This is a genomic window from Rhodococcus sp. IEGM 1366 (assembly GCF_033142425.1).
Classification (GTDB): Bacteria; Actinomycetota; Actinomycetes; order Mycobacteriales; family Mycobacteriaceae; genus Rhodococcus_F; species Rhodococcus_F globerula.
In genome coordinates this window covers 1-57,671 of sequence record NZ_JAWLRZ010000013.1, presented here as the reverse complement: position 1 = coordinate 57,671, position 57,671 = coordinate 1, and the positions used below count along the sequence as shown (strand labels likewise).

Below are 57,671 nucleotides of genomic sequence, written 5' to 3'. Positions count from 1 at the left end.
CTGTCCCCGACAGTTCGGATGCGCTTCAGCCTGCCGGGTTGGATGTAAAATCCCGCCCTGCAGGTTACCCAGCCGGCAGATTATCCAGATTGTTCGCCCCGACGCTCGGGAGCGGGCACAGTGAGCCAAAGCCCCCAACCTCATCGCACGTTTGGGGCCTTGTTCTCTGGTTTGGCTTTCGACGGGTTCGGTTATGCCTTTCCTGCGGCGGTGAGTTCTCGAGCGGGTCCAGCCGCGAATGATCCATCTTCCGTGCGGTCACAGCAGGAGATGGATGCAGGGGAAAGTGCATCGCGTCGGACCGATGCGCACCCGCCGGCGCTCCGCGTTCACAGGTCGCGCGTCGGCGGGCCCACCTCGAACGCACAAAACGCCCAGCCCCTGACGATCCAGGGCGGGGAATGGGAGCAATTTCGGGCGGGTGAAATCGGGGGTAAACATGCCACTTGGTCCGTTTCATGCGCTCTTCGCGTGCCATACTTCCAGCCACGCAGACCTCAAAGAGTCCGCCGTCGAACCGCGTCCACAGAGAAGCACGAAATGCAGTGCGACTGAACGCTGCTTTGGCTATTCGTCCAGCAACGGCTGTTGACGCCCTCGGGATGTTGACGTGCCAGCTGGCGTGTCCCGTTCCCGATTCGTCGGGGGCGGGACATCGAGCAATTCTCGATGGGTAACTTGCGGTATCGGTCGATCATTCTGGTAAGGCATTCGACGTCTACCGGATCGGCGCTGTGTACGCGAATCTCCTGCGGCCACATCCTGTTTTCGTGCATCCAGCGAATGACCAGGCGTGTGGCGTCGTCGCCGTCCAGGTCGCGATCAAGGGAGAGTCGTTCGACCATGCCGAAACAGAGTGCGTCGATAGCCCCTGCGCTCGTCTTTGCCCAGGCCCATCCATCTGGTGGGGATCGCGAGTCGTCGACCCAAAGGTTCATTCTATAAATCCTTTTGTCTCGTCAGCCCAGTGTCTGTGAGTAATTTTGGGCTGGATGGCCAGACTCAAGACATCTAAGTCTCGACCTTCGAGAGCATTACGTCCACTTGGACGGAGGACCAAATGCACTACTGTGAGCAACATTCGAAGCGCCACAGGGCAATACACATTGGCAATTCTGGCTCGCTCGAGATGCAAGTCGGCTGCCATCTCGTCGGATCGTCTTGTTCGGAAACCTGACACGACAGCGGGCACAGGCCTACGGTGGAGATGCGAGGCCAGACATGAGGGGTCAGCCCGGCACGGATCGAGGGTCCCCACGTTGTGTGCTCAACGCGGATGACGACGAAAGCCCCCGCTCTCAGTGATGAGAGCGGGGGCGTCGTTCATTTCGAGCGAAGTGCCCCCCGAAATGGAAGAAGTCCCGAACGACATCGGTTCCTGTAGGCTGTGTGCTCAACCGGCACGAACCTAAACCGCAAGGTTGCGAGGCCGCATGCTCACCCCGGCCGTCGTGGCCTGCGAATCATGTACCCACTTGGTCGTGATCGAAACGAGACCTAGGCAGGCTCACCCAATAACCGCCACGCGTGAGCGATTCTGCGCGAGATTCGGAATCGATCCAACCATTACATCATCGTCGTGGCGGCAATACTCAGGGGCGAGGAACTGTCACGCGTGGCCCGCCTTCCGGCTGACACCTCGCCGGAGGTGTGCCTCTTGAACTGCGCGTCGGTCGGGTCCGGTGCGTACGGCTCGTCGGCGTAGTGCGCTCACAACGACACGTCGGCGAGCAGCCGGGCCGCAACTACGCTGGCCCGGCTGAGGTACCTACACCAGGTGAAGGTGACCTCTCACGCTGGCTAGCTGCTTAACCAACGTGTCTCGACGCTCCGTAAGGCGCTGGATAGCGTCGTCATCCTCTGCGAGCTGGGCACGGTTCAGCAGAAACTGACAAGTATCCAACTGAGCTTTGAGGTTCATCATTGCCGTCACCTTCGATCACTGTGCGTAGGTACCTTACAATATGTATAGGTACCATACAGACTGTCGCTGGAAAGTGGCCACAACCGGCTCAGATGTCGGACCAAGAGTTCGGGGACATCACGACGATGGTCGATGATCCGGGCGCGGGGAAAGGTCTGGCAAAAAACTACTGATGAGGAGTGCACGCGATGGACGACGAGTTCGGCGAATTCGACGGTGAAAAACTTCAAGACGACATCCGTCGCGGGTGTACCGGTGGGCGGATCTCGACGGGGCGCAGGCTGCGGAGCTGTGGGCCGAGCTGATCGCGTGGGCGAGTTGGTTCCGTCGGCGTTACTCGGTGACCGACTCGGATGCGGTGATTCCGCCGTGCTGGTACCGACATCCGGTTGCGGTCTAGGAATTGACTGCGCTGATGGTTTCGCACCAGAGCGCCTACACGCTCGACGAGCCTTCATATGCTTCATATTCTGTTGTCCTGGAAAGAAATTGGTCTCACCGAGTCACGCATTCTGCCGATTCGTACCGGCGAAGACAAAACGGAAGATTTCGGTCAAAATCGCCTTAATCCAATCGCAGATTGATCAACGAGCGAGGACCTTCGTTTGCTGCTCTTGAAATTCCGTCTCGGAATCGACGTCGGCCGCTTCCAACTCACGACCCATTAGTCGATTAGGACCCATCCGGATACCGGCGCAATTGCACATCACGCAGGCGTCACGATCGACCCGGCAGGTCAAAAACTCCAGCTGCAGCACAATTACAGCACGCTCCCTGTTTCCATATGGGAACAGCGTTGATGATGAAAATCAGAAACTCCCTCATAGAGCGCAGATCGATCACTCGTTCCGCACATTCTCACGACTCAAAGGTTGATCATCCATACCGATACCGGAAAATATGGTCAACAGTAAGCCCGTACGGGAGTTGTCATCTTCTCTTTTGCAAGTACCGTCGAAAGAGGCGAAGGCCCTGCACTTTTGGCAAAGGCACTCGGCGTGGCCACTCCATTCAAGACCTAGACAACGGTGTCTTGGAAAACCTCAGGTGCCGGTGAGCATTTGAATCGTGCGGGGTTCGATGCCGCTTCCTTTTTGTGAAGGATGCAGATCATGTCCAAGCGTTATCCTGCCCGGTTCAAGGCTCTATCTCCGCCTCGATTTAGGCGGTGCCCGCCCGCGACTGGCCTCGAGTGGAGCGATACCGGCGAGCGAGACGAACGCCGCTTCGCTGCGGATCCACCCGGGATGGGACGAACTGAGCAGCAATTGGGCGGCGACAACGGGCCGCACTCCAGGTTGGGCGAGCGAGACGGGCCCGGCAGGTGTTGACGCAGCAGACGGCCCAACTCAGGATCGATTTCGCCGAGTTATCCTGTGAGGAAACGGATCCGGGCTTTTATCGACCGCAACGTCAATACCGTGACACAGTGTTCGACGGTGGCCATTTTCGTTGTGGTCTCCGCTTCGATCCGGGAGAGTTGTTTGGTGAGCGAGAACCCTCGCAGGGTAGCGCGTAGGTGTGCGGGTGCGGCGACGATCAGGCCGTTGAGCTCGTTTATCGCCTGGGCGACTGACGAGAACCGCTTCGCGAGTCGCAGTCAAGGTGGGATCGCTTCCCGAGGCCCACGAGCTCGGGGACTGCTCTGATGATCACGCGACTGGGCGCATGTCGACGTTCCCAAACCAATATGGGATGTATCTGGCACCGTCCGCTGACCGTGCAAGGTGTGTGCGGACCACGCCAGCGACGGTGTCGAGTATCGCGAGTTCGATGATGTCGCGGTCGAGATCTCCTCCGATAACGAAATCGTATTCTTCTGCGAGCATGGTCATTACGGTTGTCCTTCCACTTCGGGGCGATCGTGGTCGGCGCCAATCCGGGCGGCTTCAAATACTCACAGTGTTCTCTTTTGTTCCGCGCTGTCATGGGCTGTAGGGGTCAGAAGTAGGTACCCATGCACGTCGACAAGTCCGCGACGGCCTGGGCAACGTGTGCCCGCGGGGAAAACGCGCTCACCCTTGAACCGGATCGTTCGGATGTGACCGCAAAGGGGTGACAGCGATACTCATCCACGGCCGCATGGGCAGCGTGCCGAGCACGTTCGCGTAGAGGTCGACTTCGTCGTCGGCGCGCCATACGCCGATGCTGCGCAGCTCACCGACCGGGCGCCACAACCGGACCAGGCGCCCTGCGGAAGCAAGTTCCTTGGCGCGTAACGCTTCCGCGGTGCGGCATGCGTAGATTTCGGATGGGTCGGTGCCGTCTGGGATCGTCGTGGTGATCTCGACGAGGAACTCGTGCTGGGACGAACTCGCTTCGGGGGTTTTGGTCATGCACTCATCGTGTGCGAAAGTCCGGCGGCCCGCCACGACCGCCTTGCTCCCGGCTGGTAGGCGCAGCCTCTCACCGCGCACAGCATGATCAATTTGAAGCTTCGTCAACTGAGATACTTCCTCGCCGTCGCCGAGGACCTGCACTCGGGCAGTCCGTGATCTCGGCCTCCGCGCCAGCGGAGTCTGGCTGCCCGTCGACGACCCCCACCGGTAACAGGGATCCCTTCTGGGAGGCTGCGCCTCCCAGAAGGGAGGAAATAGGTCGTGGCGCGAGTACTCGCCTCGCGTGCATCATCAACTCATGAGCGAGCACCCGTGTTCCGAAGGGTGTTACCCGGGTTCCGGTCACTGAATCCTTCTGCACCAAACTACATTTCGAAAGCGAGTAACTCCGTATATGACCACCACGCAGGCAGTCGTCATCGTCACCGGCGCGTCCCAGGGCATCGGCGCGGCCCTCGTCACTGGCTACCGCAAGCTCGGCTACGCCGTTGTCGCGACCTCCCGTTCTATCGGGCCATCCGACGATCCCGAGGTGCTGACCGTGCCAGGCGACCTGTCCCAGCCGGGCACCGGCGACGACATCGTCGAGCAGACACTGGCGCGGTTCGGCCGGATCGACACACTCGTGAACAACGCTGGCATCTTCGTTGCCAAGCCGTTCACTGACTACACCGACGAGGACTACGACGCCGTGACCGGGGTGAACCTGCGAGGCTTCTTCGAGATCTCCCGTGGCGCCGTCGCCGCGATGCTCGCCCAGGGTAGCGGCGGCCATCTCGTGAACGTCTCCACCACCCTGGTCGACCACGCCAACTCAGAGGTGCCCTCGGCACTTGCATCGCTGACCAAGGGCGGGCTGAACGCGGTCACCAAGTCGCTGGCGATCGAGTACGCGACGCGCGGAATCCGGGTCAACTCCGTCGCGCTCGGTGTCATCCGCACCCCGATGCACCCGGTCGACAAGCATGAGGCTCTCGCTGCCCTGCACCCGGTCGGGCGGCTGGGTGAGATCGGCGAGGTCGTTGACGCGATCCTCTACCTAGAGCACGCCGGGTTCGTCACCGGCGAAATCCTGCACGTCGACGGCGGCCAGAGCGCCGGACACTGAGCTGAAAGGACCAGGCGAACATCCCATGAACAGCACACCAGTGGACGACAAGGTCCTGCGCGGCGTGCTCGACCGGTGGAAGGCCGCCGTCCACGCACACGAACCCGCGCGCGTCGCCGCCGAGTTCACCGAGGACGCGATTTTCCAGGGCCTGCATCCCTACACCGTCGGACGCCAGGGTGTCGCCGACTATTACGCCTCCCAGCCGCTAGGCATGACCGCCGAATACCGGATCCTCGAAACCCGTCGACTCGCCGACAACGTGGTGCTCGGCTATCTGAGCGTCGATTTCTCTTTCACGGACCGGCCGGCGCTGACCGTGTCCCTGAGCGTATTGGTCAAACAATCGCCCGACGGCGACCAAATCAGCCACTACCAGGTGTCCCGGCTGAACTGAAACAGTCTGGTCGACCAGACCAGCGAGGGTCCGCGACGGTCACAGCCCGTCGACAAACCCCTCGACAACGGTGGCACACATCTCTGGTCGGCCGCCCGATTTCACGAGCACGCTGAGACCGATCACCGAGGCCAGCAGTTGACGAGCTGCAATGTCGGCGGGCCGGCCCCTATCGAACTCCCCGGACTCCTGCCCGCGCACGATTGCGCGTCTGCAGATAGCTTCGATCCCCGTGAACAAGTCATCTGCAATGCGGTTCACCTCGTCGTCGACAGTTCCGAGCTCTGCCGCAGCATTGACCATGATGCAGCCTCGCCGGTGCTCGCCAACCCCGGAAAGAACAACCATCGCCCACTCGAGACGAGGTCTCACAGGGCCAGACGCGGCGAACAGATCGGCGAGATACTCGAGCCGCATCTCGCTGTAGCGCCGAAGCGCTCGCACGAACAACGCGTGCTTGCTCCCGAATGAGTTGTACAGGCTGCCTTTCCCGATCCCCATCTCGCCAGCGAGTTCCTGGGGGGTTGTCGCGGCGTATCCCTGCAGCCAGAACAGGTCCATCGCCTTGCCAATCGCCACGTCCGTCTCAAAACGCATCGGCCTACCCACTCGCGCATCCTAACTCCAGCCAATTTGACCTCAAGGTCAATTAATAATAACGTGACGACAGTGACCATATTTGACCTGGAGGTCAAAAACTCACGCCGACCAGGGAGTCCCACCCCAACTAGGAAGGCATTTCATTGTCCGCTCACACACAGAGCGTTGCCCTTGGGTCACGCACGCGCACCCGCCTCCCGTTGAACACGCTCGCGATCCCCTTGGGCTTCGCCGGACTAGCCCAGGCTTGGTCGGTCGCCACGACCGCGCTCGGGACCCCATTCGCGCTTGCCCAGACGTTCTGGCTGATCGCAGCCCTCGCGTGGATCTCGACAGCCACGGCGCATATTCATCGATCCAAGGGCGCAACCCACGGGATCTCGCATCAACTCACACACTTCGCTCAGGGTCCGCTCGCGGCGCTACTTCCGATCTCCGCAATGCTGTTGGGAACGAATCTGCACCGGACGTTCCCGCTTGCCGGAACATTGCTGACCCTGTTCTCCATCGCGGCCGCAGCCGCATTTGGCGCGTGGATGATGAGCTTCTGGATGCGCGGAGAGATGGCGCTCGAATCCGTGCACGGTGGGTACTACCTGCCCATCAGTGCAGCCGGTCTCGTGGGAGCGCTCGCCGCAGCCCAATCCGGTCTCGACTGGCTCGCTGTCGGATGCTTCGCAGTCGGCCTGTTCTTCTGGGTGGTGATTACCATGTTCCTATTTCTCAGGCTCGCGCTGCGCCCCACCATGCCTGCAGCCCTGGTCCCGACGCTCGCAATCATGATTGCTCCGCCCGCAGTCGGTGCTGCAGCATGGCTGACCATCTCGAACGGGCAACCGGACGTCCTCTTCGAGGCCCTCACATCAATCACGGCATTCATGGTCATGGTGCAGGTTCCCTTACTGGCGCGCTACCGCGCCCTGCCGTTCTCGCACGGTTTTTGGTCATTTACCTTCCCTGTCACGAGTGTCGTTGCTCTCGCCATCGTCTGGCTTCACCTGTTGCATCCGCCTGCCTGGCAAGTCATCACAGTCGGATTGCTCGGCGCCGCAACGATCCTCGTGGCGCTGATCGCGATGAAATCCATCCTGTTGATCCGGACAACCTTGCGTCGCCCGGCGCAATGACTCCCCGCCTCAGGGTCTGCGCTGTCGGCGATCACACGGAGCGCCTGTTCCCCGCGGTCGAGAGCGACCGTGAGCTCGGCGAAGATCTTGCGACGCTCCACGACCGGACGGTTATGGTTAAAGCACTTCCCCATCCGTTCGACCCTCTCGAAGGACTGTTCGAAACCAAAACGTGACATCGGGCTTCTCGCAATCGATCTTGCGAATGGACGGCGGATGCGAATCAACGGGCCTGCACAGCATATGGGTGACCAGCTAATAGTGAGAACTGAGCAGGTATTAGCCAACTGCCCCAATACATTCAGGCCCGTGAGCAAACGCCCAATAGGGCTTCCACTGCGCAGGCCAATCGCAGTGAGCTGCTCACTACCGAGCAGCCGAAGCAGATCATAGCGGCGGACACCTTCTTCGTGGCCACCCACGCAAAGGGCCTCGGTACATACATGTCACATCGTGGCGGAAACCAGGATTCGTCTCGATCATGAACGAGCGGCGGCTGTCGTGGCCGGACTACACGGCAACCTGATGTACATGACCCTCGGCAATCTCGAGCTCGATCCGCGCTGCGGGCTGTTGTTCATCGACTGGACACGAGGCGGTGCACTGCATCTCACGGGACGGGCGCACGTCGTCGAAGTGACCGGAGGGTGCTCCGAATCCCGCGCAAGAGCGTATGAACCCTTACGGCGAGAAGTTCAGGAATGCTTGCGCCCTCAACCACGTTCCAGCAATTCAGACAAACTCGCGAGTGAATTCTTGTACCTGTTAGGGAGTCAAGCCATTCGGCGACAACACGATTCGCATCCACTGAACAAATCTGCTTCGGATAGCACCGGAACCGTTCCTACCACCCATGAGTACAGCTATGGGCCATCGTAGATTTCGACGATGACTGTTGTGCGGCGCACGGGTTTGCTCGAGCGTGGCTTGCTGATCGGAGACAGTGGATTGATTTTCGAGTACAGGTCAGCGGCACAGTCGGAGGCGAGCTCAGCGATGGATAGTCCGAAATTGTGGTGGGGCAACTTCACCTCGCGTTGTGAAATCCGATCGATCTTGACACCGAAATGGGTAAGAAATCTTGGGGCAGGTCAACGAGCCAACTGACATTGGTGCAGTCCCGAACGACTACTTACTGGCACGCGAAGTCGCTCGAGCGTGCGTTCGAGCATGCGACGATCATTCGCTGACACCCCCGTACGACCCGCATTTCGGAGAATATACTCGATCCTGGACGAATACCGCTGCGGCGTCATACCGAAGTTAATGAACACGTCACCCATGCGAGGGCCGCCATAAGGGTCCCATATGCGAGCATTCTCCAAGATCGTTGCGTCCTCCACATTCATAATTAGCTCCTCTGTATTCTCCACCCATCACGTACTTGGTAAATATTCGGGTCACGCAAATCAAGCACAACTGGGACTCTTGCGATGGTTTTAGACTCGATCTCCTTGACGGAAGAATGAACCTCGCGGGCCGCTCTTTGACGGACATCCCCCCGCACATGCCTTTTCCTGATCGGAAATTGCGGAGGAGCTCCGACGAAACGCGTGCGCATGAGAGCGATTAGTGCGCACGTACCATTCGGTCTAGTTCTAGACCGCGTCGCGGCATTCTCTTGCCCAGCCCTGCACAAGAAACTCGAAAGCCGCATTTAGTTCGACCAGGTGCGTGTCGCGACAAGATGTGGCGTGCTCGTTGATCGGACACTCGTTACCTGGCTGCTCGTCGACGCACCTGTCGATCTGCGAGGTAGCCGCCCGGCGACTACCTCGTCTGGTGAGATGTGCACGTTCCACGCCGCGCTGAAGCTCACGTTTCGCGTGAGGCTCCGCGTCCCGTTCTTTGGCGCACAGGCGATTTCGTATCGATCGCCGGTGCGACGGTATAACATATGGAATCGCAGAGCAACGCTAGCGGGTCTTTTGTTTCCAACGTCCACCCCGCGGCAATCCATGCTGAGAAGAAGCCTTCAATCGCCAGGATGAGCATGAGACAGCGCTGCCGCGCTTCCGGCGTAGTCACGCTTTCCCAGCGATCGGATCGCGACATCAGCATGGTGACGTAGCGCTCGTGGGGGTTCACAGCGGAATCCCCTAGCATCGCAGTTCCTGATGCACTCAAAACTCGGATATCAGCAGCTTGGTCGCGCCATTTGGATTCGACGGCCTCGAGCCAAGCACGGATGGTCTCTGGAGTCCATCGAGGCAGCACTCCAAGTTCTGAGTAGACCTCGTCTCCGAGTGCATACAGACGTTCAGCAAGCCCCCGGATAATCTCTGCTTTGTTGGGGAAGTGAGCGTACAGCGTCGCCCGGGTTACGCCGGCCGCTCTGGCAATCTCGTCCACGGTCGTATCAAGGGTTGGGCTGGTGCTCAACACCTCTACGGCTGCGTCGAGTAAGCGGTTGCGGGTGAGAGACTTTTGAGCCTGGCGCAAGCTGGGCTGATACGGAGGTGCCATGCGTTCAGTCTTACGCTCAAGGCTGGGCGCTTCAACTATTGGCATCGGCGATTCCTTCCGATTGTTCCAGCGCAGAGTACGGTTCACGCGATAGCAGTGAACTTGTGCGTGCTCGAATTGCTGCGTCGGACATCTCCGGGTGGGTGTGAATCCACAGATCACCCGCTTCTACGCCTGCCAGCACCAACTCGGCGACAACCTTCGGTGACATTCCGTGTGTAGCAAGCAACTGACGCATCTGCTGGAGATGCGTAGCTCCATCGCCACTGGCGTCCGCACTGAGTGCGTCAGCGAAGATCTCGGTGGATACAGGCCCGGGCAGGACTGCGGATACACCGATATCAATGTTTTGGGCCGCAAATTCCTGCCACAAGCATTCGGTAAGAACCAGAACCCCGTGCTTTGTGATGATGTACGGCGCCTGGAAAGGCCCCGTGGTCAGACCGCCGACAGATGCCAGGTTCACCACGTGCGCTGGTTCCTTGTCCGAAATCATCGCAGGCACAAACGCCTGGATGCCATGGTAAACCCCGGTGAGGTTGACGCCGATGGTCGCATTCCACCTCTCTGATGGAATCTCCCAAAGACAACCCGTCGTTTCGATCCCAGCGTTGTTCACCAGCAGATTCGTCGGTCCCCAGTGCTTGCGAACAGTGTGGGCGAGTTTCTCGACCGACGATCTGTCAGATACGTCGACGGCGACTGCAATGGCTCTCAAACCGGCCGCATCCAGTTCCTGGGCGAGCGAGTCGATTCTTGATGTGTCGATATCGGCCAAGACCACGCGCATCTCTCGATGTGCAAGTGCTCGCGCGAGTGCTGCACCGATTCCGGAACCGGCACCGGTAACAACGGCGACTCGGCCTGGGGCGAGAACGGCAGAAGCCATGAATTTCCTCAATTCTGGTTTGCACAGGGGTATTTCGACCACGCGTGCGGGTCAAAACGCTCGCTTGACCTCATGGAACCGACTAACGATGTGGCCCGCACCAGACCTCGATCGAACCATACAAAACGATCAGCGTCTATACGATGTGTAAATATAAATTCAGGTGCCATAAACACCACGGTCCGGCCGCATGTTGTCGGATCGAGGGAAGTTCCCCCCACACGGTCAACTCGGCCCCGTCCTGAGGAATCAAGTCACCAATAACGCCAAACGCCGATCATTTTACTATACATATTGTATTTTTATTGAACATTTCGAACCATCGGGCTGGCCACGCGGGTAGTCCAGACCAGTGCACACGTGCGCAAAGAAGGTTGGAGACCAGGAATGGAAAACTTCGCAGGAAAAGTTGCAGTGGTGACCGGCGCTGCATCAGGAATCGGTCGGGCTCTCGCCTTGAACCTCGGTGAGCAGGGCATGAAGGTGATCGCATCTGACGTGTCGGCAGAAGGCCTGGAAGGAACAGCCGCATTGTTGCGCGGGAACTCGGCCGAGTTCATTTCCCATCTTACGGACGTCAGCAACGCCGACGCGGTAGACGAGCTAGCGGAACGTGCATTCGAGGAGTTCGGTGCCGTCCACGTGCTGTGCAATAACGCGGGCGTCTCCACGATCGGTCGCCAGTGGGAGTTGACGCTCGATGATTGGGCATGGGTCCTGGGCGCCGACTTGTGGGGCCCGATCAACGGCGTCCGGTCGTTTCTCCCTCGCATGCTTGCGTCGGGACAACCCGGCCATATCGTCAACACCGCCTCAATGGGTGGCTTGATGTCGGGACCCCTCGTTGGCCCTTACTCAGTGGCGAAGCACGGTGTAGTCGGGTTATCCAAAGGTTTGCGGGCTGAACTCCATGACACCAACATCAACGTCAGTGTTCTATGTCCTGGCGAAGTCCGGACCGGTATCGTCCCTGGTATCCGCAGACGGATCGCCAGCACCGGCGCCGAGTTATCCGAGGACGCACGCCTGACAGTGGACTATCTGGACGCAAGTCTCAGTGCTTCGATGGAGCCTGAATCCGTCGCACGGATGGTCTCCGACGCAATTGGAGACGACCGGTTCTGGATCTTGCCTAACAGCGCCCATTATCGCCCAATTCTGGATACGGAGTTCGACGAAATGGTCAATAGCCTGGACGCGTCCTTCACGGAATAACTCGGCGGCCACAGTCGGGCGGCGCGAGATGCCCGGACCGATCGCTGCTTCAGGGCTGTCAACAACTGTGGCCGTCACCGTTCGACAAGGCCCCGAATGGCTCTTATCTTCGGTGGCGCGTCGTCAACTCGCTTTCAAGGGCCTTTCGGCAAACACATATGCCCCGCTTTTTCTGCATCGTAGGCGCTGGCCATAACTCACACAGGCGGCGGCAAGGTCCGCTTTCTGCATGTGATGCAGATGAGGACTCGCAGTGGTTCACGGGTCATTATGTAGCGCCTTCGCTCACAGTGGACGGCAGCACGGCAAAATCGTATGCTCCTTTGCCGCAATGAGTATTGCGGCCCACAGTATGCTGGATAAGGGCCGAATGGTCAATCAATCCCACACCGAGTGGCACAGTTCTGGTAGTCCAAACCCGATGGCAGTTTAGGTCCGCGATCGTGCGTTGACGTGAGAAATCGGGCGTCACCGGAATGTACATGGAACATTTTCCGGAGCGCCCGATCTCGTCGCGACCTTGTCAGCGATCAGCTACGCAACAACTCCTAGATGCGCGTGTTCGTCACGCAGAAGTCGCTTCAGTATCTTTCCGCTGGGATTCTTTGGGAGTTCGTCGACGATCACCACGTGTTTGGGCGCTTTGAAGTGGGCGAGAATCGTTCTGGCGTGTGCGATTACGTCTTCGGAAGAGATGCTCGCTCCTTGCTTGGCCACGACGACTGCGGTAACTGCCTCTATCCAAACTGGATCGGCAACACCGAAAACTGCGACCTCTGCGACGCCGTCGAGTTGGTAGATCGCTTCCTCGACTTCGCGACTGGCGACGTTTTCGCCACCAGTCTTGATCATGTCCTTCTTGCGATCGACGACCGTGAGGTATCCCTCGTCATCGAAATACCCGAGGTCGCCTGAGTGGAACCACCCATTCGAGAATGCTTCGCTGGTCTTCTCCGGCTTTCCGTAGTATCCCGATGTCGCTTGTGGGCTGCGATGAACAATCTCGCCGACGACACCGGTGGGAACAGGTTGGCCGGTGTCGTCGACTATAGATGTCTCGACGTTGAGTACCGGTCGACCCGCGGCGCCTGCTCGCCGAACTTGATCCTCAGGCTGGAGTATCGCGACGACTGGTCCAAGTTCCGTCTGCCCGTACAGATTCCACAACCGAACCTCGGGTAGACGATTGCCTATTTCGCGGAGTACTTCGACCGGCATCGGTGACGCACCGTAGTAACCCTTACGGAGTGTTGCGAGATCCGCCTGCTCGAACTCCGGTGTCCGGAGCAATGAAATCCATACTGTGGGCGGAGCGAAGAACTTGGTCGCCCGGTGGCTTGCTATCGCGGCCAACACCGTCGCAGGATCCGGGGAGCGCAGGATGACACTGGTCGCGCCGAGATAGATGTCGACTGACAAGAAGCAGTCGAGTTGGGCACAGTGATAGAGGGGCAGCGCATGAATCTCTATATCCTCGGCGCTCATCTTCCCGTCTACGATGCAGCTCACATATTCTGCAATGAGACTTCGGCTACTGAGTAAGGCACCCTTGGGCTGGGACTCCGTGCCACTTGTGTACATCAGCCGGACGGCGTCATCGTCCTCGACGCATACTGCCGGCTGTACAACTCCCTGGAAATCGATCCACCGCGCGATGGATGTCCAGCCGGAATGGGCAGCCGAATTACCGTCCAGGTCGATGAACAGTCGATGCGGGACTGCGGATCGTGCTGTGGTCAGCGCAGATTCGGCCGTATCGACGAGCCCGCTCTCCACGACCAATGCATCCGGTGTGCAGTCATCAAGGATGTAGGCGATCTCGCCGGCCTTCAACATGAAGTTGATCGGCACGAGTATTGTTCCACTGCGCGCGGTCGCGAAGTTCAGTACCGCGAATTGCCAACAATTGTGAGACAGCAGAGCAATTCGATCACCTTTCTGTAGTCCCGCATCGATGATCGCACGTGATGTTCTCTCGACGGCGTCCTCGAACTCCGCAAAAGTGAAAGACCGACCCTCGTTGACGATCGCCACCTTGGAGGGGAAACGGCGTGCACTGCGACGCGGAATGTCGCCGATGGTCAGCTGTCTAGCTCTCGAAATGCGTTTCTGGTCGAACTCCACGAAGGTCCTCTCATAGTATTCCTGCCGATGTCAGCCGTGGCTGGGCACTGGGTTTTCTTCTGGGGCAAGTAGATCGGTGAGTTCGTCGACGATCTCGCGGAGGGCGTGGATTGCTGCGGGGTACAGCCCAGGTGTGGAGATGAATCCGTGGGCTGTCCCAGGATAGGTAGTTGTGCGATTGCGGACACCGGCGGCTGTAAGCGCGGCACCGTAAGCGACTCCCTGGTCACGGAGAGGATCGTATTCGGCCGTGACGATTACGGCGGGTGCGACGTAGCTCAGGTCTGCAGCATTGATCGGTGAGATGCTCGAATTGCTGCGGTCGGCGCGTGAGCAATAGAGGTCCAAGTAGGCATCAGACTCCTCAACCGATAGGAAAGGAGCCGTGGCCTGCTCGATCGCGGACGGATACTCCGTTTCGAGATCTGTTGCGGGATAGAGCAACACCTGGGCTCGTGGTGCGGGTACAGCCAACTGATGAGAGGTCGCTATCGCGACACCTGCAGCGAGACTGCCACCGGCACTGTCCCCCATGACGACGATCCTCTCAGGATCGCCATCCCACCCCCTAGCGTTCTGGACGACCCACCTGTATGACTCGATCGCATCGTCGTAAGCGGCAGGAAATGGATGCTCGGGCGCGAGCCGATAGTCAACCGATACGACAATCGCATCCGTGCGGTGTGCCAGCTGACTGTTGAACCAGTCTTTGAGTTCGGGCTGGCCGATCACGTATCCGCCACCGTGAAAGTCGACGATCACCGGGCGAGGTGCCTGCGTCGGCACAATCGGTGTGTACCGGCGAATTCTCAGTTGCCGACCAGGTAATTCGGCATACAGTTCGTCGACGAACACGTCACGTGAGAGTTCACCCACCACAAGCTTGGTAGCCCAATTGGGCTCGATCGCCAGACGCTCACGCAAGGCAGGGATCTGCGCGGGTGACTTGCCGACCACAGATGACTTCGTTGACAGTTGCTGGATTCGAGCCATCAAACGTGCGCGCCGTGGAATCCTCATGCGAATACCTCGTCCTCGGACACCGAAGGGATTCCGATGGTAGTCGGGCGGGCGCCCTTTTCCTTGGTGAGAATGTAGGCGTCGCTGTCGAATTGACGAGTGCGCAACTGGTACGAGGCACTCCACGTCGGCCACATGACGACGTTCTCCCCCTTGCTGTTGAGGTAGTAGCTTCGGCATCCACCGGTTTCGTAGACCATATTTTGCGACATCCGACGAACCCAGTTGGTCCAGGTTGCTTCTCTCTCCGGCTTCACCTCGACGGTGGCTATATCCTCAGTTGCGATCTTTGTCAGGGCGTCGGCGATGTAGATTGCCTGCGCCTCGGCAAAGACGAGTGAGGAACTGACCCCACTGGTGGCGTTCGGGCCTTGCATGACGAACAGGTTCGGAAACCCCGGCACCGATACGCCTTTGTAGGCGCGCGGATTGTCCCCCCAATGATCGGACAGTGATCGACCCTCGGCATCATGGATAACCCGCGCGATCGGACTTGTCACCCCGATGTCGAAACCGGTGTTGTAGATAAGCGTATCCACCTCGATTGCTTCACCGTCACCGGTGACGACGGTGTTTCCCTGTACCGCGGTGAGACCCCCGGTATGGAGGGTGACATTAGGTTTGGTGAGGGCAGGGTAGTACGCGCTCGAGATCAGGGGGCGCTTGCACATGTAGTCGAATTTCGGCAGTAGCTTGGCCCGAAGCTCTGGATCTGCAATCTGGTTCTCGAGATGGGTCTCGCACTGTTTGCGCATCGAGTTGCGCACGAAGCTGTTGTTGCGGGCCGATGACAAGGCCTCGGAGATGCTGTAGAACAGCGACCGCTGAAGTCCCATGAGTATAGGAAAGCGGGCAAGCCTTTGCTGGGCCTTCCGGGAGATCGGCATTTCGACTTTGGGCCTCACCCATGAGGCAGTGCGCTGTATGACATGAAGTTCCGAAACCGTGTCAGCAATCTCGGGGACGAACTGTATTGCCGACGCACCTGTCCCCACCACTGCAACCTTGCGCCCCTTCAGGTCATGGTCATGGTTCCACTGCGACGAGTGGAACCACTCGCCGGCGAAGTCACGCACTCCAGGAATGTCGGGCAGGGAAGGATCGGCGACCAGTCCTGCAGCTGTAATCAGGACCCGAGCGACGTAAGTGCCTGCACTTGTCTTCAGCACCCACCGCCGGCGCGTTGGACTCCATTGCGCCGACTCGACCGCCGTGCCGAAATGCGTACGATCAATCAAGTCGTATCGCTCTGCTATTCTCCTTGTGTAAGAGTGCAATTCATCACCGAGCGCGAACAGTGACGACCAATTCGGATTGGGGTCCGTGGACAGCGAATAGAGCTTCGATGGGGTGTCGACCCCGACTCCCGGGTAGGTGTTGTCACGCCATACGCCGCCGACATCCGTGGCCCGTTCCAAAATCGCAAAGTCTGCGATCCCCGCCTTTCGCAACCGGATCCCCATCGCCAACCCCGAGAAACCAGCACCGATCACAATTGTGCCGAAATCCTTCATCTGGAACACCTTCCACTTACGCATTCAGAGATCCAAGTCACACCATACTGTCCATTAGCTATACATTTTGTCAAGCCTGATTCTAGCGATCCGGTCTGGCGAAAAACAACCTAGCCACTTGGGCACCAGGCAAACCAAGGAAGTCACCGGAAAGCTGCTGCGGCATCGACACCATTGACTGGATCTGCACCGATTCGTCACCTCACGTTGCTCACCCTGGCAAGACATGGCGGATCTCGTTTTCATGCCTAACCACAGCTTCGAGAAAGCAGCGCCTTGTTTCAGTAGCGCGTGCAGGCCGCGAGATTCACAGTCATCTACCCCGTGCACGCCATTTGCATGACCCAGATGTCGCAGCAAGTGCAGGCCCCCTCGAAAGCCACGAGGGGTCGACGAGTCACATGACGCCCCTCGCACAACGCTCGGACCACTACCGAACATATTTGCAGAGGCAACCCGACCCACACGACTGGTGCCGGAGCGCTTCGACCCCGCGACCAGAAAGATCGGGTGTCGTTCAGTCAATCGAGGCTCTTTATGCGCTCAGGCGTGCACATTGATCATCTTGTCAACCGTCAGCATTCAGGGATTCACATGTGTCAGCCAGCGCAAATATGTGCAAGACGTCCACCGACGGCAACCCCCGCCTACTTGACAAAACGTATAGTAACTGTAGCGTTCGCATAGACGATGATAGAGATGTATACCACTTTATGCCGTCATTGAGACGCACATCACCGACAGGATGAATCCCCCATGAAGACCGGAAAATTGCTTACAGCGGTACTTATCTTGTTCGGAATCCTGCTCATCGGAGGAGCAGCGATCATCCGGTTCGCCGTAACGCCGGGCTTGACGAACCTCTCGTACGAGTCGGACGGCGGCGGACTGTATGTCGGCACCCTCAGCACACCGAACCCAGACCCCGCCGCAGCTGGGTCGCCAATTACGACTGCGGTCGATGCTGACGTGAGCACCGAGATCAAGTCAATATCCGGCGATACTGCCATCGTCGAGACGCTCTCCGAAATGTATGCATCCCCCCGAACATCGAGCGATCTCGAACCCATCGTGGTTGATCGACACACCTACGCGGTCGACCGGCAGGATTACCTGCAGGCACCCGCCCCCTCCGGGACCGCGGTGGAAGACCAGAAGAGTGCAATCACCATCGGCTTTCCTTCCGACTACGAGCACCGCGAACTGTCGATATACGACAGTGTGACTGGAGAACCTCAGGCACTGGCCGCCGCGGGAACGGTAGAGGTCGATGGACGCACCCTAGACAAGTTCACCGTCGATGCATCTGCACCAGTGAAGGATCCAGCCGTACTGGATCCTCTCCGCGCAGGACTAGGGCAGCAGTTCGGAACAGACGGGACATGGGTGCCGAAGGCCGCGCTCCTAGCCTTGGGCCTCCCCGCGGCACTAGTCGACCTGTCCCCCGATCAGATTCCAGTCGCCTATGTTCAACAGACAGCGGCGGAGATTCTTGTCGACCAGAGGTTCGGGACGATCGTCGACACGAGCCGAACGTCATCTAACACAGCGAATCTGGAGATCCCAGGTCAGAGTGTACCGATCCCGCTTTCCGAGACTTCCCTCCAAGCAAGCGACGAACTCGTTACTTCCACGATATCGAAACTCAACTCGGCCCAGACAACTCTGACATTCCTGTCGATTTGGTTACCCATTGCCATGCTCATAGTCGGAGTCATCTTGCTGGTCGGAGCGTTCTGGAACGGAACTCGCAAGCGGGGGGTTTCTCAAGAGGTTCCGACTCCACTAAGTTCGGTCGGCCTCTGATTGGCCCCTAAGTCGCTTTGCATAATCGAGTGACGACGATCTTCCGCAGTCTACTTTAGGTTCAAAGCATTCCGACTTTTGCACAAACTGGATACGCGCGTTGTACGACTGATCATCGCGCCTCGCGTCGAGAGGAGTCATGTCTCTGCAGAGTTCGAGAAATGGTTTCCCCGCACCCCTGCCTTGGCAACGAGCAACGGACCTTGTGATGGCATCTCATCGCAAGGTCCGTCGTACGGCGACTCCGATTTGCTGGACCTCATGACCGCGATACCTGCCCTAGGTGAGTGTCTACTTCGTGGCCTCGATCATCCATCAAACTGGAGTCGTCGGATCTCGACCACATGGCGAGGAATCTGCCACAAGTTACCCTTGAGAACCGGAATAGGTAGCGGATTCTCGGAGAATTTCCGATAGCCACCGGCCACTGAAAGCGGTGAAATACCAATGGTGTCAACCAAAGTCGTTCGAATTTCAGAAAATGCTGGGTGACCGAAGACCAACGCACTACTCGCCACTGGCATCACGAACGGCCGGACAGCGGGGTACGACCGATTGATCAAGACCGTGAAACGCCCGCGTGCGAGTTTCGTAATCGCCGGATCTCTATTCGTGGACACATCTTCACTGGACCTGTAGGCAGCGCACCCACATCGAATTCATCGTGATTCCTCGCAGAAAGTCTAAGAGTCGTCACACGGGATGCGGGTTGATTCCCACTCCGCGCCCTTCGCCCACGAATCAAGACCGGGGATCTGTTTCAGATACTGGCCCGGTACACGACTGCGGATACTTGGGCCAGTCAATATCCTTCCATCGGCAACTCTCAGCACCACAGGTCAGATGTCGCCTGTCCGAGTGGCAGTCCCCATTGCGTTGCTTCCGACCATTTGCATCGCAGCCGCAATCAAACTTGATTCGATCTTTTCTGGGGTCATTAGTCCCGTCAAAGCGTGGGTAGCAAGGCCGTCTTCTAACGCAACGAGGTACATAGCGATTGAATCTGCGTCGAGCGAAGGTCGGAAGACCCCTGCCCGAGTTCCTGACTCAATGATCGACTTGAAAAGTGCGGTTTGGCGACGAAAGAACTCCCGGCTCCATTTGGCTGCCTCGGTGTTACTGAGGATCAGCGGCTGGAGTTCGTACAGCACTCTCGCGGCTTCCTCGCGGGGTCCGGGGTATGGAGTGCCAAGGGAAAGACAGCGGGAGAGTTTTTCAGCCGCATCGACAGGTTCAGCGATAAGAAATTCGCGCTTCTCCAGAAACTCTTCTGTGGCTACTCGGTAGGCGTCCGCAAGAATCTCATCGACATCGGAGTAGTAGTAGAGGAGCAGAGCAGACGAGAGTCCGGCTTGTTCCGCAATCCGCTTGAGGTTGATTCCTGTGACACCGCGTGTATGTATGACTGCCTTCGCGGCATCGAGGATTTCCATTCGTCGCTGGCCCTGATTCTTATGTCGCGCCACCGTCAACCTCCTAGACTCCCGCCGCAATTCAATGGAACTGTCTCGTAACTCACCCAAGGCGTGAGAGTGCGACGACACAGCCCAGCGTATCGAATCTTATGAGGAGGCTTCGTCGAGTGCGAGTTCGGGTGGCTCCTTTCGAAATCCCCTGGTGAGGACCGCAAGGTAGATCGTTCCAATCACCAACCAACTTGACCCGAAAAGGAGTGCATTGCCGTCGAGGTTAAAAAGGAGGAACAGGGTCACAATGCTCGCAACAGAGGCAACGAAGATCTTTCCCCAACGTCGCTGACCTGACCCTTCTGAGCGCCAAGCCAGCACAATTGCGCATACGTTCACCACGGTGAATGCAGTAAATGCACCGAAGTTTATGAACGATGTTGAGCTTGTCAACGTCATCTGGGTGGCTGTCAGCCCTACCAGACCGGTCAAGGCGATGTTCAGGACCGGTGTCTTGCGGACCGGATGGACGTACCCGAAGAAATTTCGCAGGAGCACTCCATCACGCCCCATTGCGAGCAGGAGTCGGGATGAGCCGGCTTGAGCAGCTATGGCGGACGCGAAACCACCAACTACGAGGGCCGCCACTATCGCTGACGCCAGAAAGTTTCCACCGACACGAGAACCAATGTCAAACGCTGCCGAGTCCTGGTCAGTGATGATGGTTGTCGACGCAACCAGTTCAGCTGCGAAGCTCACAATGGTGAATACCGCACCCATAGTGAGCGTTGTGATAACGATTGCCCGAGGAATCGAATGCTTGGGATTGGCTGCTTCTCCGGTGAGTGTGGTGATCGCATCAAACCCGAGAAACGAGTACGACGCAATGGCGGCACCAGCTGTAATGGCAAGGATTGAAGAGTCAGAGTTCCAGAACGGCGAGAGGACAGATACGGAGGTGTTCTCATTCGCCCATTGCTGAAGCGAAAGTGCGACGAACACTATAAGGACGAGGGTAACAAATGTAAGAAGTATCGTGTTGAGACGATCGGCAAGTTTGATGCCGAAAACATTTACCGCCGATACGACAATTGCCTGGATGACAATCCACACCCACATGGGCACCCCCGGAAACTGGGCGGAAAGAAATGACGCTCCGATAAGCCAAATCACCATTGGTAGAAAAAGGTAGTCCAGGATCAGTACCCAGCCGGCGAGGAAGCCAGTATTGGGGCCGAGGACACGTCGGACGTAACTGTACGCCGAACCCGACAGTTGGAAGCGGCGAGACAGCGTTGCGTAACTGAGTGCGGTCAGAAGCATTGCTGTGGTGGCAAGGAGATAACTGCTGGCACTTGAGCCGTTGCTCGCGACGGAGATCACTCCGAAAGTCGCAAGTACGACTGCTGGGGCCATATATGCGATTCCGAACAACACAAGTGAGGGTGTTTTTAGCGGTGGCCCGCTCGATGTCGATTGTGTATCTGTTTGCTGTGCCGTTGTGTTGGGCGGGGAAATCATGGCGCTCCTTCGAAGTGAATGAGTAACGCGATCTATGTCATGTGCGCGACGTCTGTGCTGCGGCTTCTCTGTTGCAGCCGCACCGGTGAACTAGTTGCGAGCCATTGGTGACGGTTGAATCACTCCGTCCCGGTACATGGGAAGCGATACCGGTGAGAAATCGAGCTGATCCCAAACTCGGTTGCATCCCGAGGTGCCGGTTCGTCGCACTCTTCGAGAGTCAGCGAGGTCGATCGTGTCGATGAGCTCTTGCTCTGACGAGTCCATAGCCTCCACACGGAGTCGCCCCTCCGCGTCAACAGCGATACTTCGCCCTCTGGCTCCGGGACTTGCCGCGTTGACGCTGAGCACCCCAAGCTGGTTTGCGATCGCAGCTGCGCGACAGAGAACAAGTTCTTGCTCTCGGTCGTTCGTTCCTGTTCGAACCACGTTGATGATCAAATCGGCGCCCAACCAAGCGAGTTGCCTGGCGTGCTCTGGGAACCAGATGTCGTAACAAATGGATATGCCGACTCTGCCGAACTCTCCGAGCTGGAAAACGGTGAAATCTGACCCTGGCGTGGCGTGCTCATGAGGCTGCCAAGGAAAGATCTTGCGATAGCTCGCAACTCTCTCCCCTGCGGGTGAGTAAGCGGAGGCAGTGTTGAATGCCCTGATGCCACCCGTCGACGGCGACATTGGGTCGTGTTCATAGACGCTTCCTGGGATGAGCCAGATTCCGTGACGTTTCGCGGCGTTCCTGAGCCGTTGATCACGAGGTCCATCGAGCGGTTCGATGAAGCGTTTGAGGGCGTCAAGCGGCCCATCCGCTTCTCCGCCGCAGAGATGCATCTCCGGGAACACAAAGAGATCTACGCCGGGGTTCTCTGTAACGAGAGTCGCGAGCTCTGTGTCGAACTCATCGATCGACTCAACTGGAGCGTGTTGGACAAGGCAGTAACGCAAGCAGGTGGTGTGCACAGGACTCCTTCGAACTGATTCATTGAATAGTATTCAAAGAATCGTTTGGCGCAAGTCCCTGCCCGCGAGTAAACGTGAACGTTGTCGGCAGCTACTGACCAAGGCAACCGAACTGGCGGTGCTCGTTCGACACCAGAGGTGGTCGTTCGCCGCATCATCGACGGGCAGAAAGCCATCATCGACGATGCCGCCAGGGGTGAGGGCGCCGACACTTATCACCAGCGCCGAGGGACCAGGCGGATCCGATCAGTTCGGATCACTCCCTGATTTGGCCGGATGCTCGTTCCCGTCCCGCGTTTTTCTGGTCATCTCCTGAACATCGTCGTTGGCGTCAACTTTCTCAAGCCAAAGGCCGTTTTGTCTGCGCCACTACAATATTCGAACTACAAGGTCAAGGATCCGTGCGTCGATCACCGGCAGTATGTACCGATGCGTCCCGGCGGGTAGCGACAACGAACCGGAGTCGACGTGACACAAGGCTGGTGTCTCAGTTCGCCGAAGGCACCTCATTGAACGTCTCCGACAGGGGATCCCTTAGTCGAGGCGTAGTCGCGCACTCGCCCAAGATTCAGCACCGACAAGCACATTCACACATCAGCAATGAGAAACAAAAACACTGCGATCAACGTCCGAACCCTGCAAACGCCATGCACTGCACTCCATTCCATCATGTCTCCGCCGCCTAGGCGTGCCAATTGGAATCGGCCATCCCGACCGAAGTCTTCTGAATACACTGCGAGGCAAGAACATCTAGATTTATGCCCGGAACTTGCGCTAGCAGACCCCTATAGCGTCGCCCTTGAGAGTGGCGCCCGCGATTGCATTCAACAAAGAAAAGTCTGTACAACGAGTGCGGAAGTAAGCTCTTCACCGAATAACCGCAACATGTCTCATTCACGTGGCGGCATTCGTGGTTAGCGCACGTACGACACAGACGGAGGCAGACAGCATCCCCGGGGCGATTCGGAGCAAAACTCAACCTTGGCAAGTAGTGGGCAAACTGGTGAAGAAGCGCGGTCGTGCATCTTCGGCGAGGACGAAACCTCGTGATCGAACGAATCTACCGGAGACGCACCCGATGCTTGCCTGACGAATTACCGCCGCTCCGATCTTTCCCACTGACACACAAAGCCACATAGGAGGACCAGTCATGCGTGCACTCATCGGCGGACTCGACCACAACTGGGTCATCAAGAAGGACAGCGACATTCCGGAAATGAAGCTAGGCGCCGTGCGCGACGAAGAAGGGCTCCGCACAACCGCCGATCTGGGAAAAATTGTGCGTTCCTGCGCGAAAGCTGCCTGCATTACGTACAACCGGCGCGTGAGGCGAACTTCTTCGGGAATATCGCGTGATTCGCTATGCGGGTTCACAACACGACTCACCGCTTGTAGGTTCGTCGTATTCGGCATTGAACCGCGGTACTCACCACGACGGCACGACCGGAGAAGTTTGTCGATACGAGCGCTCCACCGGCCGTGTCCATGGGTCGCCGCCCCCAACTGAGGAGTCATCAAAATCGAGGTCATCTGCCCATCAACGACGAATCGTCGATGTACCGGAACCTCCTCGATACAGGCAACAAGACCTACAACACTTCGCCTACTGGTCCACAGACCACCAAACGCTGTACAACAAAGCCATTGTCGTGGGTTTCACGATCGACGTACGAGGTCGACTCGGCGGTCCGACAGGATGTTTCACCTATTTGAACACCGAACACCACCCCGGTACCTTCGTCGGGATCTCTGACCTCGGCGGAGCGAAAGCCCAACTGTTCGACTACGTCAAGCTCGCAGCAGCTCTGTGGGATGGCTCGAATCCCGTGCAGGCCATCGACCCTGCCATGTTGGCGGCACATTGATCCGCATCCACCACATCAACTGCGGCACCATGCATCCGCGGCGCACCCCTGACGGCCTCGTATGCCATGCGATCGTCGTCGCTGCGCACTGACCGATGGCGAGGGTCCGCCGGCGCAAGCGAATTGACTGACATCTCCCCGGGATCGCCCTCATCAATATGCCATGGCACAGCAGGGGCACGCTACGGTAACCATCGATGCGGGCAACCGTTGGGTCCTGCATTCGAAGACGCCTTCGAACATCACGGCCAGGCCAACGGAAAAGTTAAGCTGCCTTTGGCATTACGGACTATGGAGCGAGTCATTGCCAAGACTGGGACCGTGGCCGACCACCACGTCTCAATTGACAGCGTCCTCGCCACGAGTACCACCGCCTGCCCTCCGCGTCGATCCGATGACTCACCATCTGACGCACACACCTTGGCCATGCGGGCTTCACGGATACGGCATTGGCAGGGACTGTCGCTGTTCGAGCAGCATCGACATGACGGCGATCTCCTGGCCCTGGTCTTGGATCATTCCCTGCGCCGCCTCATGTACAGGGCCGGACTGTTGCTGGCGAACAAAGTTCTGAGCCATCTCCACCCCTCCCTTGTGGTGTCGAAGCATGAGCTGAAGAAACAACACCTCTGCGTCCGGCCCACGACTGCGTCCGAGCTGGTCGAGTTCGGTCCAGGTGGCCATTCCTGGCATTTTCACGAGTGTCGGCCCCCCGGATTCCGCAGTTTCTCGATGCTGATGGCCCGCCGAATTGTCTGTGGCGTCGGGTTCCATCCAGCCCATGGGGTGCGGATTCGTCATCGGTGCGTTAACCAGTCGAAGCCACCCCTGCAGCGTCCCAACCTCGGTTCGTTGGGTGGATTCGATCTGTCGCCCGAGCCGATGCACGGCGGGGTCGATATCCGGCTCAAGACGTTCCACCATGAACAACGCCTGCTGATGGTGGGCGCCCATGTCCTGGATGAAACCGATCTCCGTATCGCTCAGTGAAACATGAATCGGGGTAGACATCGGGAGGAAGTACGGGCGTAGACCAGCGCCGATCGCGAGGAACATGATCGCAGTGGCAGCGAGACCGAGGCAGGTCATCCGTTTCGAGATTTGCACGACTAGCTCTGCCCGATCGTGGAGGCTTGATCTACGGGCGGCGTATATACATCGTTCTCCAACTGCAGTGTCATGAACCCGTTATCTGCACAGGTGGTCCACAATTGCGAGCCCCGCCATTCCGGGGGCGAGAAGCACCAATCGCTCGACAGGTCTCCAAACCCCGTCTGCGATGCACGCGACGTTTGGGCATCCTGCGGGTTGAACTGACCCTCAAGGACTGCGCGTGCGATCGGCACGGTCGACAAGACCGGAACTCCGATAATCGATGCAAGCGCGTGCGGAGAGTTCGTCAGCTGAAGGTTTTGCCCCTTCAACGCTGGCGGGTTGTAGTACGCAATCTCCCGGATATCGTCAGGATCGCGAACATCGAACACGCGAATTCCCGATGAAACCCACGAGCAGGCCAATGCGGTCGGGTTTACCGGGCGATCTGCGGCACAGTAGTGCGCTTCGTAGGCGAAAAGTGATCCACCCATCGACGAGCCAAGGTTCTTGCCCATGTTCTGCGGAAGGTTGATCTCGAGCTTGATCTTCGAGGAGACTGTCGGTGCGCTCTCGTCGGACATGTCCATCAGTTTGACACCGCCAGAGCCACCCTCGTCGACCGCGAACACGAATGGTTTGCCGTCGTAGGTAACAGGAATCGCGTGCTGCGTGGCCTGTCCGTCACTCCAAAATACCCGCCCGATGTGCGGAACCTGTGGATTAGGGTCCCGTCGCTGAACCGCGCTGACATCGAGAACCGTGAATCCGGCCAGCACCGAAAGGTAGAGGCGATTGCCGTCCGGGGTGAGGCCAAAGCCGTGGCTCGTCAATCCGGTCAAGGCCTGCCAGACGACCTTCGGATCTGCAGGATTCGACACGTCGATCGCGCTCAGCAGTCCGCCGGTCACCCCAGACGCCCAGTACGTGTTGCCATCGGGTGAGAATCCGCCTTCATGCGACATGATCGGAAGAGGCATACCGAGATTGGTGCCTGCGCCGGGATTGAGCAGCCGTGGATGTGCGCAGTCGGAGATATCGTAGATCGAGAAGTATGCTGCTCCGACACCGACCGGGACCGCAGTCGCCGCAAGGAGTTTCCGCTTCACGTTGACCTTCAGGCTTTCCCATGTACCGCCCAGCATCGCGGGCTCGGTAAGCGTCGCCGTGGGCTTCGGGTCAGCCGGGTCCGAGATGTCGAGCACCTGGACACCGCTGCTGTTTCCGATGAGATTTCCGGGAAAAAACGATCCCGTGTAGGAACAGTGGTCGAATGTCACCGAGGTGATGCCGCCCCCCTTACCGGGATAACTACCTACGAGAGACACGTTGCAGCGGTATCCCTGTTGGCTGCGGCCGCTCATTCGGTCCTCAGCTGGAACGTCACCCTGCAAGCCGGCCTCCGGCAGCGAATTGGGACCGCACTGCGCCCGCGGCACCGCGGTACGCCCTACATCCAGAAATTCCTGAACACCTTTTGTGGCGTCGGATTGCGGGTCAGCCCATGCAACCCCGCCGATCGGGACGACAGCCGCAGTACACATGACGGCTGTCGCTAGGGGTATGACCCCAAGCCGTCGCATCAGCAGAACCAGACGCATTCTCGAATTTCCTTTCGGTGCTGGGGAACTAGTGCTCCCCAAACAGTGACTGTGCGTCGCTACCGGCGAGCACAGGACTCCACGGCAGGCTGCGGAACTTCTGAGGAACCACCTACAGCGAACTGGCGATACGCCTAGATAGGTTCCCCGCCAGGGTGTTTGGACGCACCTTCGACCCTGTCCAGCAGTGACGTTCAGAGCCCCACCTATTTGGTATACATAGTGCACTGTAACTATACGATCAGTCAATTGTTCTTTTCTGGCAATTTCAGGCAACGACGGTGGATACGGTGCGGAACGCACGGCGATAAACATGCCCTGAACAGGAATGGGACCGTTCACAGGCAAGGTGGTGGCGGCGATCGGCGTATCGAGCGTCGTCCACGCTCTGGCATGCATCCCCGTTTGACCCTCGCGGCATCAAATTCCTGGTGGTCGACACCTGGGGACCAACTGAGTTCCTACGCGGGCAAAGTTCCTGCAGTACATATCCAACCCGATAAATTCTGCGCCGAAGCTGCGGATGTACCTCGCATCGGCGACTTCCCGCACAGCATCGGCTCCACCTCACCGAGGGTGTCCGATCAACACCGAGTTCGGAGTTCACGGCATCGGCTCAGCGCGCCAGTCCTTCCGGCCGTGGTTGCCCATCCTGGTCCGACCCCAATTCTGGGGGAGTAGCCAATATGACGGCAGTGCTCGCATGTGACCCGCCGCAAGGCTGGATACCGCAAACGGTATCTATGTCCTAATCCCCGCACCGCACCTTCACCTCAACTGTCACTGCCGGCACTGTTGGTCGCTCCCACTGGCAGTGAGACTGTCGGGCAATTGACAGTGCACTGGTGTCTGCAAGCTCGATGATTCGCCACTGTTCGCCGGTCAACACGGGCATACCCGATCCAGGCGCCCGCGTTGATCTGACTCTCGAACCAATGCCTTCGCGTCGATCGAGAACGTCTGCGACGTAACCATTTCCGGACACCTGCGTTGCCACCACCGAAGATCGCACATCGGCCACTACGAATTTCTCGATAACAGCTGGAATGGAGACAACGGCGATAATTTGGGTATACGCGTCATACGAGGCATAAACCCCTCGAACGCAATCCGCCCAATGCTGTGACCTCGTTCTCCTCACCGAGCTTCGGCAACCATCTACACTACCGCTCGATTCGTTACTTAGGCGGCGCGAGAGGTACGGACGGTGCGGTTCAACAAGAAACATCAAAGAGACTCCACTCGAAAGAGGTGAATCGCACGGGCACATCAAATCTCCGGAACGCCGATGCGGTTCAACCTGGGCAGATCCGACTAATCCACAGAGTTAGTGTCGAGTGCCGCTCACTGCACCATCGAGCGCGTCATCTGCGACGTACTTCATGCGAGCTTGTACCTCAACAGCTTCGACTGATCCGCAAGCCAGAGTTTCTCTCCGTGCGCTCCGTCAGGTCCACCCGTTCGAAGACCCGAACGTCGACTGAGGTCACTCCATAGCCTTACCAGTGACCCACGCAGCGATTTGAGCTCGGGATGTGAACCCTAACTTGACGAGAATGTGCTCTACATGACCTTGCGCGGTGCGAGGTGAAATAACCAGGTTCGCGGCGATGGCCTTGTTCGTAAGTCCTTGTGCCACAAGAGCTGCCACCTCGCGCTCGCGGCGGGTCAGGCTCGGCTCGTTGGATGTTGTCTCCGGCGCAGAAGGTTCTTCCCCCAGCGCGTAGGAAACCGCATCTCGGTACGTCAACGAACTTCCACGCTTGAACTGCTTGTCGTATTCCGCTTTACCGAGGGCTTGTTGCGTCGAACGCTCACGCATCTCGCGCTCGTCGCGAGCCCAGACCGAACGGGAGGACGGCCCTCCGACTCCTCGCCAAATACTGCTGGCCGCGCCTGACAGGACGGCAGCACGCGAAGGGAGTCTCTGGTCTGCTTCGATTCGGCCAAGGATCTCGAAGCAGCGAGCTACTGCGATGCGGTCATCGATGCAGTCAGAGAGTCTGATTCCCTGGCGCAGCACCGATTGAGCCTGTGTTGAGTCGCCCTCCCGCCATAACGCCCATCCGCCGATTGTTGCTGCTCTGCCGCGGTACACGGTCTCACCGTATTTCGCGCTCTCGACGAGTATGGCGTCATAGCACTTGTGAGCCCCCGACACATTATCGAGTTGCAGGTGGGACAACCCCAGACCAATCAGGCTGGCGATTTTACAAAAGGTGTAACCGATCCCATCTTGTTGAGAAATCGCAGTCTCGAACAGCACGACCGCACGAGTCGGTACAGAGTTGTAGAGGTTGTGACAGCCCCCGGCCCAATTTGCGAACGCAGCCAAGGCGGTATCCCCGAGGCGTTCTGCGATGATGTCGCCCTCAGCCAATAGTTCAAGACTTTCGTCGACGTTACCTTGTACGACTGCGAACACGCTGGATAGGTACAGCGCTGTGGCTCGATCCGCAGTTTGTTCGCGATGGACGGAAAGGATACGCCCTATCCATGTCCGAGCTTCGGTTAGGAAAACGCCTCGGGATACCCAAAACGGCAACAACGCCGCAACTACCCTGACAGCGTGGTCTCGCTTGTCTGGGTCGTCTGTCAGATAGCGCTGGAGAACTTCTCGAATGTTGGACTGTTCGCGGTCCAGCCGCGAAATCCAGTCCAATTGACGAGGACTGATCCAGTCGGTTTCAGCTCTCAGGATCAACTGTTCGTACCAATCGGTGTGGCGGCGACGTAGAGTCTCTTCGTTCCCGCTCGCTATCAGCTCCAGTCGGCCGTATTCGCGAAGTGTGTCGAGCAACCGGTACCGGACCATTGAGTCGATATCCTCACGAATCAGGATCGATTTGTCGACGAGCGACGTGACCAGATCGGACATTTCTCCCAGGTCTGTTTCTTTGCAAATAGATTCGGCTGCTTCTAGTTCAAACGTTCCGGCGAAGACTGATAACCGCGCCCAAAGGGCTTGCTCCCGCTCAGTGCAGAGGTCGTAGCTCCACTCGATACACATTCGTAGTGTCTGTTGTCGCGACGGCGCCGTACGACTGCCCGCGGTCAAGATGCGATACCGGTCGTTCAACCGTTCCAGTATTTGTTGCGCTGACATCGCCCGCAATCGAACCGCTGCGAGTTCTATCGAGAGTGGCAGTCCATCGAGGTGCCGACAAATTTGTGCGACCGCACGTTGGTTGGCATCCATGAGCCGGAACGTCGGTGCCACTGCTGTCGCACGCTCGACGAACAGATTGACCGCTTCGTACTCCGAAATCGGTCGCCCCGACGACTCGCGAGCAGACGTTGGGACGATCATCGGCGGGACTCGCAGCACTTTCTCACCCCCTATACAGAGAGGTTCCCGGCTCGTCACGAGTATCCGGATATCTGAGCACGTTCGTAAGAGCGTTTCGGCGATGGCGGCGACCTCTTCGACTACGTGTTCGCAATTGTCGAGGACCAAGAGCAGATGTTTGTCATTGAGATGGTCCACCAAGGCTCGAACCGGTTCCGCTGCTGTGTGACCCTGTACCCCGAGTGCGGCCAGCGCGGTGCTTGCAACCAGCATCTCATCGCGCAGTTCACCCAACTCGGCTAGCCATACACCGTCGACGAATGCACGTCGCGATTCGAGGGCGATTCGAAGTGCAAGCCGCGTTTTTCCTATACCCCCGATTCCGGTCAATGTGACCAGTCGCGAAGCCGACATAAACTTCTTAGCCTGGGCTAGTTCAGTGCGGCGACCGACGAAGCTAGTCACTTCGAAGGGAAGATTCCCCAGCATGTCGCGCGAGCCAGCGGGTATGGCTGGCGGCTGAGGCGGAATCTGCTGTCCCCCGGGAGTATCCGAAACTTCGACTCGTTGTTCAACACCCCACTTTCCACGCGACCCACTCACTGCCTGCTGAATTTGGGTCGGCTGATCGTTGCCAGTCATTTTGTTACCGGTGTGCCGAATGACCATGTCGTCGACATGAAGGTGGTTCCGCCTCTCGACCGCCCGAAGTTCTTCTCCAAGTTCCGCAGCACAACCTGGACGCAGCGCGGGATTTCTCGCCATGGTTCGATCCAAGATCTCGCAAATGTCGTCAGGAACGGCGCGCGTGGGGAGATATTTCTTCTCTCCGTTGGTAATTCGCAGAAATTGCTCCACGATCGCTTCACCTTCGAGCCGTTCGTACAGCGCATGGCCGGTGATCGCGCAGAATAGGGTCGCTCCCAAGCTGTAGACGTCGCCTGCGACGGTTGCCGGCCCACCCGATAGGACCTCCGGCGCGGTGAAGGCAGGCGAGCCTGTCAGCTCACCCTCAGCGGTCTCAAATGCACCCACCAGGCGCGAGATACCAAAGTCCGCAAGTTGCAGATCACCATAGTCCGTGAGCAGAATATTCGCTGGTTTGACGTCTCGATGCAGCACTCCCGCCTCGTGAGCAGATTCGAGTGCGCCAGCCAATTTTATGCCTAGATACAGCGCCTCGACCCATCCCAATGGGCCGTCCCGGCGAATTCGTTTCTCCAACGAACCATTCGGGTGGTAGGGCATCACAATGTATGGCAGCCCGTTTGCGGTGTTCCCAATCTGGAACACATCGACGATGTTCGGGTGACCTGAGAGTCGGCCCATCGCCTGTTGCTCCCTGAGGAACCGGGCACGGCTGCCACCGTCAAAGCATTGCGTGAGTAGCTTCACTGCAACTGTGCGTTCGAGCGACGGCTCAGTACATCGGAATACCACACCGAATCCGCCGCGTCCAACTTCCTGGACGCCTTCGAACCCCATCCCGACCAACTCCGCCGCAACTGCAACTGGGCCGTCACGCGGCAATGCTCCCGGCTCCTGCTCAACCATCGACTACTTCGATTCTAAGCTGACCTGCTATCGCGCTGTCCTATTACATGACAGTTCCTACAGACACAGTCTACCGCGCACCCTGTGGATTACCGGTTCAGACTTCGGGCCCGGTGCTCTTGACCTGCGACCTAACTTGCTCACAACCACCTCGCGACCCAGCACTCGAGTTGCCTTCACCCGGTGGGTTCCTGATCGCCCCGGCTCCCCCGAATCCGATCACCCCAGACCGGCAAAAAAGAACTCTTGTGAACCATGCCACATTCCTGATATTTTGTGGATATATTGATAATACATCGAACGAAGGGTTGTACATGACCTCCAACGCATCCACTGACCAGCGCCTCGCATTCTGGCTCACCAACCCTCACGCCGCCACCGCTGAAATCGCCTACGCGGCGGGATTCCGTGCCGTTCTTCTCGACATCGAACATGGCACATACGACCTCGCCTCCCTCGAACGCATAATCCCCGTACTCAAGGGCCTCGGGATGGATATTCTCGCCAAAGTCCTTGCACCGGAGCGTGCTCCGATCCAGCAGGCACTTGATTTCGGCGCCGATGCAGTTGTCATTCCTCATGTCGAGAACCTTGCGCACGCCAAAGCCGTGACTGCGTTCGCTAAATTCCCCCCACTCGGCGACCGATCCTTTGCCGGCGGCCGGACCCATAATTACATCGACCCGCTGGATGACGCGTGGGCCCTTCGGCAGGACCAGACCACTCGCTGCTACCCCATGATCGAGGACTCTGGAGCACTCGACGACATCGAGTCGATTTTGAACCTTCCGACCGTCGACGGAGTGTTCGTCGGCCCGACTGACTTGTCCATCCGCCGCGGACGCGGAACCTACAAACGAACGGAGGATGACTACCAGGACATCGAGAAGATTGCCCGCGCGGCTCGTGCCGCAGGTAAGCACTGGGTCTTCCCCTCATGGACGCTCGAAGAACAGCGGTTCGGCGTCGCACACGGCGCGAATCAACTCGTTGTGTCCATGGAACAGGGCGCCCTGTACAAAGGCTTTGCCCAAGACCTGGCCGCCAGCCGCGAGGCGACCAATGTCAAGCCTCCACTCTCAGTCTAGGTTCTCAGTGTAATCATCCCGGCCGAATCCTGATGGATACGGCCCAATTTGAGGAGAGTTCACAGGTGGCGGCAACCAAGGCAGATGCAGCGTACTCAACACTCCGCAAGGCGATTGTCAGCGGCGAAATTCGAAGTGGCGTCCCGCTTGACGAAGCGCGGATCTCAGAGCAGTACGAGATCGGACGAACGCCACTCCGCGAGGCGCTGAAAAGGCTTGCGCTGGAACAATTCTTGATCTGGCACCCGCGACTCCCTCCCGTCGTTCGCGAAACCAGCCTCAAGGATCTGTACCGACTGCAGGAATCTCGACTCATACTCGAAGAGTCCGTGATCCGATTGAGCGCGCGGCGAATCACCGAGGCCCAAGTGCAGCAGCTGAGTCGCACTGCCGACGCACTGCGCGAGGCTCTCTTGTCCGGGGCAATCTACGAAGCAGTCGAACTCGATTACCAACTGCACAACGAAATCGCCCAAGGAGCCGACAATGCATACCTGGAAGATGCTGTAGCACAACTTAATTCAGGATCACTTCGCTTGTGGCACCAGAACTACTCCACGATCACCGCAACTGAGGACGTTGCAGATCGGCATCGCACACTGGTGACTGCGCTGGCGTCTCGCGACGTCGAGGCGGCAGCCGATGCCATTCGGTCACACATTGACGAATCACTCCAGAACCAACTGAAACTCGACTACCGAACCGACCACGTCGGACTCGACACGCGTGTGACGTAACCACAGATAGAAGGGCATACCTTGTTCACGATCAACCAACCCGCACCTCTTGTCGACGACTCGCTGCTTGCTTCACTGAAAGACGTGAGCCCGTCGACACTAGGCCACATGCTCGACTCCGGATTCGCCGCAGATCTTGCTCCCGTCGTCAGGCCCGCGCGATGCATTGGAACCGCGTTCACCGTCCGACTCCCCAGTCTCGACTCCACCGCGCTTCACTATGCCGTGGATATGCTCGCGCCCGGATATGTGCTTGTCGTGGATACCGGCGGCGACCGAACGCGAGCGTGCCTCGGCGGTGGAGTCTCCTTCACAGCCAAAGCGCGAGGAGCTGTCGGAATAGTCGTCGACGGAAAAGTTACCGACTACAACGATCTCTCCGAGTTGGGCATACCGGTTTATGCACGCGGAGTCAGCCCACTCACCACCCGCATCGTAGGCATTGAAGGCGCAGTCAACGTCCCCGTGAACATCGACGGAGCGGTCGTCACCCCAGGCGACATCGTCCTCGCCGATGACGACGGCGTGGTGTTCATTTCCCCCTCCGATGCTGCACATCTCGCGGACCGCGCGTCCAAAGCACAACAATGGGAGTCAGAGGTACTGATCCCCCACATTCGCCAAGGCGGACGAATTTCGGACCTGTCCGGCGCAGCCGCGTACGTGGAAAAGTCCGCCGCCGAAGCGGCGATCTGAGCGACCAGCACTCAACAACCTCACGGTGGCCGTCGGCCTCCTCCGACGGCCACCACGACGAAAGAAGACACCGTGACCACCGTTGCGATCGGCCAGTTCTATCCCGGACTTGACAAGAAGTCCAACTTCGAAGTAATGGCCACCCTGGTGCGAGAAGCCAGTTCACGGCAGGCTAAAGTAATTGTGCTGCCGGAGTATTCACTCTTTTGCGCACCTTCCATGGACGACCGCTTCGTCGACTCAGCCGAATCGCTGGACGGCCCATTCGTCACCGATCTCCAGACTCTTGCACGAGAAACAGACATCACGATCGTGTGTGGGTTCAACGAGATCGCCGAGCCCGGCCAACGTATCTCGAACACACTCGTCGCAGTTCGAAACGACGGGAACCTGGTAGCGGTCTATCGAAAACTCCACCTCTTCGACGCGTTCGGATACAAGGAATCTGACAAGGTTCGGCCCGGTGATATCGAACCGCCACAACTCTTCGATGTCGATGGACTCAAATACGGTCTGCAAACGTGCTACGACGTTCGATTCCCCGAAGTCACACGCCGCATCGTTGACGCTGGCGCCGACGTCCTCCTTCTCCCTGCCGCATGGGTTCCTGGCCCGCTCAAAGAGGACCACTGGACCACACTGATCCGAGCCCGGGCAATAGAAAACACGATCTACGTCGCGGCCTCGGACCAGTCCGCGCCCGGCGGAGCCGGCGGCAGCATCATCGTCGACCCGATGGGCGTGGTGATCGCAGGACTCGGCGAAACCACGGGTATCAGCACGGCCCAGGTCACGGCCGCACGCATCGCCGGCGTTCGACAAGCGAACCCCGCTTTGGAACTCCGCAGATTCGCGGTGACATGACTTGCCCATCAACGCACACCACACGTCGCCTACCCCATGCACGCCTGTTCTTCTTCACCCCGCCCCATCCGAAAGCGAGTCCCCATGTCCGTCAAATCAAAACTTGCGGTTTCTCTCGGCACCGTCGTGGCCCTGGGCCCGTTGCTCACCGGCTGCGGATCGAATTCCGACAGCACCGAAACTTCGACGCTCGTATCCACGTATGACTGCTCGAATCCCAACTCCGACACCGTGACCGATATCAGCATCACAGCGATGCCCATCCTGAGCAACGGCGCAATCTACGCAGCCATCGACCAGGGATTCTTCGCCAAACAGGGCCTCGATGTCACAGTAAAGCCCGTACCGTCTATCGCCGGCACGATTTCGGCGGTACAAGGTGGGAGCACTGACTTTGCATTCACCGCAACCTTGAACCTCTTGCAGGCGGTAGACAACGGCATATCCCTCGTTGCCGTTGCGCCATTTGCCGGCATTGCTCCCGACTACTACAACAAGATGCAAGCCGGGGAAAAGGGCTACACCAGCGAAGTTACCGCGCTGTTGACCAAGAACAACAGTGGAATCAACACGCCTGGAGACCTCAACGGCAAGACCGTGGCGATCATGGATGCGAAGGGACAGGCCGAGCTGACGACCAGTGCCGTGATCAAACTGCACGGCGGAGACCCCGCACAAGTTCAGTTCGTAACGATGAGCCCCGCCGACGCGTACAACGCACTCCTCGCCGGAAAAGTTGACGCAGCCTACTCGGTGGTTCCTGCTTTCGACGGATACGAAGAAAAGAACTTGAAGATCATTTCGTGGCCTGGCGTCGAAGCGCTACACGAAGGCCCCACGTCGATGATCGTATCCAGTAAGAAGTACGTCGAGGAAAACCCCGACGTCGCGGCGCGCCTCAACTGCGCCATGCGCGATGCCTCGGATTTCGCCAACGCCAACCCCAACGTGATCCGGGAGGTGACTGCGCGCGAACAGAAGACCGATCCGGCATCTCTCGCATCGGCAACCGTGCCGTACTTCTATGCCCAGACCGATCTCTCGGGTATCGAACGATTCGAGAAGTTGATGCTCGAGTTCGGATTCTTGAAGAAGAACATCGATCCGGCCAGCCTCATCATCCCTGCTGCCCTGACCAATGGAAACTAATGTGCCCACACTAGCGAACATGCGTGGATCGAGACAGGTCCGCACTGCCATCATGGGAACGGTCGGCGTTCTCGCATGGCTCGCAGTGTGGCAGTGGGTCACCACGGGCGGTCCGCTGACGGACGTAGTCGGAATCCCTACCGCAACTGATACTTTGAGAACTGCCACCGAGCTAGCCACGGACTCGAACTTCTGGTCCCAAGTAGGCCAGAGCTTCGCGGTAGCACTCATCGGACTGGCCATTGCGCTCCTCATCGGACTGGTCGTCGGCGTCGCCACGGGTTTATCGGAAGTCGCCAACGACCTGCTTGATCCTCTCGTCCAGTTCCTGCGCCCCGTACCCCCGGTCGTGATCCTCCCGCTGATACTGCTCATCGTCGGCCCGACAGACACCCTTGCGGTAATTCTTGCGACCATAGGCGCACTGTGGCCGATTCTCGTGCAAGTCCACATCGGGGTTCGAGATGTAGACCCGGTCGCTATTGACACGGCTCGATCAATGACTCTGTCCTGGAAGGCCACCCAGGCAAACATCGTATTGCCCAGCGCCCTGCCCTACATTGCGACAGGAGTTCGGATCGCTGCCAGTCTTGCCCTTATGCTGTCGATCGGCGCCGGAATTCTCGGAGGTTCCCCGGGGTTCGGCCAGGCAATCTCGACAGCGCAGCAAACAGGGCAGTCCGCGACGGTATTCGCAATGCTCCTCTGGGCGGGCGTTCTGGGTATCACTCTCAACGGTGGCCTGGCCCTCCTGGAAACCCAACTCATTCACGGTCGTCGACCGGAGGCAACATCATGACCGTCGCGCGCCGGATAGCTCTCGGCCTGACAATCCCACTGATAGTCGTTGTCACATATGGACTCACGACAAGTCGGGAGCCTAACCCCTTCTACCCGCCGCTGAACGCGATCGCCGAGAGGTTCGCCGAACTGTGGATCTTCGACGGTATAGAGACCGACGTGGTCCCGAGCCTGTCCAACCTGTTGGCAGGCTTCGCAATAGCCGTCGTCGCCGGTGTGCTCGGCGGCCTGCTTCTCGGCCGCATCCGCATCCTTCGAGAGATCTTCATGCCGCTGATCTCCTTCGGTAGGTCCGTGCCACCGATCATGCTGATACCGCCCCTCGTACTTGTGCTAGGCATCGGCGACTCCTCGAAGATCGCCATCATCGCGATAGGCGCCGTGTTTCCTGTCCTCATCGCCACTATCGACGGTCTTCGCCAGACGGACCCAGCGCTCCTCGATGTCGCTCGGTCCATGCAACTTTCCAGAACGCGAACCACAATGAACATCTGGATCCCGTCCGCGGCACCATCCATGTTCGGAGGAATTCAGTCCGCCCTGCAGATCGCATTGGTACTGATGGTGTCTAGCGAAATGGTCGCTGCGGTAAGGGGTGTGGGCTTCGTGACCATGCAAGCTCAGCTCACGTTCGACGCACCGTCTGTGTGGGCAGGAATCGTGTTGCTTGCAATCATCGGCTTCTTGCTCAATTTCATCTTCACACTCGTTCGAAACCGACTACTCCGCTGGCACATCGGAATGCGGTCAACATCCAAATCACGTTAGGGAGACAACCATGATCACCTCGCCGCCCCGCCTTGCGGTACATGGGCTGTCGAAGACCTACGGAAACTCTGCACCGGTGCTCGTTGACATCGAATTCGATGTTCAGCAAGGAGAATTCGTCTGCATCGTAGGTCCATCCGGCGCAGGAAAAACGACACTGCTGAGATGCCTTACCGGCTTGATGCCACCTACGTCCGGCGAAGTGGTACTCGACGGAAAAGCACTCTCGGGGACAAGCCCGCAGATCTCTATCGTCTTCCAGGAATACTCACGGTCACTCCTACCCTGGATGACCGTCGCGAAAAATGTCGCACTGCCACTCAAGGCTCGGAAACTCGACAGGAATCTACGCACGAGCAAGGTGCGGGAAGCACTTGCAAGTGTCGGCCTCCGCGGCACTGAGGACAAGTACCCGTGGCAGCTCTCCGGCGGGATGCAGCAGCGAGTGGCTATAGCTCGCGCGCTGATCACCAATCCTGAAGTCCTCGTCATGGATGAGCCCTTCGCATCGATCGACGCGCAGACACGTTTCGAACTCGAAGACCTCACACTCCGGTTACAACGCGACCGCCAGGTCACAGTTTTGCTGGTCACCCACGACATAGACGAGGCCGTATACCTCTCCGACCGGATTGTTGTCCTGTCGCGGAACCCGGCGTCCGTGGTGGAAATAGTAGATGTCCAACTCGGCTCTGCGCGTGATCAGATCACGACGCGCGAGACCGTACAGTTCAGCGAGCACAGATCCCATATCCTCGAGGTGATCCGCGATGTTCAGCTCGCGGCAAACCGCAACCAGAACAGTTAGTCACCACGAGTAGTCACCGCAAGCGGATTCCACCCCGCGATGACGAATTCAGTCGCTCAGCTCGAGCAATCTCGGCGGTTGATGTAGCGAGATACCTGACGTCCAAGGCATGTCGAGGGTGATGAGGGTCCCCCACGGCCAATGTTGGAGATCGTCCTCCACCCTTCGCTCCCACTCCACCGAGATCGAGACGAAGTCTCTTACATCAATCAACGCTACTAACGACACCACGAACGAGAAGGAGATCAGACATGAGCGCCACAATTTCCGAGAGCATGACCCCAGTGGGACCCCCCGATGCCGATCACCCCCTCGCACCACTGTCGGCGAACGAAATCCGTAGTGCTAGAAGGATACTAGTCGACAACGGTCTTGTCGGCGAAGATACTCGCTTCGTTTACATGGCCCTCGCCGAGCCACACAAAACCACGGTTCTGGCCTACACCCGGGGAGCACACATCGAACGTCGAGCTCGCATACTCCTGCTCGACCGCGCTACGGGTGTCGGCACAGACGTCGTCGTCTCGGTCACGGAGAATCAGGTGCTTTCTGCGACCCCGCTCGACTCGGAGGTCAACGGACACCTACCCATACTCGATCAAGAGTTCGAGGACATCGAGTCCTTCTTGCTCGACAGCGTCGACTGGCTCGAGGCAATGGCGAAACGCGGAATCGAACCGTCGAAAGTACGAGCCGTTCCCCTCTCTGCGGGAATGTTCGGCCACGAGGACGAGATCGGTCAGCGCATCGTGCGCGTCTTGGCATTCCACCAGGACGACGAAGCAGACCTTCCGTGGGCGCATCCGATCGACGGTGTAGTCGCCTATGTAAATCTCACGACCCGAGCTGTCGTGAAAGTCGTCGACGACATCGACCTCCCCGTACCCGCCGAGCGCGGAGAATGGAACGCAGCCCCGCATGCCTCGGCTCCTCGTACCGATCTCAAGCCCATCGAGATAACTCAACCCGAAGGTGCCAGCTTCGAAGTCAATGGAAACGAGATCACTTGGGCGGACTGGAAATTTCGGTTCGGTTTCGACGTCCGTGAGGGCCTCACCCTGCACCAACTCTCATTCTCCGAAAACGGTGTCGACCGCCCGATCGTCTATCGCGCGTCGATTGCCGAGATGGTAGTTCCCTACGCCGACCCGTCACCAGCGCGCTACTGGCAGAACTACTTCGATCAAGGTGAGTATCTGTTCGGTCGCTACACGAATTCGCTCGAACTCGGTTGTGATTGCCTAGGTGAGATTCGGTATTTCGATGTCACCATCGCCGACGAATCCGGAAATCCCAAGTTGATGAAGAACGCGATCTGTTTGCACGAAGAAGACTACGGAGTGCTGTGGAAGCACACCGATATGTTCAACAATATGGCCGAAACCAGACGATCACGGCGACTTGTCATCTCGTTCTTCCTCACGATCGGCAACTACGACTACGGGTTCTACTGGTACCTCTACCTCGACGGCACCATCGAACTCGAAGCCAAAGCCACCGGCATCGTCTTCACCTCCGCCTACCGCGGCGACGACGGCTTCTCCACGCAGATAGCCCCCGGTCTCGGAGCTCCTTTCCATCAGCATCTCTTCTCCGCTCGCCTGGACATGGCTGTCGACGGCAACGTCAACACCGTCGAGGAAGTTGACGCGGTCGCGGTTCCGATGGGACCGAACAATCCGTGGGGCAACGCATTCCGATGCCAGAAGACCAAACTGACAACCGAGTCCGAAGGGCAACGCATCGCTGACAACCTCAAAGCCCGGGTGTGGCACATCACCAACCCAACCAAGAAGAATCGCCTGGGCAACGATGTCGGTTATGCGCTGCACCCCGAGGGACAGCCTGTCCTGTTAGCCGATCCGTCAAGTTCCATCGCTGCGCGCGCCGCCTTTGCCACAAAACATCTATGGGTCACCAAATACGATGAGACCGAACGATACCCAGCAGGCGACTTCGTCAACCAGCACCCGGGCAAGGGAGGACTGCCGACCTTTGTCGCTGGCAATCGTAATATCGACGGCGATGATCTCGTTCTTTGGCATACCTTCGGGCTGACTCACTTTCCTCGCCCGGAGGATTGGCCGGTCATGCCAGTCGACTACGCCGGATTCAAATTGAAGCCTGTGGGCTTCTTTGATCGCAATCCTGCGTTGAATCTACCCAGCAGCCCGACAACGCACTGCTGCGACAGCTAATGCTTCAGGTGCCCGACGCCGTCAAGGCTGTAGCGGTCGCACCCCACTACAGCCAGTGGTGGCGTCGGGTGGCCGCAGTCTTCGCGATTATCTCAGCATCACTCCACGCAGCCTCACTAACCGAATACACCAGCACAACCCCGATAGTGGCAACTGTGACAGGGGCGATGATCGTGGGATGTCTGTCCTGTGCGCGTGATCTGTGGAGACGCGGGTCGCACCGCGATTGGGGACTAGTCGCAATCATGAACGTCGGCATGATCGCCGTACATTTTGTGCTGATGTCGCCGGGGACTTCGACATCACATCGGAGTCACTCAAGCAGCACGATCGAAGCTAGTGCCCATGATCATGCATCCATGTTCATGACTACCTCACTGGTCGCCGCGGTGATCGAATCCACGGTCGCTATTGTTGTCTTGTTCTACCAGACACGGACGCTCGACCCACGAGAGGTGATGTAAAGTCCTTTCCCCGACAACGGATACCCGCGAACGCTATCCCGTCGGTCGCCCACGGGTAGTCGGACTGTCGGGCAATTGACAGCGCACTGGTGTCTGCAAGCTCGATGATTCGCCACTGTTCGCCGGTCAACATGGGCATACCCGATCCAGGCGCCCGCGTTGATCTGACTCGAACGAATGCCTTCGCGTCGATCGAGAACGACTGCGACGTAACCATTTCCGGACACCTGCGTTGCCACCACCGAAGATCTCGCATCGGCCACTACGATTTTCTCGATAACAGCTGGACTGGAGACAACGGCGACACTTTGCGCTTACGCGTCATACGAAGCACAGGCTCCCCCCGAACGCAATCCGCCCAATACTGTGACCTCGCTCTCCTCACCGAGCTTCGGTAACCGTGTGCGCTACCGCTCGATTCGTTACTTAGGCGGCGTGAGAGGAACGGACGGTGCGGTTCAACAAGAAACATCAAAAAGATTCCACTCGACAGAAAAGTCGCGATGTCTGTTCTGCCCAAATATGTTTAACCTCAGACTAATTGACCGGAGCCCTAGAGGAGTAGGGCGCAAATCTACACTTCGCCACTTCTTTCCAGATCTCTAGATTCGGAAAGCAAAGAGCCTCTCGCGACCTGTGCAGATTATCCCACCCCAGACCCACTTCTAGACTCCCAACGAGCCGTGGCTCTGCACACCCGCGGCATCGAATACGCGTCCAAACACATGGGCCATGTACTCGTCGACACTCCTTGGAGTTGACACCCCATCGATCGCGCTGATCTCAGCGAACTGGTCGAGAGCATCCTCCGGAGATGTTATTGCTCGCGCGCCGCGACCGATTGCCAACGCGACCCTGGCGACCAACCCTCCACCAGTGTGAAAGAACTCACCGGTGGAGGGCGCTTGGCTCGACGCCAGCAGCACGACCATCGGTGCCACCGTGCTCGGGTCGAATTTGTCCCGCAGCAACGCGCGGACCTCTTCACTCGGAATCCGGTCGGTCATTCGGGTGTACGCAGTAGGCATGACAGCATTGACTTTTACTCCCACTCCGACGCCTTCGGTCGCCAGTGCAGTTGTCATCCCGATATGTGCCGCGCGCGAGATCACGTACGGGGCGGTTAGCTTGGTGCCAAAAACAGAACCTGATGTGGTATTGACGATCCGACCGTACTGCTGACCCACCATGTGTGGCCACACCGCCTTAATCATCGAAATCGACCCGCGCAGGTTGACATCGAGTACTCGATCGGATTCTTCATCTGGTGTCTCCCCTAATACCGATCCGCCGCCAGAGATCCCGGCGTTGTTGATCAAGATGTCAACGCGACCCCATTTTTCAATGGCTTCCGCAGCGACGGCATGCGCATCTTCCCCCACATCAGAATGCTCAGCAACGGCTTCGCCGCCAAAAGCTATGATCTCTTCGACAACCTCATTCGCAGGATCTTTCGATCCGTGACCGCCGCTCAGAGCGCTACCCAAGTCGTTGACCAACACCCGCGCACCGCGGCGGGCCAATTCGATAGCGTATTCGCGTCCAAGTCCGCGCCCGGCACCGGTGATGACAGCAACCTGATTATCAAACCTAATTTTAGCCATTTTGGGGACCCTTCGGTTTCTCGTCGTCTTCTGTTTTTTGGCATCACCGTCAACGTCAACAAGCTATGAATAGGTCTGCAAGCGCCTGCGGGCCCTGGGGTCGGAGTCTTGGGCTCTTGTCCTGCTGGCCGCGTTACAGAACAAATCGACCGAACCGCCACCTTCGGCGCATCTCTGGACTTCGATTTGATCGAAGGCGCCCTCCAGGTCCCACTCAACCAAGCGTACGGCGCGAACTCGACGCGGTTTCGTATCGACACAATCCACCCGAGGTGCCGGCCGCGCCCCAGGTCAGCGCACCAGTCGCTAACCACAGATTGTGACCCTCTTGCCTTGCTGAATAGATAACAGGTCGAGATGCACTTCATTCGCCGCGCTATTGCGATGGATGGGCTCCGAAGAACTCATCCCCGCAACGTATTAGGCCATACCGGCGGCCGAGGCCTCTATGTGAAGACGTGCTTCTCATTGACTCATGGCATTCCCAATCAGCGTCGAATGATATGCGGCCTCGGCCATTGTGCCACCTAAGGTTATTGCTTCTTTTTCGTCGACGACTTGGTCCCAGTTATCCAATATATCTTCGGGGGTGAGGCCGAGGTCCGGATGGATGTGGCCGGGTGTTTCAGAGATGTAGATTGCGGCATTTCGACGCATTCCGCTTAGGTACGTCGCGCCGTTCGAGGGACACCGTTCGTGACACAATACGACCGCCATCGGTGCAACCAAGTCCGGGTTCCGTTGCGGATCATGTAAGACCGCGGCGGCGTTCTCTCCATAGCCGGCCGCCATCATTCGACTCATAGCCTGCGGTGCGATCATATTAACCTTGATGCGATGTTGCTCTCCAACCTGCGCCAGTGCCCGGCCCATGCCGAGGACCCCGGCTTTTGCCGCACCATACGCGACCATGTTCGCGGCGCCAAGCGCACCGGTTGACGTCGTCATCACTATCCTGCCGTACCCGCGCTCGACCATGTGAGGCCAAGCAGCTTTCGTGACGTTAAAGCTCCCACCAATGTGGACGTCGAAATGCCGCTTCATCATATCGAGATCCAGGTCAGGAAAGTCGTCCATCGTATAGATGCCGGCATTGTTGATGACGATGTCAATCTTTCCGAATGCCTTTATCGCGCAGTCTATTACGGCGTTCGCGCCTTCTGTTGTCGAGATATCGGAAGTGTCGGGCAATACCGTGTATCCCCGCAAAGTGAGAGACTCGGCTGCGAGTTCAGCGGGGCCTGAATCGACGCCTCCACCGTCGATATCCACGCCTCTGTCGTTGACGATCACTCGCGCACCGCGCGATGCCAGTAATTCTGCGTACGCAAGGCCTATTCCGCGACCTGCTCCGGTGACGACAGCGACTTGGTCGTTGAAGTTGAGTGTCTGCATCTTGGTTCGCATCCTGTTCAGCTCGATGCCAGTGTGGTGGCAGTTGTCGATCGTGCAGATTTCTTGTCGCCCGCGAATGAGAATCCCTCGTAATTTGCGGTGGCAATTTCGGCACATTTCTCGCGGTAGTTGTTCAGCCCCCCGGCGTAAGGCATGAATACTCTGGTTTTGCCCTCGATGTTGTCACCGAGATACCACGACTTCGCATGGACGTACAGTGTCCGTTCAGCGATCGCATTGACATGCTCGACCCAAGATTGCTCCGATCGCGCAGACGTCTCGATCTCGTGAAAGCTGTTGCGCCGCATGTAAACCATACATTCGACTATCCACTCGACATGCTGCTCAATGGACGCAATGACATTGGCGAGAACCGAAGGGCTACCTGGCCCGGTGATAGTGAACATGTTGGGAAACTCGGCTAGTGCCACCCCCAGGTAGTTAGTCGGACCGTTGGACCACTTGTCTGCGAGTGCTAGCCCGCCGCGCCCCCTGAGGTCCATCCTGGTGAGAGGGCCGGTCATGCCGTCGTACCCAGTTGCGAAAACGATGACATCGAAATCGAACTCGTTGTGTTCGGTTTTGATACCGACATCAGTGATCGTCTCGAGCGGGTCCTCACGGAGATCGACAAGGTCAACGTGAGGGGAGTTGAATGTCGAGTAATAGTCGGTGTCCACACAAATCCGTTTGGCACCTATCGGATAATCGACCGGAGTCAGGATCTGCGCCGTCTTAGGATCGTCTACAATCGTGGCGATCTTTTCACGCACATATTCGGCCGCTTCGTGGTTGGCAGTGAGGTTGGTTGCCAGATCACTGAACGCAGTGACGAATAGATTTCCGCCGGTGTGCCAGTAGCGGTCAAAGGTGTCTCGGCGGTCCATATCGTTCAAGGAGAGTGCCTCGTTGAGTCCGAAGCCGATTCCGATTCCCGTCGGGCAACTTCGGGCTCGATCGCGCCTCTTGCCGAGATTTTTGACTGCGTCGGCATGCTCGTCGGCGTAGAGCGGCCGGTTGCGGGCAGGCAACGAATAGTTAGGAGTACGTTGAAAGACCGTCAAATGCGCTGCTTGCTTGGCGATCTCGGGGATTGCCTGTATGCCCGATGATCCCGTACCGATGACCGCCACACGTTTCCCAGTGAGGTTGACGTCATGATGAGGCCATCTGCCGGTGTGGTAGACCTCGCCAGAGTATGTTTGCAGGCCAGGGAATTGCGGGATCGATTCCGCAGATAGACATCCTACGGCGCTAATCAAGAACCGCGCCCGTGTCTGGAGCCCGTCGCTGGTATGCACGAGCCACGTCGACGATGTCTCATCGTATTCGGCCTTGTCAACTCGGGTGTTAAAAGTTATCGAGCGTCGCAGATCTAGTTCGTCGGCAACCCATCGTGCGTATTCCAAGATTTCCGGCTGAGACGCGAAGCGCTCACTCCATCTCCAGTTTTCGACGAGTTCGGGATCGAATGTGTATGAGTACGAGATACTTTCGACATCACACCGGGCCCCCGGATAACGGTTCCAGTACCACGTGCCACCGACATCGCCGCCGGATTCAATGGCCGTAACGGAAAAGTTCGACTCCCGCAATTTGTGGATCGCGTAGAGACCCGCGAAACCTGCACCGATGACCAGCGCATCGCAGTCGACCGGGGAAGGAGTGGGTGTTTTAGACATGGCTACTCCAGAGAAGTTGAGTGAATTTGCGGTCAGCTTCGACCGCCCGGGGATCCACGTGAACGGCGAGATCGCCACTACCGTAGACAATTACATCTGTCAGTTCAGGGTCGTCGGCGACTTCACTGAATCAAATGCGCGCCCGACGGCGGCGGTGAGGTCGGTTGTCATACGCCGGGAAATGGCGGCATCTGCGATTGCTCCCGCTGACCCATGGAATGTACCAGGGTAGACGTGTAACTCGGTAGGAACTCCCGACTGAATCAAGCGGTGGGCGTACGAGATACCCTCATCACGTAGTGGATCGAACTCGCAGGCGGATATGTACGCCGGCGGCAACCCTGAGAGGTCCTCAGCGCGGGCCGGGGCTGCGTACGGTGACGTCTCGCTGCCGTGCGCGTCACCTAGATAAGCCTTCCAGCTCAATTCAGCGTTGCGTAGGTTCCATAGTGGGGTGTCGGTGAACTCTTGCATTGATTTGGTAGTAAGGGAGTCATCGACAACGGGGATGTCAAGAATCTGATAGGCGATGATCGGACCGCCGCAATCGCGGACCTTCTGAGTAAGCGCAGCGGCAATACACGCGCCTGCGCTCTGTCCGCCCACAGCTATTCTCGAGGCATCCACCCGCAGCAAGTCTGCGTTGCTGGCAACCCAGCACAAAGCTGCGTACGCATCGTCCACAGCTGCGGGGTAAGGGTGCTCAGGCGCAAGCCGGTAATCTACCGAAATCGTTGTCACCCCGGCGGTTTCGGTGAATCGCGAAGACTGCGCCAGATCACCTGCCGCGTCGCCGATCACGAAGCCGCCCCCGTGAAACCACAGCAGTACCGGCGTCCGGGTATCAGAGTTTTTTTGCCTGACGATATGTAGCGCGATGTTCGGGCGCGAATCGCCTGCCGGGATCACCTCGATGACCTCTTCGAGGGCGGGGGGCAACTCGAACGGGGGCATCTGACCTCGCATCTGCGCCATCCCAGAACGCGCTTCAGAGATGTCGGAAATGTCGAGGATCGGAATCAGGTCGACCATGGGAGCGAGTTCTCGGTCATAGCTATACATCACGAAATACAGACCCTTCACTTTGGTTGTACCACCGAATACGTGTCACGGAAAACCGTCGATCTGACGAACGGTACATCTTCACAACACACTGTCGTGTGAAATTGAAAATTTTCGTAGAAGATCTTCGCCGTCCCGAAAACTGTTAGCGCGTGGCCAGTCACCCGTTCGCCTCTTGGCCGGGCTAAGGTCGATGTCATGACAGATGCGCAGGGTGGGCTCCGATGGCAAACGTAAAAAACGCGCCGCGCGGATCGATAAGAGAAGCACACCGACAACTGACTCGCGGCCGCATCATCGACTCGGCCATCGAAGTTTTCACCGAACGCGGATATGCGCACTCACGTATCGAACAGATCGCCGAACGGGCCGGCATTACGCGAACTACGTTCTACCTCCACTTCACCTCAAAGGCCGATGTACTCCCAGAACTACTCGCTCAGGCAGCCAAGCACTTTGAGGGTTCATACCGCGACCTCGGCGAACTCGCGCGTCGCCCTACATATGAGGCGGTCTATCGATGGATCGAATCGTCGATGAACAAGTGGGAGGAGATCGCTGACCTGGTACGTCCGCTGTATGACGCGGCAATATTCGAACCCAGCATTCACGAAAAGGTGTACCCACGAGGTGCACTACCAGTAGGACCACTCGCCGAAGAGTTGATCGACCATCTACCGTCCGCGAGCCGCGACGAAGCACTGATCTATGCGAGCGTTCTACTGGCACCAATGGGTCAATACTTTGAGATCTTTCTGCGTGGCGGCAGCTTCGATCGCAGCCATGTCACCAGCGTTCTGGCGACCACGTGGGTCGCGGTCGTATCGGCAGCCACCTCTCCTGACGCCAGCAGTGCGGACTTCCAAACCTCATAGATTCCGCACCGCGCCAGCGGTACGAGGTTAATAGTGGTTTCATAGCGGTTGCAGCAATCTCTACCCCGTAGGCGGGGTAGAGATTCATCCTCGCGAGCTTCGGTCACCTTCAGCCTTGACGATGACATCAACCCAGTGACCGCCGCAAACTCTAGATGCTTCGGCTGGGCGTGCAGAGGAATCCCTCATCATCCCCTCCGCGTCACATGTCGGACACTGAACTGTCCGCACAACAGTGTCGCCGGATTTCACATACAACGGATCGGTGACGGTCAATCCCGCGAACGTCGCCATGCATGTTCGGCAAGTAGTCGGCCTTCCCGGATCACTGCAATCCAGCACACGTGGGCGACAACCCTCGACAATGTGTCCGATCGCCCAAAAGATCTACGAGCAGTCATTGGCGGAATGTTAAGAGAATTGCCGGCAACGACAACATCGCTGCGGTGGCGGACTCCGCCAAGTTCTGCAGATGACCGTCGATCCGGCGAATGCTCCATGCGCGCCCGACAGTCCAATTATCAACAATCTTAACTTCAGCTGCTTCCGGAAGCCGTGTCCTATGCAATTAGTTCCAGACAAACACGTTGCCCTTGCTCCATGCATGAAGCAGGACTATTACGATACCCACATCATACTGTTCAACAGTCAAGGCTCCCGTTTGCAGGAAGCCCCAATCGAGAAGATCAGCGGATTTCACTGTGACGAATCCATCTTAAAATCAACTAGATTTACGAAACGCGTTTTGCAACAATTCAACGATGCATCTAATTACTCATTCCGATCATTTGCAAACCGAAAATTTCGTCCCTGATCGTTACCAAGGCGTTTGGCGTCGACGTTTGATCAAACGTGATTCTGGCATGATCGATGCCACTACGCACGTCTACTGGATGCAGACACGCAGAATATTTGCCGATATTCGTATACCGGTGATCAACCTCGAACAAAAATCTCTCAATAGGTACAGCGGCGAAGAGATCTCCCCCTTGCTGAACCAACGAGGATTCGCTGGAGTCACATCAGTCAAAGATGACATTTGTCAATGGAACATTGCATTTGACTACCAACCATTAAAAGAAGATCCAGATATCGGCATCATGCGTTTCACAAAAAATGAAAGACTGATCGAAGTAGATGTCAACAACCGTTTCTTGGAGATTTGGGAACGCTTGCCGGGATCGGTCGGAGCCTCCCACGCATACTGGTTCAAATCCGCCGATGACCACGATCGGCAAGCCTGTCTACTGGTGAGTGGCGATTATTTTTTCTTTGCAGCGGATCGATCCACGTCTGTGCAATCGGGCGGGCACCTTGTGGATCAGATGAATTCCTCACTGGATCTGCGGGAACGTACCGCCAAACTGCAATCCGAGTACTCATTTGGAAGATTCTCACCACGGTTTCCGTGGCAGATCGCAATCTCAACAATCCCCGATCGAATCGGCAAGGCGCTTCTGCCGGCATCCATAGGAATTCACGAATCTTCAATCCGACACGCCGAACCATTATTTCCTCAGCTCGGCAGATACGCACCCACCAACGGATGGATACGGACGGCTACACCCTAGCCCTTTGAAAATCTCGGAACATAAAAGGTTTAACTGCCAGATCCGCACCACCCGACAAACGAAGTCGAGTGGTGCGGATTCTTCCGTAGATGCCGACCCAGTTTCCGAGGCTTATCTGTCGTACAGATCTATCCTACGGTCGCCGAAAACATCATTACGCTCCGAAATCGACTTTCGTCGAGCCGCAGTCAAATCAACCGTTGCATAAATTGTGGAGTGCGTACCCTGAACCGAACTCGTGAGTGGATAGCCAGTCCGATCAATGATGACACTTCCCCCTATCCACTCTTGCCCGCGCTCGGACTTTGCTCGGTCACACACGGCTAGAAAAACCGAATTTGCGGCGCAGGTGGCCTGCGCTTTCACTATTTCTATCGGACGCTCTCCAAGTGGAACAGGAAAAACTGGCCAATTAACCGGAGCGCAAATAATATCTGCACCTTTCAAGGAAGGGATACGCACCCATTCGGGAAACTCGATATCATAACAAATCATGACACCGATACGTCCATGTTCAGTCTCAATTACAGGCGGTCGAGCATCACCTGCCGTAAAATACTTCTTTTCCGAGTCCCATAGATGAGATTTTCGATAAACCGCCCGAAACTTTCCCGACTCAACAAGCACAGCGCTGTTGTAGATGAGATCACCTCTACCGAGTTCGGCGAATCCGCCGATCAAGGTTATATCGAGATCGCGAGACAATTCTAGCCATTCCGGAATCGTTTTACCATTTACCGGTTCAGCCAGATTCCGGAGCTCGTCTGACGACTCGAAGCAGTATCCAGTATTAGCCAACTCGGGCAATACAACAATCTTTGCTCCTTCTCGCGCCGCCTCAGTCACCACATTTCGAATGGTCTTCAAATTCAATTCCCTATCTCCGATCTCGATAGGTAATTGACAGCAAGCAATTTTTACTGCAGCGTGGATAGTATTCATGATCTACTCCGGAGTGCCTTCGAGCTCGAGTTGCGAGCGCACTCGGGCTTTCGCTTCCGCTACATGATCGATGTTCCTGGCCAGCACCCAGTAGAGTCCACCCGACACTAGAAGACCCAGGGCGAAGGATACGTCGGCTCCGCCCAGAGCTTGGGCAATTGGGCCTGTATAGAAAGATGTCGAGAAGAATGGAATCATCACAACGAAACCAGCTATATACGCGACAATTCCGCGCCACGACCACCGCCCATAAATACCATCAGGATTGAAAATTTCGGTAATCGCATACTTTCCGTGACGCACAAAGTAGAAATCCGCAAGATTTACTGCAGTCCACGGAATCAAGAAATACAGCATTAGAAGGACAAAGCTATTGAAGCTCGATAGATAGTTATCTGGAATCGCGAGAGCGATCGCGACCGCGACGAGTCCAACGAATGACAGACCAATTATCCGCAGACGTACTGTCGGTTTGATACTCTTGAATCCATCGACTCCGGATATTGTCGTCAGCATCGCTCCGTAGGCATTCACTCCCATAACTGTTATCAGAGCGACACAAGAAATGAGGACGGCGATCGTACCGAATCCAGGAAATAGGCGATCTCCTACTTCACGAACGGCACCGATAGCATCTGCGCCTTCGATGTACGTTCCCAAGATCGCACCAAGTGACATGAGCCAAGTCGCGGAGAGAGCTGCTCCAGCATATGTCCAGGAGATCAATTTCGGGGCTGAAGCGTCCTCTGGCAGATAGCGTGAATAGTCCGAAACGTACACGGCATAGCTGATGTTGTAGCCGGCGGCAAGCGAGAACTGGACGAGGAATGCCGTCCAGTTCCAACCGGCCGTATGGGCCATCTCAGCGTATTCTGACGAGCCTGGCAGCGTGGTCAACGCAAGTACGGTAATGATCGCGAATACGACGACCAAGGCGTATGTCAGCCACCGCTGAACGAAGTGCAAGAGATCATGCCCGACGACCGCGATGACGATCGACACCGCGATCAGGACCGGATACCAGAACCATTTGCCACCTGGCAGGACAAGTTGCAGGCCCTGAGTACCGACGATCACGTCGAAAACGATGAAGCCCAGGTAGACGAAAACAGTTGCAACGAAGGGAAGGACTACCCCCCGGCTGCCGAATTGAGCACGTGACTGAATCATCTGCGGGAGCCCCATTCGAGGTCCCTGATTCGCGTGGAACGCCATGAAGAATGTTCCGAATGCCGCTCCGAGGACCACGGAAAGGACGCTCCAACCGATGGATAAGCCCATCGCAGGTCCGGTGAATCCCACCACCATGGTCGGAAGCACAAAGTTCCCCGCAAACCAGAAGGGTCCCTGGTGCCAAACTTTCCCTCGCCGTTCGGACCGATGAACGTAGTCGATGGAATGCTGCTCCACGCGCGCTCGCGGAGACTGCCCTGCAGTTGTCGGGCTAGGCCCCGACGCCGATGAAACGTGTGACATCTTTCCTCAATTCGATTCTTTCACAACTTATTCGGGGCAACAACCAATGGTTGACATCGATGCGCACTGTCATATAGCTCGAACACCAACCCCGCCGATTGACCAAGCATCAACTACCTCGTCACACGGCGGGCCGCTGAGGAAGCGCACGATACTGACAGCGCCGATGAGGAGCTCACGACGGGCAGCCACACTTCCGCCGCCTTCACACATGCGAGTCGACGCAGTCGGTGACAATCCTCCGAAGAGCGTGCCGGACATCTGGTAACAAACCACTCGGTACCACTTTCGACGCAGGCCGCAAAGCCCGAAGGACGGCTTCGGAAATCTGAATATCTTGGCGCATAGACGTCCCTCGATGAACTCATCGCCCCCAACTCTGGAAGACGTAGTCGAGTCCTCGTGGATCACCGACCCTCGAATCGTGGTGAGGCTCACCGCGCGGCATGCACGAAACGTACGCCCAGACCTGTTCTGAATCAACACATCTGATCTTCTGATCGCGGGAACTGCTGACTTTCTGTTCGAAAATTCATTCAAATGCGCGTATTCTGCGCCCAAGATAGTAAGAATTCAATCAATCTGTATTCAAGTCACTACAGAAAGATCTCGAAAATTGTTAGGGAACGGTGGGCCCGATGACGACTGCTGACCTGGACTCGAAGCTCATTGCCGCTTTGCAACGAACGGCCGCGCAAGATATCAGGAACTCGCCCGCTGTCGACCGGCGCCGCCACGGGCGAAAGCTTCTGCGCGCGTATAAGCCTTGCTGTCCTCGACATAGTGACTGTCGTTGCCGTCGCACATCCTGAACTGTTCAGTCTCACAGCGCTCGTCCACGTCTCCTATCAGTATCGGGATCCGCTTTACGTGATCGCCGAACTATGCCAATCAGAGTCCGCGGTCTACGTATCGCTCCCGAAACCTGAGCGAAAGGAATCGCTCCAAAGTCTTTGATTCCGAACATCCCGAGGTCGCACACCTTGTCAAAAGCCCGAATCGAGCACAAGCGCCGATACGTTGCCGGGTGGCACCTGTCGCTTCAGCCAAATTGCCTGCCAGACGCTCTGTTCCTCGTCGCCGAGCATCAGGTCGGCGCGGGCCTCCGGTGGGATCAGGCGCGAGGAATGCGGAACATGGATGACGACAGGCGATCCCTCGTCGCCCGGCAGCACGGTGAACGCGTCCAGCACTGATCTCCCGCACGTGTTCTCGGGGCGCTCATGCTGCCCGCAGGCAGTGACACGATCGTCGGGACCCGAATTGTGCAGGTGGCATGACGTTCGGCGTCAGCGGAATTCGCGGAGTTCATTCCGTCGTTTCCTTATTCTGATCGGATGCCGTCGAAGTGCAGGGACACAGAGGTGCGGTGCGCATCCGTCGAGTGCGTTTCCAGTCGGCTAGAACCCTGGACGATGGGATCGTCGGTGCGGTGCGTCATATCGTCAGGCCTTCCTAGGTCAATCTTCTTTCGTCACTGCTCTCTGCCATTGCGAATCAGTCCTCCGGATACGTCACCGCCGGAGTCGTTCCTCAGGCGAAGGGCAACCGACATCCGAGTATCGCGCCCTACGAGGTATTCGACACCGCCGACCCCTTACTGGTGTTGGCGGTCGGTAACGACCGTCAGTTCTTGTCGTTGGTCGAGGTACTGGGAATTGCGGACCTTGCCACCGATGAACGGTATGCAACCAACGCAGCACGCGTCGCGCACCGCGACGACCTCGCGACCGAGTTGAGAGGCGCGTTGTCTAAAGACTCGGCCGATGCGTGGTTCAAAGCACTTACCACACAGCGGGTGCCGTGCGATCCACTCACGACATAGCCGGAGCCGTAGCGCTGGCGGAGAGCTTAGGTCTCGAGCCCAAGGTCGCCATCGACGATCCCCGTAGAGATGCACCGGTGTGGCAGATCGCGAATCCGATTCGGCTCAGTGCCACGCCCGCGACCTACCGAACCGCACCTCCCCGACTCGACGAAGACGCGAAGACCTACGCCGAAACGACACAACAGTAATTGACATCCTCCACGCCCTCACAGACATGGATTCCTCTGATAGCTCACGCTACCGAGACGGTTGGTGCGGCACGTTTTGAGTGACTGATGCACCCGATCCCCCGAAATGCCCTCGGGTTGATGTTCGAGATGAAACCCACGATCACGAATGTTGATCCAGCATTGGTGTCTGCATGACGTTCGAATCCGCACCCCTGGCACCGGAAAAACGCTTGGCTATCGTGATTCTCCGGGCAGCTGTGACCGCAATTCGAGCATTCCTGCGACGTGTAAGCGGCCGACATCGCGATGACCGAAATCTTCTGATCCAGACAGTGCGCGAACTTCCCCCAACACGAGGCGAGGATCGCCCGGTTCAGACCGGACTTCGCCCGCCCACCGTTGGGCGGGAAAGCTCCCGGATTGTCGGGGTCCGGTTTCGGTGTCGCTCGCCGAGTCATGTTCCGGATCGGTAGATTCTCCACCGCCGCGGCTGCGTAGGTGTCCGCGATGTCGGTGGTGGTTTTCTCGATCCAGTCGCCCCGCCGATCAGATAGCCGCAACCACCCCAACTTCGCTTTCGTGCGGTGCCGGTTCGCCGACCCCTTCTGCTGACGGGACAGGCGTCGCTGCAAGGCCACGAACCGAACCTGTTCGCCCGCACGGAAACCGGGAGTATGAAGCATACGACCCTCGCTCGTGGCGATCGAATTCGCCACTCCCCGGTCAATCCCCACCACCCGAGTGGTGCACGGTTGGCGGCGAGGCGGCGGTGGAGTCGTCAAACTCACCGTCCACCGCCCATTCGTGAACGCAATCCGCGCAGATATCGGCCCAGGCCCGAGGAATCCGGAACCGTACCCACCCGGCCTTCGGCACCAGAATCTCGCCCCAGCGCCGGTTGACACGCCGCACCACCAGATCCCGTACGACGAAACCCTGCCACGCGCCGGAACGGTTCTTGAACTTCGGGTACCCGCTACGCCTAGCGAAGAAGTTGGTGAACGCCCGATCCAGATCCCTCAGCGCACCTTGTTGCACGACCGTGGAAGCGGCTCGGAGCCAATCGAATTCAGCTCTGGCTTCCGGCGGGTCCCGCATCTGCGACGCGACCGAAATTTTCTGCCGGAAATGCCGGCGAGACCGGGTCCGCCACGAACGCTGCTCCAATCAGTGCTGTTATTGCCCGAGTGCGTCGCGCAGTGACCGCTGTTCCTCGTCGGTGTAAATCTCGCGCAAGGCTTTCGCTAGCACTTCCGGATTCACACCGACCTTACGCAACGAACGCAGTGAACGGACAGCCTTGGCCGTAACAATTGTGCTACTGCTTGAAGTCTCGGTGGGCGGATCCGTTTCCTTCGATCCCTCTTCAGCAGACTGTTTTTCGGCCCGCTCCTGCGCGGCGCGCCAGGCCTTGACCTGACCTTCGAGCGGGACCTGCGCAAGGGAACGTGCCAACCTGATGGCGATCTCTCCCCCACGAAGCTTCTCCTGAAGTTCAGGAGAAAGCTTGAGCAACGCGCGCCGCTGAGATACCCAACCTTTGGAACGACCGAGTCGCTGGGCTGCGGCATCGGCACTGCCGCACTCGGCAACGAGCGCTTGGACTGCCTCTGCTTCTTCCAGGACATCGAAATCGCTGCGGCCAATATTCTCGATGATCGCGGCTTCGAGAATCGATTCCGAGCTCGTTGCGATACTGTCGCGGACAACGACATCCATGCCTGTGCGGCCGAATTCTTTCGACGCCGCAAGACGCCGGTTACCGTTGACGACGATGTAACGTGCTGCACCGATGAGCTTTTCGTCAGCAGGAAAGATTTTCAGCCACGTCGCCCTGGTGATGGCGACGCCTGGTTGGAGCTGCCGTTCGGCAATCGTCGACAGATCTGACAGGTCACCGATCCGGCGCCGCGGGTTTCGTGGGTTGCCGATCAAGTCCCCTAAAGGAACATTCGCGAGGAGCTGACCATCGATATACGTGCTGACATCGGAAGGAATGTCTGCAGGTGTGTTCTTCGCGGGCGTTACAGGCTTACTATCGACGGAAGAGTTGTCTCCGACGGAACCGGCCAGCGACGCCAAGTCGATCCTGCCGCCCCTGCGCGCCATCAGTGTCCACCAGCTTCCAACTCGAGGCTCAGTTTGTAAAAATCTTCGCGGGCCTGCAGAGAAACGCGATTAGCGTCGTATTCGGTCACCACACGGCCGTCTGCAGCCGCACGTGTGTGGACCTTGTAGTGGCGCACCACTGTTCGGGCGAGCGGCCAACCGTGAGCATTGACGAACGCGCGAGTCTGCTCCAGATCAACCTTGCCGTCTCGCGGGTCCCAGTTATTGATGACGACAACGAACTTCTTACCGAGCGGTTCGATAACCTTCTTGATCGTGCGTGCCGTCGGGTCGAAGCACAGCGGCTCGGGTTCGATCGGTACGATGACCAGATCAGCAATTGAGAGAACTGCGCGCAGGGCGTCGCCGGACGCGCCGGCACCCAACGAGTCCGCACCGTCGCCGTTGCTGGAGAAATCGATCCATCCCGGTGTGTCAACGTAGACGTGACTGATACCGGGGAGGTTGTGGAGCTGACTCAGAATTTTTGGATTGTCGTGTGCCTGAGCGATTTTGAAGGGAAGTTCGTTGCCGGAACCTTCGACACGATCGGCCCACCACACTGCCGATCCCTGAGGATCAACCGAGATCGCCGCCACAGGCGATTCGACATCCGCATCACCGGTGAGCGCGTGAGCCTTCACCGCCGCGAGATTCATTGTCAGGGTGGATTTTCCCACTCCACCCTTCTGATTCAAAACCACGTGCACAGCCATATAAAACCTCCGTATGCTTCGCTCCCCTTAGTAGGGAGCTACTTCGGACTTTCGCCGCCGCAACCACTTCGAAGCAGCGGGCGTGTCAAGTTCACTCTACGGGGTCCACTCGTAAATCCGTAAATCGACATGCGGCAATCACCATAAGCCGCAAGGGGCTTCGAGGCAACAGATGTCGAACGCGCTCGCACGATCCACTTACTGCCAACACACGCGGAGGCCAACGGACTTACCGGTCAACAGTTCTGCACTACCGGCGCAATCGAACGCGGAAACAATCCGCATGGGCCAACACCAATTATGGCAGACTGGTTGCCGCAATCTCACAGTGGAGAACAAGCCTGATTGCTCACCGGCGCAGTAACTATGGGGATTGATCTATCAATCCAATTTCTTATCGAAAAGTGCCCTGCCGCAAGGTAATTCACGCATTCGACTACGCCTTCCAGCTTCGAAACGCTCAGCCTAAGTTCGCCACACCCGCCCTCATTCATTGGCGACCATTCAACCAGGGGACATTACGTCACTGTGACGATACGCTCACCTATTGGCCATGCCGAGAAACTTCAATACTCATTCTGGCAGCTGGACCTTCATTCCTATATCTGGTATCGCGCTACAAAATGCACCACGATCTACATCTGCAATTTCCAACCGCGTGCGGTTCAGGTTTGCACACATTCGAGAGCAAGGGAACGGGGTTCAGCGATCCCATTTCTCGGGGTAGGACGATCTCCTATAATCAGCGCTTTTCCTAGCACCGACTCTGCGGTCTACCGCGGTAAACTCCCCCACTCCGGTGCATCCGGCGAATTGCTCGACACCCTGGTTTACCGCGGTAAACGGCTGTG

Annotated in this window: 46 protein-coding genes and 1 pseudogene; 20 read left to right on the top strand and 27 right to left on the bottom strand. The window is 57.8% G+C overall.

Going from position 1 to position 57,671, the window contains the following annotated elements; genetic code table 11:
* Positions 1–497: 497 nt before the first annotated feature.
* Positions 498–938 (bottom strand): cyclic-phosphate processing receiver domain-containing protein, encoded by a 441-nt coding sequence (locus R4P64_RS29655; protein ID WP_317823753.1) that lies wholly within the window; start codon positions 936–938, stop codon positions 498–500.
* A 1,233-nt stretch (positions 939–2,171) separates the two neighbouring features.
* Here R4P64_RS29655 and R4P64_RS29650 point away from each other — a divergent pair.
* Entirely contained in the window at positions 2,172–2,324 is a 153-nt protein-coding gene (locus tag R4P64_RS29650) for a hypothetical protein (RefSeq protein WP_317823752.1), read from the top strand.
* 745 nt (positions 2,325–3,069) lie between these two features.
* Here R4P64_RS29650 and R4P64_RS29645 read toward each other — a convergent pair.
* The 3 genes from R4P64_RS29645 to R4P64_RS29635 all read right to left on the bottom strand — a co-directional run bounded on the left by R4P64_RS29645 (position 3,070) and on the right by R4P64_RS29635 (position 4,260).
* A complete protein-coding gene (locus R4P64_RS29645; RefSeq protein WP_411742725.1) occupies positions 3,070–3,216 on the bottom strand; it encodes a hypothetical protein in 147 nt (48 codons plus the stop codon).
* 360 nt (positions 3,217–3,576) lie between these two features.
* Positions 3,577–3,759 (bottom strand): hypothetical protein, encoded by a 183-nt coding sequence (locus tag R4P64_RS29640; protein WP_317823751.1) that lies wholly within the window; start codon positions 3,757–3,759, stop codon positions 3,577–3,579.
* 180 nt (positions 3,760–3,939) lie between these two features.
* Positions 3,940–4,260, bottom strand: a complete 321-nt coding sequence (locus R4P64_RS29635; protein ID WP_317823750.1) for a muconolactone Delta-isomerase family protein — start codon at positions 4,258–4,260, stop codon at positions 3,940–3,942.
* Between the two features lie 397 nt (positions 4,261–4,657).
* Here R4P64_RS29635 and R4P64_RS29630 point away from each other — a divergent pair, with 397 nt between their 5' ends.
* Both R4P64_RS29630 and R4P64_RS29625 read left to right on the top strand, forming a co-directional pair.
* Positions 4,658–5,371, top strand: coding sequence for an SDR family NAD(P)-dependent oxidoreductase (locus R4P64_RS29630; protein WP_317823748.1), 714 nt, complete (start codon positions 4,658–4,660; stop codon positions 5,369–5,371).
* Positions 5,372–5,396: 25 nt separating this feature from the next.
* Complete coding sequence (locus R4P64_RS29625; RefSeq protein ID WP_317823747.1) at positions 5,397–5,768, top strand: hypothetical protein; 372 nt, start codon at positions 5,397–5,399, stop codon at positions 5,766–5,768.
* 39 nt (positions 5,769–5,807) lie between these two features.
* On the opposite strand, the gene R4P64_RS29620 is transcribed toward R4P64_RS29625, so the two are convergent.
* The gene (locus R4P64_RS29620; RefSeq protein WP_317823746.1) at positions 5,808–6,365 is read right to left on the bottom strand and encodes a TetR/AcrR family transcriptional regulator; all 558 of its coding nucleotides are present in this window, start codon (positions 6,363–6,365) and stop codon (positions 5,808–5,810) included.
* Between the two features lie 146 nt (positions 6,366–6,511).
* Between R4P64_RS29620 and R4P64_RS29615 the strand changes: the two genes are divergently transcribed.
* Together R4P64_RS29615 and R4P64_RS34075 are read left to right on the top strand one after the other, a co-directional pair.
* Positions 6,512–7,495: a potassium-tellurite ethidium and proflavin transporter gene (locus R4P64_RS29615; protein ID WP_317823745.1), complete on the top strand. Its 984-nt coding sequence runs from the start codon at positions 6,512–6,514 to the stop codon at positions 7,493–7,495.
* A 525-nt stretch (positions 7,496–8,020) separates the two neighbouring features.
* Positions 8,021–8,374, top strand: a complete 354-nt coding sequence (locus tag R4P64_RS34075; RefSeq protein WP_411742724.1) for a pyridoxamine 5'-phosphate oxidase family protein — start codon at positions 8,021–8,023, stop codon at positions 8,372–8,374.
* A gap of 936 nt (positions 8,375–9,310) precedes the next feature.
* Here the strand turns inward: R4P64_RS34075 and R4P64_RS29610 are convergent.
* A complete protein-coding gene (locus R4P64_RS29610) occupies positions 9,311–10,006 on the bottom strand; it encodes a TetR/AcrR family transcriptional regulator (RefSeq protein WP_317823744.1) in 696 nt (231 codons plus the stop codon).
* Positions 9,993–10,850, bottom strand: a complete 858-nt coding sequence (locus tag R4P64_RS29605; RefSeq protein ID WP_317823743.1) for an SDR family NAD(P)-dependent oxidoreductase — start codon at positions 10,848–10,850, stop codon at positions 9,993–9,995. The genes R4P64_RS29610 and R4P64_RS29605 overlap by 14 nt, the downstream gene beginning before the upstream one ends.
* Positions 10,851–11,237: 387 nt before the next feature.
* On the opposite strand from R4P64_RS29605, the gene R4P64_RS29600 reads away from it, so the two are divergent.
* Complete coding sequence (locus R4P64_RS29600) at positions 11,238–12,065, top strand: SDR family NAD(P)-dependent oxidoreductase (RefSeq protein ID WP_317823742.1); 828 nt, start codon at positions 11,238–11,240, stop codon at positions 12,063–12,065.
* Between the two features lie 534 nt (positions 12,066–12,599).
* Here the strand turns inward: R4P64_RS29600 and R4P64_RS29595 are convergent.
* From R4P64_RS29595 to R4P64_RS29585, 3 genes are read right to left on the bottom strand one after another with little or no spacing between them, the layout of a single operon-like run.
* Positions 12,600–14,189 (bottom strand): acyl-CoA synthetase, encoded by a 1,590-nt coding sequence (locus R4P64_RS29595; protein ID WP_317823740.1) that lies wholly within the window; start codon positions 14,187–14,189, stop codon positions 12,600–12,602.
* A gap of 30 nt (positions 14,190–14,219) precedes the next feature.
* Positions 14,220–15,209 carry an alpha/beta hydrolase gene (locus R4P64_RS29590; RefSeq protein WP_317823739.1) on the bottom strand — a complete coding sequence of 330 codons (990 nt, stop codon included), beginning with the start codon at positions 15,207–15,209 and terminating at the stop codon, positions 14,220–14,222.
* Complete coding sequence (locus R4P64_RS29585) at positions 15,206–16,747, bottom strand: NAD(P)/FAD-dependent oxidoreductase (protein ID WP_317823738.1); 1,542 nt, start codon at positions 16,745–16,747, stop codon at positions 15,206–15,208. The genes R4P64_RS29590 and R4P64_RS29585 overlap by 4 nt, the downstream gene beginning before the upstream one ends.
* Positions 16,748–17,479: 732 nt before the next feature.
* Here R4P64_RS29585 and R4P64_RS29580 point away from each other — a divergent pair.
* Positions 17,480–18,529 (top strand): porin PorA family protein, encoded by a 1,050-nt coding sequence (locus tag R4P64_RS29580; protein ID WP_317823737.1) that lies wholly within the window; start codon positions 17,480–17,482, stop codon positions 18,527–18,529.
* An 839-nt stretch (positions 18,530–19,368) separates the two neighbouring features.
* Here the strand turns inward: R4P64_RS29580 and R4P64_RS29575 are convergent.
* The 3 genes from R4P64_RS29575 to R4P64_RS34070 all read right to left on the bottom strand — a co-directional run bounded on the left by R4P64_RS29575 (position 19,369) and on the right by R4P64_RS34070 (position 22,416).
* On the bottom strand, positions 19,369–19,962 hold the full coding sequence (locus tag R4P64_RS29575) for a TetR/AcrR family transcriptional regulator (protein WP_317823736.1): 594 nt from the start codon (positions 19,960–19,962) through the stop codon (positions 19,369–19,371).
* A gap of 129 nt (positions 19,963–20,091) precedes the next feature.
* Positions 20,092–21,456 carry an APC family permease gene (locus R4P64_RS29570; protein ID WP_317823735.1) on the bottom strand — a complete coding sequence of 455 codons (1,365 nt, stop codon included), beginning with the start codon at positions 21,454–21,456 and terminating at the stop codon, positions 20,092–20,094.
* Positions 21,457–21,546: 90 nt separating this feature from the next.
* Positions 21,547–22,416, bottom strand: a complete 870-nt coding sequence (locus tag R4P64_RS34070) for a carbon-nitrogen hydrolase family protein (RefSeq protein WP_411742723.1) — start codon at positions 22,414–22,416, stop codon at positions 21,547–21,549.
* 1,649 nt (positions 22,417–24,065) lie between these two features.
* Between R4P64_RS34070 and R4P64_RS29565 the strand changes: the two genes are divergently transcribed.
* A complete protein-coding gene (locus tag R4P64_RS29565; protein WP_317823734.1) occupies positions 24,066–24,281 on the top strand; it encodes a hypothetical protein in 216 nt (71 codons plus the stop codon).
* 435 nt (positions 24,282–24,716) lie between these two features.
* On the opposite strand, the gene R4P64_RS29560 is transcribed toward R4P64_RS29565, so the two are convergent.
* The 3 genes from R4P64_RS29560 to R4P64_RS29550 all read right to left on the bottom strand — a co-directional run bounded on the left by R4P64_RS29560 (position 24,717) and on the right by R4P64_RS29550 (position 31,748).
* Complete coding sequence (locus R4P64_RS29560; protein ID WP_317823732.1) at positions 24,717–25,370, bottom strand: DUF305 domain-containing protein; 654 nt, start codon at positions 25,368–25,370, stop codon at positions 24,717–24,719.
* 20 nt (positions 25,371–25,390) lie between these two features.
* Positions 25,391–26,974 (bottom strand): LVIVD repeat-containing protein, encoded by a 1,584-nt coding sequence (locus tag R4P64_RS29555; protein ID WP_411742722.1) that lies wholly within the window; start codon positions 26,972–26,974, stop codon positions 25,391–25,393.
* Between the two features lie 1,486 nt (positions 26,975–28,460).
* Positions 28,461–31,748: a protein kinase domain-containing protein gene (locus tag R4P64_RS29550; protein WP_317823731.1), complete on the bottom strand. Its 3,288-nt coding sequence runs from the start codon at positions 31,746–31,748 to the stop codon at positions 28,461–28,463.
* 383 nt (positions 31,749–32,131) lie between these two features.
* On the opposite strand from R4P64_RS29550, the gene R4P64_RS29545 reads away from it, so the two are divergent.
* From R4P64_RS29545 to R4P64_RS29505, 9 genes are all read left to right on the top strand, one after another.
* Complete coding sequence (locus R4P64_RS29545; protein WP_317823730.1) at positions 32,132–32,905, top strand: HpcH/HpaI aldolase family protein; 774 nt, start codon at positions 32,132–32,134, stop codon at positions 32,903–32,905.
* 65 nt (positions 32,906–32,970) lie between these two features.
* Positions 32,971–33,642, top strand: a complete 672-nt coding sequence (locus tag R4P64_RS29540; protein WP_317823729.1) for a GntR family transcriptional regulator — start codon at positions 32,971–32,973, stop codon at positions 33,640–33,642.
* Between the two features lie 108 nt (positions 33,643–33,750).
* Entirely contained in the window at positions 33,751–34,338 is a 588-nt protein-coding gene (locus R4P64_RS29535) for an RraA family protein (protein ID WP_317823727.1), read from the top strand.
* Between the two features lie 72 nt (positions 34,339–34,410).
* The gene (locus tag R4P64_RS29530; RefSeq protein ID WP_317823726.1) at positions 34,411–35,202 is read left to right on the top strand and encodes a carbon-nitrogen hydrolase family protein; all 792 of its coding nucleotides are present in this window, start codon (positions 34,411–34,413) and stop codon (positions 35,200–35,202) included.
* Positions 35,203–35,286: 84 nt separating this feature from the next.
* Positions 35,287–36,351 carry an ABC transporter substrate-binding protein gene (locus tag R4P64_RS29525; protein WP_317823725.1) on the top strand — a complete coding sequence of 355 codons (1,065 nt, stop codon included), beginning with the start codon at positions 35,287–35,289 and terminating at the stop codon, positions 36,349–36,351.
* Positions 36,352–36,370: 19 nt separating this feature from the next.
* Positions 36,371–37,150, top strand: a complete 780-nt coding sequence (locus tag R4P64_RS29520) for an ABC transporter permease (RefSeq protein WP_317823724.1) — start codon at positions 36,371–36,373, stop codon at positions 37,148–37,150.
* Entirely contained in the window at positions 37,147–37,920 is a 774-nt protein-coding gene (locus R4P64_RS29515; RefSeq protein WP_317823723.1) for an ABC transporter permease, read from the top strand. The genes R4P64_RS29520 and R4P64_RS29515 overlap by 4 nt, the downstream gene beginning before the upstream one ends.
* Before the next feature lie 10 nt (positions 37,921–37,930).
* Positions 37,931–38,728 carry an ABC transporter ATP-binding protein gene (locus R4P64_RS29510; RefSeq protein ID WP_317823722.1) on the top strand — a complete coding sequence of 266 codons (798 nt, stop codon included), beginning with the start codon at positions 37,931–37,933 and terminating at the stop codon, positions 38,726–38,728.
* Positions 38,729–39,003: 275 nt separating this feature from the next.
* A complete protein-coding gene (locus R4P64_RS29505) occupies positions 39,004–40,926 on the top strand; it encodes a primary-amine oxidase (protein WP_411742727.1) in 1,923 nt (640 codons plus the stop codon).
* 1,129 nt (positions 40,927–42,055) lie between these two features.
* Here R4P64_RS29505 and R4P64_RS29500 read toward each other — a convergent pair.
* The 4 genes from R4P64_RS29500 to R4P64_RS29485 all read right to left on the bottom strand — a co-directional run bounded on the left by R4P64_RS29500 (position 42,056) and on the right by R4P64_RS29485 (position 47,133).
* Positions 42,056–42,994: an SDR family NAD(P)-dependent oxidoreductase gene (locus R4P64_RS29500; RefSeq protein WP_317823719.1), complete on the bottom strand. Its 939-nt coding sequence runs from the start codon at positions 42,992–42,994 to the stop codon at positions 42,056–42,058.
* A gap of 465 nt (positions 42,995–43,459) precedes the next feature.
* Positions 43,460–44,389, bottom strand: a complete 930-nt coding sequence (locus tag R4P64_RS29495) for an SDR family NAD(P)-dependent oxidoreductase (protein WP_317823717.1) — start codon at positions 44,387–44,389, stop codon at positions 43,460–43,462.
* A 17-nt stretch (positions 44,390–44,406) separates the two neighbouring features.
* Positions 44,407–46,071, bottom strand: coding sequence for an NAD(P)/FAD-dependent oxidoreductase (locus tag R4P64_RS29490; protein ID WP_317823716.1), 1,665 nt, complete (start codon positions 46,069–46,071; stop codon positions 44,407–44,409).
* 99 nt (positions 46,072–46,170) lie between these two features.
* Complete coding sequence (locus tag R4P64_RS29485) at positions 46,171–47,133, bottom strand: alpha/beta hydrolase (RefSeq protein WP_317823806.1); 963 nt, start codon at positions 47,131–47,133, stop codon at positions 46,171–46,173.
* 224 nt (positions 47,134–47,357) lie between these two features.
* Here R4P64_RS29485 and R4P64_RS29480 point away from each other — a divergent pair, with 224 nt between their 5' ends.
* Together R4P64_RS29480 and R4P64_RS29475 are read left to right on the top strand one after the other, a co-directional pair.
* Complete coding sequence (locus tag R4P64_RS29480; RefSeq protein ID WP_317823715.1) at positions 47,358–48,008, top strand: TetR/AcrR family transcriptional regulator; 651 nt, start codon at positions 47,358–47,360, stop codon at positions 48,006–48,008.
* A 761-nt stretch (positions 48,009–48,769) separates the two neighbouring features.
* Entirely contained in the window at positions 48,770–49,579 is an 810-nt protein-coding gene (locus R4P64_RS29475) for a type IV pilus biogenesis protein PilI (RefSeq protein ID WP_317823714.1), read from the top strand.
* Between the two features lie 111 nt (positions 49,580–49,690).
* On the opposite strand, the gene R4P64_RS29470 is transcribed toward R4P64_RS29475, so the two are convergent.
* The 3 genes from R4P64_RS29470 to R4P64_RS29460 all read right to left on the bottom strand — a co-directional run bounded on the left by R4P64_RS29470 (position 49,691) and on the right by R4P64_RS29460 (position 53,190).
* A complete protein-coding gene (locus R4P64_RS29470) occupies positions 49,691–50,521 on the bottom strand; it encodes a nitrilase-related carbon-nitrogen hydrolase (RefSeq protein WP_317823713.1) in 831 nt (276 codons plus the stop codon).
* A 3-nt stretch (positions 50,522–50,524) separates the two neighbouring features.
* Complete coding sequence (locus R4P64_RS29465) at positions 50,525–51,931, bottom strand: cytosine permease (RefSeq protein ID WP_317823711.1); 1,407 nt, start codon at positions 51,929–51,931, stop codon at positions 50,525–50,527.
* A gap of 1,052 nt (positions 51,932–52,983) precedes the next feature.
* Complete coding sequence (locus R4P64_RS29460) at positions 52,984–53,190, bottom strand: hypothetical protein (RefSeq protein ID WP_317823710.1); 207 nt, start codon at positions 53,188–53,190, stop codon at positions 52,984–52,986.
* Positions 53,191–53,456: 266 nt separating this feature from the next.
* On the opposite strand from R4P64_RS29460, the pseudogene R4P64_RS29455 reads away from it, so the two are divergent.
* Positions 53,457–54,013 (top strand): annotated as a pseudogene (locus tag R4P64_RS29455) (CoA transferase); the annotation flags it as partial.
* 44 nt (positions 54,014–54,057) lie between these two features.
* Here the strand turns inward: R4P64_RS29455 and R4P64_RS34065 are convergent.
* From R4P64_RS34065 to R4P64_RS29440, 4 genes are all read right to left on the bottom strand, one after another.
* The gene (locus tag R4P64_RS34065; protein WP_411742721.1) at positions 54,058–54,783 is read right to left on the bottom strand and encodes an RNA-guided endonuclease InsQ/TnpB family protein; all 726 of its coding nucleotides are present in this window, start codon (positions 54,781–54,783) and stop codon (positions 54,058–54,060) included.
* Complete coding sequence (locus R4P64_RS29450) at positions 54,719–55,093, bottom strand: hypothetical protein (RefSeq protein ID WP_317823709.1); 375 nt, start codon at positions 55,091–55,093, stop codon at positions 54,719–54,721. Before R4P64_RS29450 ends, R4P64_RS34065 begins: the two co-directional genes overlap by 65 nt.
* A 78-nt stretch (positions 55,094–55,171) precedes the next feature.
* On the bottom strand, positions 55,172–56,104 hold the full coding sequence (locus R4P64_RS29445) for a ParB/RepB/Spo0J family partition protein (protein WP_317823708.1): 933 nt from the start codon (positions 56,102–56,104) through the stop codon (positions 55,172–55,174).
* Positions 56,104–56,820, bottom strand: coding sequence for a ParA family protein (locus R4P64_RS29440; RefSeq protein WP_172937878.1), 717 nt, complete (start codon positions 56,818–56,820; stop codon positions 56,104–56,106). The genes R4P64_RS29445 and R4P64_RS29440 overlap by 1 nt, the downstream gene beginning before the upstream one ends.
* Between the last annotated feature and the right edge of the window lie 851 nt (positions 56,821–57,671).

What these genes read in the sequence shown, in the direction of transcription:
- R4P64_RS29655 (WP_317823753.1), bottom strand. Translation starts at nt 938, where the DNA reads ATGAACCTTTGGGTCGACGACTCGCGATCCCCACCAGATGGATGGGCC.
- R4P64_RS29640 (WP_317823751.1), bottom strand. Translation starts at nt 3,759, where the DNA reads ATGACCATGCTCGCAGAAGAATACGATTTCGTTATCGGAGGAGATCTC.
- R4P64_RS29635 (WP_317823750.1), bottom strand. Translation starts at nt 4,260, where the DNA reads ATGACCAAAACCCCCGAAGCGAGTTCGTCCCAGCACGAGTTCCTCGTC.
- R4P64_RS29630 (WP_317823748.1), top strand. Translation starts at nt 4,658, where the DNA reads ATGACCACCACGCAGGCAGTCGTCATCGTCACCGGCGCGTCCCAGGGC.
- R4P64_RS29625 (WP_317823747.1), top strand. Translation starts at nt 5,397, where the DNA reads ATGAACAGCACACCAGTGGACGACAAGGTCCTGCGCGGCGTGCTCGAC.
- R4P64_RS29620 (WP_317823746.1), bottom strand. Translation starts at nt 6,365, where the DNA reads ATGCGTTTTGAGACGGACGTGGCGATTGGCAAGGCGATGGACCTGTTC.
- R4P64_RS34075 (WP_411742724.1), top strand. Translation starts at nt 8,021, where the DNA reads ATGTACATGACCCTCGGCAATCTCGAGCTCGATCCGCGCTGCGGGCTG.
- R4P64_RS29610 (WP_317823744.1), bottom strand. Translation starts at nt 10,006, where the DNA reads ATGCCAATAGTTGAAGCGCCCAGCCTTGAGCGTAAGACTGAACGCATG.
- R4P64_RS29605 (WP_317823743.1), bottom strand. Translation starts at nt 10,850, where the DNA reads ATGGCTTCTGCCGTTCTCGCCCCAGGCCGAGTCGCCGTTGTTACCGGT.
- R4P64_RS29600 (WP_317823742.1), top strand. Translation starts at nt 11,238, where the DNA reads ATGGAAAACTTCGCAGGAAAAGTTGCAGTGGTGACCGGCGCTGCATCA.
- R4P64_RS29590 (WP_317823739.1), bottom strand. Translation starts at nt 15,209, where the DNA reads ATGAGGATTCCACGGCGCGCACGTTTGATGGCTCGAATCCAGCAACTG.
- R4P64_RS29585 (WP_317823738.1), bottom strand. Translation starts at nt 16,747, where the DNA reads ATGCGTAAGTGGAAGGTGTTCCAGATGAAGGATTTCGGCACAATTGTG.
- R4P64_RS29580 (WP_317823737.1), top strand. Translation starts at nt 17,480, where the DNA reads ATGAAGACCGGAAAATTGCTTACAGCGGTACTTATCTTGTTCGGAATC.
- R4P64_RS29575 (WP_317823736.1), bottom strand. Translation starts at nt 19,962, where the DNA reads ATGGAAATCCTCGATGCCGCGAAGGCAGTCATACATACACGCGGTGTC.
- R4P64_RS29570 (WP_317823735.1), bottom strand. Translation starts at nt 21,456, where the DNA reads ATGATTTCCCCGCCCAACACAACGGCACAGCAAACAGATACACAATCG.
- R4P64_RS29560 (WP_317823732.1), bottom strand. Translation starts at nt 25,370, where the DNA reads ATGACCTGCCTCGGTCTCGCTGCCACTGCGATCATGTTCCTCGCGATC.
- R4P64_RS29555 (WP_411742722.1), bottom strand. Translation starts at nt 26,974, where the DNA reads ATGCGTCTGGTTCTGCTGATGCGACGGCTTGGGGTCATACCCCTAGCG.
- R4P64_RS29550 (WP_317823731.1), bottom strand. Translation starts at nt 31,748, where the DNA reads ATGGGGTTCGAAGGCGTCCAGGAAGTTGGACGCGGCGGATTCGGTGTG.
- R4P64_RS29545 (WP_317823730.1), top strand. Translation starts at nt 32,132, where the DNA reads ATGACCTCCAACGCATCCACTGACCAGCGCCTCGCATTCTGGCTCACC.
- R4P64_RS29535 (WP_317823727.1), top strand. Translation starts at nt 33,751, where the DNA reads ATGCTCGACTCCGGATTCGCCGCAGATCTTGCTCCCGTCGTCAGGCCC.
- R4P64_RS29525 (WP_317823725.1), top strand. Translation starts at nt 35,287, where the DNA reads ATGTCCGTCAAATCAAAACTTGCGGTTTCTCTCGGCACCGTCGTGGCC.
- R4P64_RS29520 (WP_317823724.1), top strand. Translation starts at nt 36,371, where the DNA reads ATGCGTGGATCGAGACAGGTCCGCACTGCCATCATGGGAACGGTCGGC.
- R4P64_RS29515 (WP_317823723.1), top strand. Translation starts at nt 37,147, where the DNA reads ATGACCGTCGCGCGCCGGATAGCTCTCGGCCTGACAATCCCACTGATA.
- R4P64_RS29510 (WP_317823722.1), top strand. Translation starts at nt 37,931, where the DNA reads ATGATCACCTCGCCGCCCCGCCTTGCGGTACATGGGCTGTCGAAGACC.
- R4P64_RS29505 (WP_411742727.1), top strand. Translation starts at nt 39,004, where the DNA reads ATGACCCCAGTGGGACCCCCCGATGCCGATCACCCCCTCGCACCACTG.
- R4P64_RS29500 (WP_317823719.1), bottom strand. Translation starts at nt 42,994, where the DNA reads ATGGCTAAAATTAGGTTTGATAATCAGGTTGCTGTCATCACCGGTGCC.
- R4P64_RS29495 (WP_317823717.1), bottom strand. Translation starts at nt 44,389, where the DNA reads ATGCAGACACTCAACTTCAACGACCAAGTCGCTGTCGTCACCGGAGCA.
- R4P64_RS29490 (WP_317823716.1), bottom strand. Translation starts at nt 46,071, where the DNA reads ATGTCTAAAACACCCACTCCTTCCCCGGTCGACTGCGATGCGCTGGTC.
- R4P64_RS29485 (WP_317823806.1), bottom strand. Translation starts at nt 47,133, where the DNA reads ATGTATAGCTATGACCGAGAACTCGCTCCCATGGTCGACCTGATTCCG.
- R4P64_RS29480 (WP_317823715.1), top strand. Translation starts at nt 47,358, where the DNA reads ATGGCAAACGTAAAAAACGCGCCGCGCGGATCGATAAGAGAAGCACAC.
- R4P64_RS29475 (WP_317823714.1), top strand. Translation starts at nt 48,770, where the DNA reads ATGCATCTAATTACTCATTCCGATCATTTGCAAACCGAAAATTTCGTC.
- R4P64_RS29470 (WP_317823713.1), bottom strand. Translation starts at nt 50,521, where the DNA reads ATGAATACTATCCACGCTGCAGTAAAAATTGCTTGCTGTCAATTACCT.
- R4P64_RS29450 (WP_317823709.1), bottom strand. Translation starts at nt 55,093, where the DNA reads ATGCGGGACCCGCCGGAAGCCAGAGCTGAATTCGATTGGCTCCGAGCC.
- R4P64_RS29445 (WP_317823708.1), bottom strand. Translation starts at nt 56,104, where the DNA reads ATGGCGCGCAGGGGCGGCAGGATCGACTTGGCGTCGCTGGCCGGTTCC.
- R4P64_RS29440 (WP_172937878.1), bottom strand. Translation starts at nt 56,820, where the DNA reads ATGGCTGTGCACGTGGTTTTGAATCAGAAGGGTGGAGTGGGAAAATCC.